Consider the following 55629-nt stretch of genomic DNA (forward strand, 5'->3'; position numbering starts at 1 on the left):
CCAGGGCCTTCATGAAGTTCTTCACCCGGTCGGAAGCGAAGATGCGCATCAGGCTGTCTTCCAGCGACAGGTAGAAGCGGCTGGAACCCGGGTCCCCCTGGCGACCGGCACGGCCACGCAGCTGGTTGTCGATGCGGCGGGATTCGTGGCGCTCGGACGCGACCACGTGCAGGCCGCCAGCCTCGATCACCTGTTGGTGACGCTTCTGCCATTCGGCCTTGATCTGGGCGACCTGCTCCTCGGTGGGGTTCTCGAGGGCGGCGACTTCGACTTCCCAGTTGCCGCCGAGGAGGATGTCGGTACCACGACCCGCCATGTTGGTGGCGATGGTCACGGCGCCGGGGCGACCGGCCTGGGCGATGATCTCGGCTTCCTTCTCGTGGTACTTGGCGTTGAGCACCTTGTGCTCGATGCCGGCCTTGACCAGCAGCTGCGAGACATACTCGGAGCTCTCGATCGAGGCGGTGCCCACGAGCACCGGACGGCCGTTGGCCTGGCAATCCTTGATGTCGGTGATGATGGCGGCGTACTTCTCTTCCTGGGTCAGGTAGACCAGGTCGTTGAAGTCCTTGCGCGCCACCGGACGGTGAGTCGGGATCACCATCACTTCGAGGCCGTAGATCGAATGGAATTCGAAGGCTTCGGTATCGGCGGTACCGGTCATGCCGGCCAGCTTGGCATAAAGGCGGAAGTAGTTCTGGAAGGTGGTGGAGGCCAGGGTCTGGCTCTCGGCCTGGATGTTCAGGCCTTCCTTCGCCTCGATGGCCTGGTGCAGGCCTTCGGAAAGGCGGCGACCGGGCATGGTGCGGCCGGTGTGCTCGTCGATCAGCAGGACCTGGTCGTTCTGCACGATGTACTCGACGTTGCGGTGGAACAGGGTGTGGGCGCGCAGGCCGGCGTAGACGTGGGTCAGCAGGCCCAGGTTGTGCGCGGAGTACAGGCTTTCGCCCTCGGCCAGCAGGCCGGCCTGGGTGAGCATGTCCTCGATGAACTGGTGGCCCTGCTCGTTGAGTTCGACCTGGCGGGTCTTCTCGTCGACGGAATAGTGGCCTTCCTGGACGACATTGCCCTCTTCCGGCTCGATGTGCTGCTTCAGGCGCGGGATCAGCTTGTTGATCTGCATGTACAGCTTGGAGCTGTCTTCGGCCTGGCCGGAAATGATCAGCGGCGTACGCGCTTCGTCGATGAGGATGGAGTCCACTTCGTCGATCACGGCGAAGTTCAGCTCGCGCTGGAACTTGTCTTCCAGGCTGAAGGCCATGTTGTCGCGCAGGTAGTCGAAGCCGAATTCGTTGTTGGTGCCGTAGGTGATGTCGGCAGCGTAGGCGGCGCGCTTTTCCTCCGGCGGCTGGAACGGGGTGACGATGCCGACGGTGAGGCCGAGGAACTCATACAGCGGACGCATCCAGTTGGCGTCGCGGCGAGCCAGGTAGTCGTTCACGGTGACCACGTGCACGCCCTTGCAGGACAGCGCATTGAGGTAGACCGGCAGGGTACCCACCAGGGTCTTGCCCTCACCGGTGCGCATCTCGGCGATCTTGCCTTCGTGGAGGGTCATGCCACCGATGAGCTGCACGTCGAAGTGACGCATGCCCATCACCCGCTTGCCGGCTTCACGGGCGACGGCAAAGGCTTCCGGCAGGATCTGGTCGAGGGTCTCGCCCTTGGCTACCCGCGCCTTGAACTCTTCGGTCTTGGCTCTGAGCTGCTCGTCGGACAGCGCGACCATCTGCTCTTCCAGGGCGTTGACCGCCTGGACAGCCTTGGCCATGCGCTTCACTTCGCGCTCGTTCTTGCTTCCAAAGAGTTTCTTCAACAAAGGCGCAAACATATCGACAGGATCTTCCACATATATGGATGGGGGGCGGCCCCGGAGTCGCCCGCGCAGCCTTCATGGCTGCTTGCGAAGGGGGCATTCTACCCGGATTCGTTGTAGAGAAAAGTAGCGTTATTCCGCGGCTGCGGAACGGGCTATATAGAGGGCTGGGTTGACCACCGCGCCATCGCGGGTGACCTCGAAGTGGACGTGCGCACCGGTGGAACGACCGCTGCTGCCGACCTTGGCGATGGCCTGGCCACGCTGCACCAGATCCCCCACCTGCACCAGGTTCTTCTGGTTGTGCGCATAGAGGGTGCGGTAACCATCCGCATGGCTGATCTCGACCATGTTGCCGTAGCCGGTCTTGCGTCCGGACCAGGTGACGACACCCGCGCCGACGGCCAGGACATCGCTACCGGCCTTGGCCGCGAAGTCCACGCCCTTGTGCTTGCTCAGGCGGCCGGTCAGGGGGTCGCTGCGCATGCCGAAGGGCGATGAGATGTAGCCCTGCAGCACCGGGCGTCCGGCCAGGTGCTCGGCTTCGCTGATGCGGCGCTCGCCGAGCAGCTGTTCGAGGACTTCCAGTTGCTGCTCGCGACTGTCAAGGCGCTCGGTCAGGCTGTCCAGCACATCCATGAAGGGCGGTGCCTGGTAGGCCGGCGCATCGAGCGGGTCTTCCGGGCCGCCCTGGCCGACGTTGAGGGAGAAATCGAACTCGCTGGAATCCAGGTCCGCCAGTTCCGCGACACGCTCGCCCAGCGCATCGAGCCGGGTAAGGCGCGCCTGCAGATCGGCGATGTGGGCGCCGAAGGCGTCCAGCTGACGCTGGGCGTCGGCCCGCGCCTGGCTCACCTGGCTACGCTGCTCGTCAAGCGCGAGCGTCATCTGCTGGCTGTCTTCAGCAGCGGGCGCCGCGGGCCTGATCCAGGCACCGAGGGCGATCCCCGAAGCGAGCACCAGCGCCAGCAGCAGGCCACCGAGCCCCAGGAGCACGCGCAGGTCGAGGCTCAGCGAACGCGCCGCCCCGTGCCTGCGGCTCAGAAGAATGATGTGCATGACTTCCCCAATTGATCGAGCGTTACCCGGTGCAGGCTTCTGCTACCATGGCCACTCTGTTTTCTTCAGGCGTCCTGCCATGTCTTTTCGTCCCTTGCCGGCCCGGTCCCCCGCCGCACTGCTGCGCGAGGAAAAACCGCTCAAGGCCCTGTTCAACCAGGCCCAACGCATCGATCACTGGCAACAGTTGCTGGAAAGCCAGCTGCAACCTGCGGCGCGCGAGCATTGCCGTGTAGCGTCATGGCGCGAGGGCTGCCTGATGCTGATCATCAGTGACGGCCACTGGGCGACGCGGCTGCGATACCAGCAACGCCGGCTGCAGCGTCAGCTCCAGGCCCTCGAAGAGTTCGCGACCTTAACGAAAATCATCTTCAAGGTGCAACCTTCCCAAGGCTCGGGACGTGCACCAGGCCGCACCATCGAGCTGTCGGCCTTTGCCGCCGAAAGCATCCAGGCCACTGCGGAAGGGATCGAGGATCCCAAGCTGCGCGCCGCCCTGGAGCGCCTCGCCGAGCGTGCCCGCAAGCCCGAACGCGACTGACCTTCCGCGACAATCCGCCGCTTCGCCCTCCCCTATTTTCCCTGCACAAAAAAAGAGGCCACCCCGTGGTGGGGTGGCCTCCAAAGAAGGAAAGAGGTGTTGCTTACACGGCCGCTACCGGGCGCATGTAGGAAATGGGTGCGGTCTTGGCATCTTCGAAGGTGACCACTTCCCAGGCATCCTTGTCGGCGATCAGTGCACGCAGCAGGCGATTGTTGAGTGCATGACCGGACTTGAAGCCACGGAACTCGCCGATGAGGCTGTTGCCGAGCAGGTAGAGGTCGCCGATGGCGTCGAGGATCTTGTGCTTGACGAATTCGTCCTCGTAACGGAGGCCGTCCTCGTTCAATACGCTGTCCTCATCGACCACGATGGCGTTCTCGACGCTGCCGCCCAGAGCCAGATTGTGCGAGCGCAGGAATTCCAGATCGCGCACGAACCCGAAGGTACGGGCACGGCTGACTTCCTTGACGAAGGTGGTGCTGGAGAAATCGACCGACGCTTTCTGGGTACGACCGTTGACCACCGGGTGGTCGAAGTCGATCTCGAAAGTGACCTTGAAGCCATCGAACGGCACGAAGGTGGCGCGCTTGTCGCCATCCTGCACGCTCACTTCGCGCTTGATGCGAATGAAGCGCTTAGCGGCTTCCTGCTCCTCGAGACCAGCGGACTGGATGAGGAACACGAACGGGCCGGCGCTGCCATCCATGATCGGTACTTCGGCGGCGGACAGCTCGACGTAGGCGTTGTCGATGCCCAGGCCAGCCATGGCCGAGAGCAGGTGTTCCACCGTGCCGACCTTGACGTCACCATTGAAAAGGTTGGTGGACATGGTGGTCTCACCGACGTTTTCGGCATAGGCGGCGATCTGGACGACGGGGTCCAGGTCGGTACGGCAGAACACGATGCCGGTATCCACAGGGGCGGGCTTGAGGGTCAGGTAGACCTTTTCCCCGGAATGCAGCCCTACGCCTGTGGCACGGATGACGTTCTTTAAAGTGCGTTGTTTGATCATGGCAGTGGCCGCTTTCGCGCTAGTTGCGAACAGTTTTCAACAATGGCCGGGGATGATAGCAGAACCGGCCTTTGCTGAACACCAATCACAGACATAGCGTCGATAAACTTCATCAATCGGCCTGACGACGCAGGAAGGCCGGAATATCCAGGTAATCCAGGTCGTCCTGCGGGTTCATCTTGGCGGCGGTTGCGGCGCTGCCATGAGCCTGGTTGCGCATGACGGTCGGACGATCCAGGTCGCGGTAGTTGACCGACGGCTGCTCCGCACGCTGGGGTGCGGGGGACGCGGCAACGGCTGCGGACTGGACGGTGTTGTCCACTACCTTGACGGGTTTCTCCAGGCGAGCGCCCAGGCCGGTGGCGACCACGGTGACGTGCAGCTCGTCGCGCATGTCCGGATCGATCACGGTGCCCACCTTCACGGTGGCGTGCTCGGAAGCGAACTGCTCGATGATGTTGCCCACATCGGAGTACTCGCCCAGGGACAGGTCGGGACCGGCGGTGATGTTCACCAGGATGCCGCGCGCGCCCTGCAGGTTGACGTCATCCAGCAGCGGGTTGCGGATCGCCGCCTCTGTGGCCTCACGGGCACGATTCGGACCGCTGGCGCAGCCGGTACCCATCATTGCCATGCCCATTTCGCTCATCACGGTCTTCACGTCGGCGAAGTCGACGTTGATCATGCCCGGACGCTTGATGATGTCGGAGATACCGCGCACGGCACCAGCCAGCACGTCGTCAGCCTTGGAGAAGGCGGACAGCAGGCTCGCATCCTTGCCGAGGATGGTCAGCAGCTTCTCGTTGGGGATGGTGATCAGCGAGTCGACGCTTTCCGACAGAGCACGGATGCCCTCGTCGGCGATCTGCATGCGCTTGCGGCCCTCGAACGGGAACGGGCGGGTGACCACGGCAACGGTGAGGATGCCCATGTCCTTCGCCACTTCAGCGATGATCGGGGCCGCACCGGTACCGGTACCGCCACCCATGCCGGTGGTGATGAAGACCATGTCGGTGCCCTGCAGCACTTCGGCGATGCGCTCGCGATCCTCCAGAGCGGCCTGACGACCGATCTCGGGATTGGCACCCGCACCCAGCCCCTTGGTAACGCCCGGGCCGAGTTGCAGAACGGTGCGCGCACCGATGTTCTTCAGTGCCTGGGCATCGGTGTTGGCGCAGATGAACTCGACGCCTTCGATGTTGCTCTTGGTCATGTGGTTGACTGCGTTGCCGCCGCCACCGCCCACGCCGATTACCTTGATGACCGCACTTTGCGGAACGTTATCTACGAGTTCGAACATATCCCCTCTCCTTCCTTTTCTAGTTGTATCGCCTACTGCAAAAACTCTTTAGAAGTTGCCCTGGACCCAGCGCTTGAGCCGCTCCAGAACAGGTGTCTTGGGTTCGTCACTGAAACTGCCCAGGCCGCCGGACATCGAAATCCCGTCGGACTGCTTCTGCAGGCCGTACATCAGCAGGCCAACGCCGGTCGAGTAGATCGGGTTGCGCACCACGTCGCTCAAGCCCTTGACGCTATGCGGCACGCCCAGGCGCACCGGCATGTGGAAAATCTCTTCGGCGAGCTCGACCGCGCCCTCCATCTTCGCGGTGCCGCCGGTCAGGACGATGCCTGCCGGGATCAGGTCCTCGTAGCCGCTGCGGCGCAGCTCGGCCTGGATCAGGGTGAACAGTTCGTCATAGCGGGGCTCGACCACTTCGGCCAGTGCCTGGCGCGAGAGTTCCCGCGGCGGACGGTCGCCGACGCTCGGCACCTTGATGGTTTCGCCGGCACCGGCCAGCTTGGCCAGGGCGCAGGCGTAGCGGATCTTGATCTCCTCGGCGTACTGGGTCGGCGTCCGCAGGGCCATGGCGATGTCGTTGGTCACCTGGTCGCCGGCGATCGGTATCACCGCAGTGTGGCGGATCGCGCCCTCGGTGAAGATGGCGATGTCGGTGGTGCCGCCGCCGATGTCCACCAGGCACACGCCCAGTTCCTTCTCGTCGTCGGTCAGCACCGAATAGGCCGAGGCGAGTTGCTCGAGGATGATGTCGTCCACCTCCAGGCCGCAACGGCGCACGCACTTCTCGATGTTCTGCGCCGCATTCACCGCGCAGGTCACCACGTGGACCTTGGCTTCCAGGCGCACGCCGGACATGCCCAGGGGCTCGCGCACCCCTTCCTGGTTATCGATCACGTAGTCCTGCGCCAGGGTGTGCAGCACCCGCTGGTCGGCAGGAATGGCGACGGCCTGGGCGGCGTCGAGCACACGCTCGATGTCTGCCGGGCTGACTTCGCGATCACGGATCGCGACGATGCCGTGGGAGTTCAGGCTGCGGATGTGATTGCCGGCGACGCCGACGAAGGCGGAGTGGATACGGCAGCCCGCCATCATCTGCGCCTCTTCCACCGCGCGCTGGATGGACTGCACGGTGGATTCGATGTTCACCACCACGCCCTTCTTCAGCCCGCGGGACGGATGGGTACCGATCCCGACGATCTCCAGCTGGCCGTCGGCCGCGATCTCGCCCACCAGCGCCACCACCTTGGAGGTGCCGATATCCAGGCCGACGATCATCTTGCCGCTCTGCACGCTTGCCATGGTTCTAACCTTCTCCTCAATTCGCGCGGCCGGCTACGGCCGCCGCAGGTGCCTCTACCGGGGTTCGCCACGCTACCGCCAAGCCGTTGGGGTAACGCAGGTCGACACGCTCGATGTTGGCGATCTGTTCTTTGAGCGTCTTCTCGTAGATCGAGATGAAGCGACGCATCTTCTCCACCAGATGATCCCTTCCCAGCAGGATCTCCACGCCCTGCCCGGTGGACAGGAACCAGCTGCCGCGTTCGCGCAGCTCCAGGCGGGTGATGGAAAACCCGAGCGGGCGCAACATCTGGCTGAGCATCTGGTACTGCTGCATCACCTGTTCCTGGGCCCGCTGTGGCCCCCACAGCTGCGGCAGTTGTTCGTAATGGGTCAGCTCACGCGGGGTGAAGGCCTGGCCCTGGTTGTTCAGCAGCGCCTCATCGCCCCAGCGGGCGATCGGCAATTGTTCTTCCAGGCGGATCATCACCTGGTCCGGCCACACCCGGCGCACCTCGGCGTGGGCGATCCAGGGCATCTGCTCCAGCTCGCTGCGCATGCCGGCCAGGTCGATGCTGAAGAAGCTCGCCGCGATGTACGGAGCGATCCGCTGCTGCACCGCCTGCTGGCTGATGTAGCTCAGGTCGCCCTGCACGTTGATCTTGGCGATGGGGCGATCGGCATAGGGCAGCAAGCGCTGCGCCGCCTCGTAGGCACCGAAACCCAGCACCACCAGGACCACCGGCCAGACCAGGCGCTTGAACACGCTGAAGTTCGGCTTGGGCAGACGCGCACTGAGCGGCTCCTTCGCCACCATCCGGCTGGCACCACGCGGCACCGGCTTGCGCTGGGGAGCGCGGCCGATGGCGGGTTGCTGATGACGGATCGTGGCGCCACGCATGTGCTTAACCTCGTGCCTCGACGCTGTCTGCCAGGATCGACAGCACCAACTGCTGGTAGTCCAGGCCCGCAGCACGAGCGGCCATCGGGACCAGGCTGTGGTCGGTCATGCCCGGAACGGTGTTCACCTCCAGCAGCCAGAAGCGGCCGTCGGCGTCCTGCATCACGTCGGCGCGCGCCCAGCCCTGGGTGCCCACCGCCTCGCACGCACGCGCGGTCAGGTCCTTGAGTTCCTGCTCCTTGGCCGCATCGAGCCCGCAGGGGATCTGGTACTGGGTGTCATTGGCCAGGTACTTGGCGTCGTAGTCGTAGAAGGTATGCGGGGTACCCAGGCGGATGGGCGGCAGCACCTGCCCGCGCAGCATCGCGATGGTGTACTCCGGCCCATGGATCCACTGCTCCACCAGTACCTGGGAGTCGTAACGGCTGGCACCCTTCCAGGCTTCTATCAATGCGTCGACATCCGCCACCTTGGCCATGCCGATGCTCGAGCCTTCGTGAGCCGGCTTGACGATCAGCGGGAAACCCAGCGCTTCGGCCGCGGCACGGCAATCCGCCTCGCTGGCCAGCACCGCGTGACGAGGGGTGGACAGGCCGAGGCTCTGCCAGACCTGCTTGGTCCGCAGCTTGTCCATCGCCAGGGCGGACGCCAGCACACCGCTACCGGTGTAGGGGATGCCCAGGCACTCCAGCAGGCCCTGCATGCTGCCGTCCTCGCCGCCACGGCCGTGGAGGACGATGAAGGCGCGGTCGATCTTCTCGGCGGCCAGGCGTTGCAGCAGGTCGTCGCCGACATCGATGCCGAAGGCCTCGACGCCTGCGCCCTGGAGCGCTTCCAGGACCATGCTGCCGGACTTCAGCGAGACGTCGCGCTCGGCGCTCTTGCCGCCGTAGAGCACGGCGACCCGGCCGAAGGCCTTGGGGTCGAGGGTGGACTTCAGGTTCGCGCTCATGACTCTTTCCTCGCGGCGGCATCATCGCCACCACCGAACAACGGGCTCTGGATCAATTGCGGGGCCAGCCCGCCGATATCGCCGGCACCCTGGCAGAGCAGGATGTCGCCGGCGCGCAGCAACGGCTTGACCAGCGGCGCCAGGTCGACACCACGCTCGATGTAGATCGGGTCCAGCTGGCCGCGCTGGCGAATGCTGTGGCACAGCTGGCGGCTGTCGGCGCCGGGGATGGGCTCTTCGCCCGCCGGGTAGACTTCCATCAGCAGCAGCACGTTGGACTCGCCCAGCACCTGCACGAAGTCGTCGTACAGGTCACGGGTGCGGCTGTAGCGGTGCGGCTGGTAGACCATCACCAGACGGCGCTCCGGCCAGCCACCGCGTACCGCCTTGATCACCGCCGCGACTTCGCGCGGATGGTGGCCATAGTCGTCGACCAGCATCACGCTGCCGCCTTCGACCTGCAGCTCACCGTAGACCTGGAAGCGTCGGCCCACGCCCTGGAAGCCCGACAGGCCACGCACGATGGCGTCGTCGTCGATGCCTTCATCGGTGGCGATGGCGATGGTCGCCAGGGCATTCAACACATTGTGGTTGCCCGGCATGTTCACCGAGACGTCCAGCGGCGCACGGTCCTTGCGCAGCACGGTGAAGAAGGTCTGCATGCCCTGCTGGCGCACGTTGATGGCGCGCAGGTCGGCGTCCTCGGCGAAGCCGTAGGTCACGGTCGGGCGGGCCACCTGCGGGAGGATCTCGCGTACCACCGGGTCATCCACGCAAAGCACCGCCAACCCGTAGAACGGCAGGTTGTGCAGGAACTCGACGAAGGTCTTCTTCAGCTTGTTGAAGTCGCCGCCGTAGGTGCTCATGTGGTCGGCGTCGATGTTGGTGACCACCGCGACCATCGGCTGCAGATGCAGGAAGCTGGCGTCGCTCTCATCGGCCTCGGCCACCAGGTAGCGGCTGGTGCCCAGTTGCGCGTTGGTGCCGGCGGCGTTCAGGCGCCCGCCGATGACGAAGGTCGGGTCCAGGCCCCCGGCGGCGAACACCGAGGCGATCAGGCTGGTGGTGGTGGTCTTGCCGTGGGTACCGGCAACGGCGATGCCGTGGCGGTAGCGCATCAGCTCGGCCAGCATCTCGGCACGCGGCACCACGGGGATACGGCGCTCCAGGGCGACGGCGACCTCCGGGTTGGCCTTGTTCACCGCGCTGGAGACCACCAGCACGTCGGCGTTCTCGGCGTTCTCGGCACGGTGGCCGATGAAGATCTGCGCACCGAAGCTCTCCAGGCGCGCGGTCACGGCCGAGGCCTTGAGGTCGGAACCGGAGACGTTGTAGCCGAGGTTCAGCAGCACTTCGGCGATCCCGCACATGCCCACGCCGCCGATGCCGACGAAGTGGATGCGGCGGATGCGGCGCATTTCCGGTTGCGGCATGGCTTTCTGGCTCTCAACCATGGGCCACCTCCAGGCAGATATCGACCACGCTGCGGGTGGCATCGGGCTTGGCCAGACGGCGGGCGATCGCGCCCATGGCCTTCAGTCGTTCGGGTTGCATCAGTACCTCGGTCAGCCGGGCGGCGAGTGCGGCCGCGTCGGTGGCATGTTGCGGGAGAAGGAAGGCCGCGCCCTCCTTCGCCAGATAATCGGCATTGCGCGACTGGTGGTCGTCGATCGCATGGGGCAGCGGCACCAGGAAGGACGGCAACCCGGCAGCAGCGAGCTCGCTGACGGTCAGCGCGCCAGAGCGGCAGATGACCAGATCGGCCCAGGCATAAGCCCGCGCCATATCCTTGATGAAGGGTGCGACCTCCGCTTCGACACCGGCTTCGCGATAACGCTCCGCGGTGACCCCATCGTGATTCTTGCCCGCCTGGTGGAACACCTGCGGGCGAAGTTCGGCAGGCAGCAACGCAACGGCTGCCGGCAGCAGTTTGTTCAGTGGCTCGGCGCCCAGGCTGCCGCCCAGTACCAGCAGTCGCGGCGTGCGACCGGCCAGGGCGTCGCGCGGGGTTTCCAGGAACAGCTCCTCGCGCACCGGGTTGCCCGTGGTGCGGCGCTTGTCGCTGGTCCCGAAGGTATCCGGGAAGGCCTCGCAGACGCGGCTGGCGAACGGCGCCAGGCTGCGGTTGGCGGTGCCGGCGACGGCGTTCTGCTCATGGATGACCAGCGGTACGCCGGCCAGGCGCGCAGCCAGGCCGCCGGGGCCGGTGACATAGCCACCCATGCCCAGCACGCAGACGGGCTTGAGCTCGCTGACCACACGCCGCGCCTGGAACAGCGAACGCACCAGGGAGAACGGCGCCTTGAGCAGCGACCTGATGCCCTTGCCGCGCAAGCCGGTGACCTGGATCAGGTGCAGTGGCAGGCCGGCCTGGGGTACCAGTTCGTTCTCGATGCCACGCGGGGTACCCAGCCAGTGCACGCTGTAGCCACGGGCCTGGAACTCGCGGGCGCAGGCCAGTGCCGGGAACACGTGCCCGCCGGTGCCACCCGCCATGATCAATACGTTGCCGCTCATGGGCGTACCTCCTCTTCGAGGAAGTCGCTCTCGACGAACTCGATGTCTTCGTTGCCCAGGTGCGTGCGGCTTTCCCATTCGATCCGCAGCAGCAGGCCGAGGCAGACGCAGCAGATCACCAGGGAGCTGCCGCCGTAGCTGAGGAACGGCAGGGTCAGGCCCTTGGTGGGCAGCAGGCCGACGTTCACACCGATGTTGATCAGGACCTGGCCGATCCACTGGAACGCCAGGCCATAGGCCACGTAGGCCGAGAAATATTGCCGCGCGCGTTCCGCGCAGAGGCCGATGTGCAGTGCCCGGACGCTGACGAACACGAACAGGGCGACCGTGGCCAACGCCCCGACCATGCCCAGCTCCTCCGCCAGTACGGCGAAGACGAAGTCGGTGTGGGCCTCGGGCAGGTAAAACTGCTTCTGGATGCTGTTGCCCAGGCCGACGCCGAACCATTCGCCACGGCCGAAAGCGATCAGCGCCTGGCTCAACTGGTAGCCGGCGCCGTACTGGTCGGCCCAGGGGTCGATGAAGTTGGTCAGGCGCTGCATGCGGTAGCTCTGGCTGGTCATGACCAGCACCCCGGCACCGAGCACCGCGCCGACCAACGGGACGAAGCGAACCAGGTTGATGCCACCGAGGAACAGCATGGCGATGCAGGAACCCACCAGTACCACGGTGGCGCCGAAGTCCGGCTCCGCCAGCAGCAGCACGGCGATGGGGCCGAGCACCAGCATCGGCTTGATGAAGCCGGTGAGCTTCTCGCGCACCTCGTCCTGGCGGCGCACCAGGTAGCCGGCGATGAACATGACGGTGAACAGCTTGGCCAGTTCGGACGGCTGCAGGTTGAACAGGCCGAAGCCGATCCAGCGCTTGGCGCCGTTGACCTCGCGGCCGATGCCCGGCAGCAGCACCATGATCAGCAGAACGAAGGCGACCAGCATCAGGCGCGCGCCGTAGCGCTGCCAGAAGCTCATGGGCACCTGCAGGGTCAGCACGCAGGCGACCCCGCCGATGGCCAGGTAAATGAGGTGGCGGATGCTGTGGTAGAGCGGGTTGCCGGACAGCGCGGCGGCCACTTCCGAGGACGCCGAGGTGATCATCACCAGCCCCAGGCCGAGCAGCGCCAGGCAACCCGCCAGCAGCGGGAAGTCCATGTCGAGGCCACGGCGACTGCGCAGCGGCGACTGCAGGGCGAACAGGCGGGCCAGCATCAGATGAGCCCCTCCACGGCCAGGGCGAAGAGGCGTCCGCGCTCTTCGAAGTTCTTGAACATGTCGAGGCTGGCGCACGCGGGCGACAGCAGCACGGCGTCCCCGCGGACGGCCAGTTCGGCGGCGCGGCTAACGGCCTCGTCCAGGGTCCGCACGCGCACCAGCGGCACCGCATCGCCCAGGGCCTGGGCGATCAGCTCGGCGTCACGCCCCAGCAACACCACGGCGCGGCAGAAGCTCGCCACCGGCTCGCGCATCCCGGAGAAATCGGCACCCTTGCCATCGCCACCGGCGATCAGCACAAGCTTGCCGTCGATGTCCGCGCCCAGGCCCTCGATGGCGGCCAGCGCAGCGCCGACGTTGGTGGCCTTGGAGTCGTCGTAGTACGCCACGCCTTCGCGCTCGCGCACCCACTGGCAGCGATGGGCCAGGCCGGTGAAGGTCTTGAGGGTCTCCAGCATCGGCTCCATGGGCAGGCCGACGGCGTGGCCCAGGGCCAGGGCAGCCAGGGCATTGGCCTGGTTGTGGGCGCCACGGACCTTGAGCTCGCGCACGGGCAGCAGCTTCTCGAACTGGAACGCGAGGTATTTCTCGCCCTCTTCCTCGATCAGGCCGAAGCCCCTGAAGTCGGGCTTGTTCAGGCCAAAGGTCCAGCAGGGTAGCTGGTCGGCGACCAGGGGCCGGGACAGCGCATCGCCACGGTTGACCACCACCTGCCGGGCGCCGCGGAAGATGCGGTGCTTGGCCAGGTGATAGGCCTGCATGTCGGCGTAGCGGTCCATGTGGTCTTCGCTGACGTTGAGCACGGTGGCCACCTCGGCGTTCAGGCGATCGGTGGTCTCCAGCTGGAAGCTGGACAGCTCCATCACGTAGAGCTCGATGTCATCGGCCAGCAGATCGAGCGCCGGGGTCCCCAGGTTGCCGCCCACGGCGACCCGGCGACCGGCCGCCAGCGCCATCTCGCCCACCAGGGTGGTGACGGTGCTCTTGGCGTTGGAACCGCTGATGGCCACGATGGGCGCCTTGGCGTGGCGGGCGAACAATTCGATATCGCCGGACAGCTTGACGCCGCGCTTGGCCGCCTCCTGCAGCGCCGGTGTGGCGATGGCCAGGCCGGGGCTCACATAGAGCTCGCTGGCGCGGCAGAGGAAATCGACGTCGAGTTCACCACAGCGCACTTCCACCTCCGGGTACTGGGCACGCAGGGTGGCCAGTTCGGGCGGGTTCTCGCGCGTATCGGCCACGGCGAAGCGCACGCCCTGGCGCGCCAGGAAGCGCACCAAGGACATGCCGCTCTTGCCGAGGCCGACAACGATGCGGAACTGGTCGGAAGCGATCAGGCTCATGGTCTCCTCAACGCAGCTTCAGGGTGGCGAGGCCGATCAGCACGAGGATCACGGTGATGATCCAGAAACGTACGATCACGCGGGGCTCGGGCCAGCCTTTCAGCTCGAAGTGGTGGTGGATAGGGGCCATGCGGAATACACGACGGCCGGTCAATTTGAACGAGGCGACCTGGATCATCACCGACAGCGTCTCCATGACGAACACGCCCCCCATGATGAACAGCACCACTTCCTGGCGCACGATCACGGCGATGGTGCCCAGGGCAGCGCCGAGCGCCAGCGCGCCGACGTCACCCATGAAGACCTGGGCCGGGTAGGTGTTGAACCAGAGGAAGCCGAGGCCGGCGCCTACCAGGGCGGCGCAGAACACGATCAGCTCACCAGCGCCCGGCACATAGGGGATGAACAGGTATTCGGCGAATTTGATGTTGCCCGAGAGGTAGCAGAAGATCCCCAGCGCGCCGCCGACCATCACGGTCGGCATGATGGCCAGGCCATCCAGCCCGTCGGTCAGGTTGACCGCGTTGCTGGAGCCGACGATCACGAAATAGGTCAGCACGATGAAGCCGACACCCAGCGGGATGCCGACATCCTTGACCATCGGCAGGATCAGGGTGGTCTCCACCGGGCTGGTCGCGGTCATATAAAGGAAGACCGCAGCGCCGATGCCGAACACCGACTGCCAGAAATACTTCCAGCGGCTCGGCAGGCCACGGGAGTTCTTCTCGATCACCTTGCGATAGTCGTCGACCCAGCCAATGGCGCCGAACAGCAGGGTCACGCCCAGCACCACCCAGACGTAGCGGTTGGACAGGTCGGCCCAGAGCAGGGTGCTGATGCCGATGGCGGTGAGGATCAGCGCGCCCCCCATGGTCGGCGTACCGGACTTGGAGAGGTGCGATTGCGGCCCGTCGTTGCGCACGGACTGGCCGATCTGGCGCACCTGCAGGGTGCGGATCATCCACGGCCCGAGCCAGAGCGACAGCGACAGCGCCGTAAGGACGCCGAGAATCCCGCGCAGGGTCAGGTACTGGAACACCCCGAACCCCTTATGGAACTGTTGCAGGTACTCAGCGAGCAGCAGCAGCATGATTAGTGAGCCTCCCCCGTTCCGCAGATGGCCGCGACGACCTTGTCCATCGCCGCGCTGCGGGAACCTTTGATCAGAATGGTTGTGTTGGCGTCCTGCTCATCGACCAGGGCCTGGATCAGGCTGGACTGATCGGCGAAATGGCGGCCATCGTCGCCGAAAGCGGCGACTGCATGGGCCATCTGAGGACCGACTGCATAGAGCGCGCTGACCTTGCCGCGGGCATGGAGCCCCACGTCGCGGTGACCTTGCTCGGCCCACTCGCCCAGCTCGCCCATATCCCCGAGCACCAGGACGGTGCGGCCGGAAAAGCCGGCGAGTATATCAACGGCCGCGATCATCGAAGCCGGGTTGGCGTTGTAGCTGTCATCGATCACCCGCATGCCACTGGGTGCCAACTGCGCTACGGTGCGGCCCTTGACCGGTTGCAGGTTCTGCAGGCCTTCGCGAATACCGACCAGCGGTACGCCCAGCGCGTGCGCGGCAGCGGCGGCAGCCAATGCATTGGCGACGTTATGCAGGCCCAGCAGGTTGAGCTGGATGTTCGCTTCACCAGCCACGCCCTTGAGGATGAAGGCCATGCAGCCACGAGCATCACGCACGATGGACTCGGCGCGCAGGTCGGCATCGGCTGCATCAAGGCCGAAGCTCAACACCCGGCGGGCGCCATTGCGCTGGCGCCAGGTATCGAATGCCTTGTCGTCGCGGTTGAGCACGGCGATACCGTTGTCGGCCAGACCTTCGAGGATTTCGCCCTTGGCCAGGATGATCTTCTCCGGGCCACCGAACTCGCCCACGTGGGCAGTGCCGGCGTTGTTGATGATCGCAACCTGGGGCCGGGTCAGGCCGACGGTGTAGGCGATCTCGCCCACCCGAGAAGCGCCCAGTTCGATCACGGCGCTGCGGTGCTCCGGCGCCAGTTCGAGCAGGGTGAGCGGCGCGCCCAGGTCGTTGTTGAGGTTGCCGCGGGTGGCCAGGACAGGCCCCTGGGTCCGCAGGATGCTGGCGAGCATTTCCTTGACCGTGGTCTTGCCGCTGGACCCGGTAACCGCCGCCACCTTGCCGGTGAAGGCGTCACGGTTGAGCGCACCGAGCCGACCAAGGGCCAGGCGGGTATCGGCCACCAGCAACTGCGGCAGCGGCGCTCCCGGGACCTCGCGCTGCACGAGCGCGGCGACGGCCCCCTTGGCGGCGACGTCGGCCAGGTAGTCATGGCCATCGAAATTCGGCCCGACCAGCGCGATGAACAGCTGTCCGGGCTCAACGCGCCGGCTGTCGGTGGACACCGCCGAGAACGCGGCATCAGCCCCGATCAAGCGGGCCTGCAACGGAGCCTGCAGGGCGGAAAGACGCATCGGCTCAAGCATGGCTGGCTCCCCAGGCGCCCAGGGCGGCTTCGGCTTCCTGCAGATCGGAGAACGGCAGGCGCTCGCCGTTGATTTCCTGGTAATCCTCATGCCCCTTGCCGGCCAGCAACACCACGTCGTCGACGCCAGCGGTCGCGATCAGACGGGCGATGGCGACGCCACGACCGTGGACGAACTCGGCCCTTGCCGCATCGGCGAAGCCAGGGCGGATGTCGTCGAAGATCTGCGCCGGGTCTTCGCTGCGCGGGTTGTCGTCGGTGACCAGTACGTGGTCGGCCAGGCGCTCGGCCAGGGCCGCCATCAGCGGGCGCTTGCCACGGTCGCGATCACCGCCGCAGCCGAACAGGCACAGCAGGCGACCCCGAGCGTGGGGGCGCAGGGCTTCGAGGACCTTTTCCAGGGCGTCGGGGGTGTGGGCGTAATCCACCACCACCAGCGGCTTGTCGCCACCGCCCAGGCGCTGCATGCGGCCGGCCGGCCCCTGGAGGCCGGGCAGCGCGCGAAGGATTTCGTCCAGCGGGTAGCCCATGCCCAGCAGGGCACCGACCACCGCCAGCAGGTTGCTGAGATTGAAACGCCCAAGCAACGGGCTGCGCAGCAGGCCTTCGCCTTGCGGCGTAACCAGGCTCGCTCGCACGCCATCGTCATCGAAATGTGCTTCGCGGCAATAGATGAAGGCGGACGCGTCTTCCTGGCTGTAGCCGATGAGACGGGACTCATGGGTACGCGAGGCGAGTTCGCGGCCGAACGCATCGTCGAGGTTGATCACCCGGCAACGCAACTCGGGCCAGTCGAACAGGCGAGCCTTGGCAGCGCCATAGGCCTCCATCGAACCGTGGTAGTCGAGATGATCGCGGGACAGGTTGGTGAACACCGCGACATCGAAGGCGAGTGCGGCCACGCGCCCCTGCTCCAGTCCATGGGAGGAAACCTCCATCGCCACGGCGCGGGCACCGGCCTGCTTGAGGTTGGCCAGGGTGGCCTGCACCGCCAACGGGTCGGGGGTCGTATGGCGGCCGCTTTCCAGCTCGCCATGGAAGCCGGTCCCCAGGGTCCCGACGATGCCGCAACGCTCGCCGAGTAGGTCGAGGGCCTGGGCGATCAGTTGGCTGACGCTGGTCTTGCCATTGGTTCCGGTGACGCCCACGAGATTCAGGCCGCGACTGGGCTCGCCATAGAAGCGCCCGGCTATGGCCGAAAGCTGGCCAGCCAACCCCTTGATGGCGAGCAGTTCGGCACCGCTGGCATCGACAACCGGGGCGCCTTCCGCTTCGTACGCGACAGCGGTGGCGCCGCGAGCGATGGCATCGGCGATATGGTCACGGCCGTCGTGCTGGGCACCGGGAACCGCCAGGAACAGATCACCCGGACGCACCTTGCGGCTGTCCAGGGTCAGTTCACGGATCAGGGTGGCGCTTTCGGCCTGGGGCAACAATTGATTCAGTGGCATGGGCATCAGATCCGCCCTCCTTTGCCGGTAGCCGCTTCCGCGGTCTGTTGTTCCTCGGTGGGCAGGTTGTCCGGGGCGATGTTCATCAGGCGCAACGCACCAGCCATGACTCTGCCGAATACCGGTGCCGAGACCAGGCCACCGAAGTAGCCGGCCTTGCTGGGTTCATCGATCACCACCACCATCGCCAGACGCGGATTGGTGGATGGACCGAAGCCCGCGAAGAGCGAGCGGTAGGCGTTCTGGGTGTAGCCCTTGGCGCCGACAGTGGCCTTGCGCGCCGTGCCGCTCTTGCCGGAAACGTGATAGCCCGGCACCTGGGCGCGGAACACGCCGCGCGGCGCCTCGACCACTTGCTGGAGCATGCCCTGCATGGTCTTGGCGACATCCCCGGGGATCACCTGGGTACCGACGGGCAGGCTGTCCACCCGGGTCATCGAAAGGGGTACGGCCTGGCCGTTGTTGGCCAGCGTGGCGTAGGCATGGACCATCTGGATGGCGGTCACCGAGAGGCCGTAGCCATAGGACAGGGTCGCGGTCTCGGCCTTGCGCCATTCGCGGTGGTTGGGCAGGTTGCCCACGCGCTCGCCGGGGAAGCCGAGACCGGTGTCCTGGCCGAGGCCCAGCTGGCGCATGGTCTCGTAGATGGTCTCGCCGCCGATGTCGAAGGCGATCTTGCTCATGCCGACGTTGCTGGAATTGATCAGGATGCCGGTCAGGTCGAGGATCGGCCCTTCGGTCTTGGAGACGTCCTTGATGGTGTAGCGGCCGATCTGCAGCGAGCCGGGGTAGACCTCGACCTTGTCCTCGGGCTTCCAGCGGCCGCTCTGCAGGGCCGCGGACATGGAGATCGGCTTGACCGTCGAACCGGGCTCGAACACGTCGATCATGGCGCGGTTGCGCATGGCCGCCGGCTGCAGGTTGCGGCGGTTGTTCGGGTTGTAGGTGGGCTGGTTGGCCATGGCCAGCACTTCGCCGGTCTTGACGTCGACGATCACCAGGCTGCCGGCCTTGGCGCCGTTCTCCACCAGCGCGTTGCGCAGTTCACGGTGGGCGAGGTACTGCAGGCGCAGGTCGATGGACAGGGCCAGGGTCTTGCCGGGCTTGGCGTTCTTGGCGACCTGGACGTCCTTGATCAGGCGACCACGGCGATCCTTGAGCACCTGGCGCTTGCCGGGCACGCCGGCCAGCCACTGGTCGAAGGACAGCTCGACGCCCTCGCGACCGCGATCGTCGACGTCGGTGAAGCCGACTACATGAGCGGTCACTTCGCCAGCCGGGTAGAAGCGACGGAACTCTTCGATGGCGTAAACGCCCGGAAGCTTGCGGGCGAGGATCGCCTGCCCCTGCTCCGGCGTCAGGCCGCGGGCGAGGTAGAGGAATTCGCGACCGGCGTTCTGCTCGATACGCTCGGCGAAGATCTTCGGATCCTGCCCCAGGGTCGCAGCGATGACCGGCCACTGGTCACGCACGGCCATCAGGTCCTTGGGGTTGGTCCAGAGGGTGGTGACCGGGGTGCTGACAGCCAGCGGCTCGCCGTTGCGATCGGTGATCAGGCCACGGTGCGCCGGAATCGGAATGTGCCGCACGCTGCGCGCATCGCCCTGCCCCTTGAGGAAGTCGCGATCGATCACGTGCAGGTCGACGATACGCCAGGAGATGGCCGCGACCATGAGGGCGAGCAGCACCAGGACCACCCGGAAGCGCCAGGGGTAGAGCGCCCCCTCGAGGTTGATCATGGCGCCACCATGCGGATTTCCGCGGGTTCGGGGATACGCATCTTCAATTGCTCGCTGGCCAGCGACTCGATGCGGTTGTGCGCTGTCCAGGTACTCTGCTCCAGCACCAGGCGGCCCCACTCGGCCTGCGCCTTGTCGCGCACGCTGAGCTCGGTGTAGAGCTTGTTGAGCAGCTGCCTGTTCCAGTGCGCGCTGTAGGACACGCCGATGGCGGAAACCAGCACGGCAATGAACAGCAACAGCATCAGGAAACTGCCGCCCGGCAGGGGCTTGGCGTAAATGCGGCTCATCTGAGCTTCTCCGCCACACGCATGACGGCACTGCGCGAGCGCGGGTTGGCCTTCAGCTCTTCTTCGGATGCGAACTGCGGCTTGCCCAGCAGCTTCAGCCGGGGATCGAAGGCCGGGGGACGGATAGGCAGGTTGCGCGGCAACTTGTCCGCCTCGCCTTTCGCATGCTTGCGCATGAACAGCTTGACGATGCGGTCTTCCAGGGAGTGGAAGCTGATAACGACCAGTCGGCCGCCAACGGCGAGATTCTCCAGGGCAGCCTCGAGGCCACGCTCCAGATCACCCAATTCGTTGTTCACATGGATGCGAATGCCCTGGAAAGCGCGGGTAGCCGGATTCTTGCCTTTTTCCCAGGCGGGATTGGCCACCGTGAGCACGGCAGCCAGATCAGCGGTGCGTTCGAAGGGTTTCTCGGCACGGCGCTGCACAACGGCACGCGCCATGCGCTTGGCGAAGCGCTCCTCGCCATATTCCTTGAGCACGCGGGCGATCTCATCCTCGGGTGCGGTGGCGATCCATTGCGCGGCACTGACGCCACGAGTGGGGTCCATGCGCATATCGAGGGGGCCGTCGTTGAGGAAGCTGAAACCACGCTCGGCGTCATCCAACTGCGGCGAGGAAACGCCGAGATCGAGCAGGACGCCATCGACCTTGCCGGCCAGGCCACGCTCGGCAAGCTCGCCCGCCATCTCGGCGAAACTGCGCTGCACAATGACAAAGCGGCCGTCTTCGGCCGCCAGCGCTTGCCCTGTAGCTATGGCTTGGGGGTCCTTGTCGAAACCGAGCAGCCGGCCCTCCTCACCGAGATGCCGGAGGATGAGCCGACTGTGCCCCCCGCGACCGAAGGTGCCGTCCAGGTAACAGCCGTCAGCACGCACGGCGAGGCTGTCTACGGCCTCGTCGAGCAGGACGGTGATGTGGCGGAAGCTGCTTTCGGTACTCACAGGATAAGGTCACGCAGTTCGTCCGGCAGGCCGCCGGGTTGTTTGATTGCCATCAGGTCCGCATCGGAAATCGCGTTCCAGGCGTCTTCGTCCCATATCTGGAACTTGTTCAACTGACCAACCAGCATCGCCTTCTTGTCCAGGCCCGCGTACTCGCGCAAGCGCGGCGGGACCAGGAAACGACCGTTGCCGTCCAACTCGAGGTCGACGGCGTTACCGATCAGGAGGCGTTGCAGGCGGCGGGCTTCTTCACGCAGGGACGGCAGCTCGCGAAGCTTGGCTTCGATGAGCTCCCATTCGGGGAGCGGATAGAGGGTCAGACAGCGGTCGACGGCATCGATGGTGACGATGAGCTGGCCATCACAACGCGAAAAAAGCTCATCACGATACCGGCTCGGCATCGCGATGCGCCCTTTGGCGTCGAGACTGATGGCATTTGCTCCGCGAAACACGGCTGCGCTTCCCCTGTTTTAGGCTTCCCGTACCAATTGATCCCACTTTGTCCCACTTTGCACCACTTCCGCACACTATAGAAATGCGCGCGCCCCACCGTCAAGGCGGGCAAAGACGGAAAATTCCTTACGGGACGGAGATTTAGCGAGCTTTTGGGAGAGGGCGGGAGAGATATTGCAGCGGATTTCAGGCACAAAAATAAGACGCACCAGAGAGCTGAAGCGCGAACTTAAAGTAATTTCTCAAGAATAAGATTTTTTCGGTATTTCAGACGTGGAGCAAATAAAGCGGAAGTGGGGGAAAGTGGAGAGTCGATCTGTAAGCCGGGTTCTGTCGTGGACAGTCATTCATCTACGGCTGCCATCACTGACAGCCTTTAGCAACCTACCCGAATCCGACGCGGGCCACGCCAAGGATTCCTATTTGGTCTTGCTCCGAGTGGGGTTTACCTAGCCACGAACTGTTGCCAGTCGCGCGGTGCGCTCTTACCGCACCTTTTCACCCTTACCGGCGCTTGCGCGCTTAGGCGGTTATTTTCTGTGGCACTTTCCGTAGGCTTTCGCCTCCCAGGCGTTACCTGGCACTCTGCCCTGCGGAGCCCGGACTTTCCTCCCTCTCAAAATCGCGAACGAAATGAGACAGCGACTGTCCGATCGACTCTCCGCCGCCAAGGGTAGCGGCAGGCCAGCAGAAGAACAAGCTCAAGAATCGCCCTGGCGCTCCAGCGCAGCCTGGTAGAGCAGGTTCTTGCGCACCCCGGTTATTTCCGCAGCCAGCGCCGCCGCTCGCTTCAGGGGCAACTCGGCAAGCAACAGATCGAGTACGCGCGACGCTTCACCACTGATCGCATCTTCGCCCTCGGGCTCCTGCCAGCCCGCCACCAGCAGCACACACTCACCCCGCTGCTGATTGCTATCACTTGCAACCCAATCGCGCAGCGCGGCCAGCGGGTTACCCTTCAGCGTTTCGAACGTCTTGGTCAACTCACGCGCAAGCACCGCCTGACGCTCCCCTCCGAAGATCGACACCATGTCCTCCAGGCATTCGAGTATCCGATGTGGGGCCTCGTAGAAAATGAGCGTGCGCGGCTCTTCCTTTACCAACTCCAGGCGCGAGCGGCGGCCGGCCGTCTTGGCGGGAAGAAAGCCCTCGAATATGAAGCGATCCGAGGGTAGGCCCGCCGCGGAAAGCGCCGCGATCAGAGCGCTGGGCCCCGGCACAGGCACCACGGCGATGCCGGCGGCCCGAACCTGCCGAACCAGGTGATAGCCAGGATCGGAAATCAGCGGGGTGCCCGCATCGGAAATCAACGCGACATCATCGCCTGCCTGCAGACGCGCCAGAAAGCGACCACCCTCCTCGCGCTCATTGTGATCATGACAAGCCGCCAAGGGCGTATTGATGCCGAAGTGCTGAAGCAGGCGTACGGAATGGCGGGTGTCCTCGGCTGCGATGAGTGCCACCTCGCGCAGCACTCGCAGCGCACGAGCACTGATGTCATCGAGGTTCCCAATGGGCGTAGCCACCACGTAAAGTTTGCCCAAGGTGGCAACAGAGCCTGGGGAAACGGTCACAAGACACCTCGGAATTCACTTAAAGGCGCGCATTGTAGCCCGTTTCTGACCTCCAACATCGCACCCCGGACGGGCCTTGGGTACAATCCGACGCTTCTTTGATCGAGTACCGGGATCGTTAAATGATCGCTTGCCTGCGCCCGCTTTCCGCACTCTGCCTCGTCGGCCTGCTGGCCGCCTGTGGCAGTTCGCCCACCTCAACTCTCGGCGAACTGCCCCGCACGCCCCAAGCCAGCATCGAGCAGATGCTCCAGCAAGCGAACGACAGCAAGCCCGAGCAAGCCGCCCTCCTGCGCCTTGCCGCCGCCGACCTGGCGTACAAGCAGCAGGATATAGGCCGCTCGGCCCGCATTCTCGAGCAGGTCCCGCTGGACGGCCTCAAGCCCGCCCAGCAGGTATACGCCAGCACCCTTGCGGCCGAACTCGCCATGGCACGCAACCAGCCCAAGAGCGCCCTCAAGGCCCTGGGCCATCCGAGCCTGGAGCGCCTGGCCGAGCTGCCGGTCGAACAGCAGGTCCGCACCCAACTGATTCGCGCCCGCGCCCTTGAGGCCGACGGCCAGAACTTCGCCGCAGCACGTGAGCGCGTATTCATCGCCCCGCTGCTCAGCGGCGAAGCCGAGAAGACCAACCACGAAGCGATCTGGACCCTGGTATCCAACCTGCCAGCCAACCAGCTGCAGGCCGGCGGCGACGCCGACCTCGCCGGCTGGATGGAGCTGGCCCGCGTGACCAAGAGCGCCGGCACCCTGGAGCAACAACAGGCGGCCATCGAAACCTGGCGCACCCAGAATCCGCAACACCCAGCTGCCGAGCAGCTCCCTGCCCCCCTTCTCAAACTGAAAGAACTGGCCAATCAGCCCCTGACAAAGATCGCCCTGCTGCTGCCCCAGGAAGGCCCGCTCGCCTCGGTGGCCCGCGCCCTTCGAGACGGCTTCCTCGCCGCTCACTACCAGGCTCAGCAGGCCGGCCAGAACCCGCCAGCCATCCAGCTCTACGACAGCTCGCACCTCAGCTCCCTGGATGACTTCTACCGCCAGGCACAGGCCGACGGCGTACAACTCGTGGTCGGGCCACTGGAGAAACCGCTGGTCAAGCAGATGAGCGACCGCGAGCAACTGCCTATCACCACACTTGCCCTCAACTACAGCGACGCCGGCCAGGAAGGCCCCGCCCAGTTGTTCCAATTCGGCCTTGCCGCCGAGGACGAAGCCCGTGAAGTGGCCCGCCGCGCCTGGGGCGACGGCATGCGTCGCGCCGTAGCACTGGTGCCGCGTGGCGAATGGGGCGACCGTGTACTCAATGCATTCCGCCAGAACTGGGAGCAGTCCGGCGGCAGCCTGATCGCAGCCGAGCACGTCGATCAGCCGGTGGAACTGGCCCAGCAGATCGCCGACCTGTTCCAACTGCGCCAGAGCGAATCGCGCGCCAAGCGCCTGCAGAGCACCCTCGGCACACAGGTCGCCGCTCAACCCTCGCGCCGCCAGGACGTCGACTTCATCTTCCTCGCCGCCACTCCGCAGCAGGCCCAGCAGATCAAACCCACCCTGGCCTTCCAGTACGCTGGCGACGTGCCCGTGTATGCCACCTCCCACTTGTACACCGGCAGCAACGACCAGGCCCAGTATCTGGACCTGAATGGCATCCGCTTCTGCGAAACCCCCTGGCTGCTCAACAGCAACGACCCGCTGCGCCAGCAGGTCGATCGCCAATGGCCGCAAGCCGGGGGCAGCCTGGGCCGCCTCTACGCCATGGGCGTGGACGCCTATCGCCTCGCCCCGCGCCTCAACCAGCTCAAGGCCCTGCCGGAAAGTCGTGTCGACGGCCTCTCCGGCAGCCTGAGCCTGAACCCCGCTCAACGCATCGAGCGCCAGCTGCCCTGGGCCGAATTCCGCGACGGCCAGGTGCAGCGCCTCCCCGACAGCGATTCTTGAGCCAGCGACAGAGCAGCGGGCAAGCGGCAGAGGCCCTTGCCCGCACCCACCTCGAAGGTCATGGCTTGCGCCTGCTGGCCAGCAACTGGCGGTGCCCGCGAGGCGAGCTCGATCTGGTCATGCTGGACGGCGATACAGTAGTATTCGTCGAAGTACGCTACCGACGGCATGCCGCCTGGGGCGGCGCCCTGGAGAGCGTCGATGCGCGCAAGCGCGCCAAGCTGATCACCGCTGCCCAGCACTTCCTCCTGAAGGAGTCCCGCTGGTCTCGATACCCGTGCAGATTTGACGTGGTCGCCATCAACTCGATGGATGGCGACTCACCCCCGCGACTGACATGGCTGCAGAACGCCTTTGATACCTGAGCAGTCGCTCCCACTTAAGGTCAACCCGATGGACATGCAACCCCGAATCCGCCAGCTCTTCCAGGCCAGCATCGACACCAAGCTGCTCGCCATGGAAATGCTCGCTCCGCACATCGAGCACGCGAGCATGGTGATGGTCAACGCCCTGCTAAACGAGGGCAAGATACTCTCGTGTGGCAATGGCGGCTCCGCCGGCGACGCCCAGCACTTCTCCTCGGAGCTGCTCAATCGCTTCGAGCGCGAACGCCCAAGCCTGCCCGCGCTGGCACTGACCACCGACAGCTCGACCATCACCTCCATCGCCAACGACTACAGCTACAACGAGATCTTCTCCAAGCAAATCCGCGCCCTGGGCCAACCCGGCGACATCCTGCTGGCGATCTCCACCAGCGGGAACTCCGCAAACATCATCCAGGCCATCCAGGCCGCACATGACCGCGAAATGATTGTCGTAGCCCTGACCGGCCGCGACGGCGGCGGCATGGCCTCGCTGCTGCTGCCCGAAGATGTGGAGATCCGCGTACCCGCCAAGTCCACGGCGCGCATCCAGGAGGTTCATCTACTGGCCATCCATTGCCTTTGTGACCTGATCGATCGTCAACTGTTTGGGAGTGAAGAATGACGCGTTCCCCTCTGATCCTCGCCTGCCTCGCCGTCACCCTGGTTCTAGGTGGCTGTGGTGGCCGCACCATCGGCAAGACCATCGACGACCAGTCCACGCCTTCCAAGGTGCGGGCCAAGATCGAAGCGGCGAACCCTGATCTCAAGACCAATTCGCACATCGTCGTGACCAGCTACAACGGCGTCGTGCTGCTGGCCGGACAGACCCCCAACGACAACCTCAAGGCCCAGGCTGAACAGGCCGCGCGCACCGCACAGGGCGTGAAGAAGGTGCATAACGAATTGCATGTCGGGCAGAACTCCTCGACTCTGGCCCGCATGAACGACAGCACCATCACCACCAAGATCACCACCCAGCTGCTGGCCGACAGCCAGATCCCCAGCTCGCAGATCAAAGTCGTGACCGAGAACGGCATCGTCTACCTGCTCGGCCTGGTGACCCGCCAGGAAGCAGCCAAGGCCACCAGCGTGGTCCAGGGCGTCTCCGGCGTACAGCGCATCGTCAAGCTGTTCGAGTACACCAACTGATCGAATTGCGGATACAAAAAAGGCGATCCAACCGGATCGCCTTTTTTATTACTTGACCACCTTGAGACTGGGGCGCCCGCTGGGTCGCGGCGAGCCTCCGGACGGATCGCCGCCGGAAGGACCATCATCCTCGGGGCCCAGGTCCTCGTCGTCCACCACCGGCGGCTCCAGATCGAAGACCATGCCCTGCCCGTTCTCCCGCGCATAGATGGCCATGATCGCCGCCGCAGGAATGTAGAGGGTGTGGGCGACGCCACCGAAACGCCCCTCGAAACTCACCGCTTCGTTATCCATGTGCAGGTGACGCACGGCACTGGGAGAAACGTTGAGCACGATCTGACCATCGTTGGCATAACCGGCCGGCACCTGGACACCGGCATGCTCCGCATTGACCAGCAGGTGCGGGGTGCAATTGTTGTCGACTATCCACTCGTAGAGCGCACGGACAAGGTAGGGACGACTGGAGTTCATCAGATGCTCCTCATCAGCGCATGTCGCGCTCGACGGCTGACAGACTGGCCTGGAAGCCATCGCGTACGAACAGGCGCTCCATGTAGTCCAGCAGCGGCTTGGCAGGGCGAGGCAACTCGATTCCCAGCACCGGCAGGCGCCAGAGGATCGGCAGCAGACAGCAGTCTACAAGACTGAGGTCTTCGCTCAGGAAAAATGGCTTGTCGGCGAACAGTGGCGATACGCCAGTGAGACTCTCGCGCAACTCCTTGCGAGCGACGGCCTTGGCGGCCTCCTTCACCCGGGAGTCGAGAATCTGGTCCACCAGGCTGCACCAATCACGCTGAACGCGGTGCATGAGGAGACGGGTGTTGCCCCGTGCAACCGGATAGACCGGCATGAGCGGCGGGTGCGGATAACGCTCCTCAAGGTACTCCATGACCACGGTGGGCTCGTAGAGCGCAAGGTCGCGATCGACCAGGGTCGGCACACTGCCGTAGGGGTTGACCTCGGCCAGCCTGGGCGGACAGCGCCCCGGCTCGACATCGATGATGTCCGCAGCGACACCCTTCTCGGCGAGCACGATGCGTACACGATGGGAATAGTGGTCTGCGGGGTCGGAGTAACAGGCCAACCTGTTGGTCACGGCCATGGCGCCCTCCTCGCTTGAAGTTATGCAGTAGTAGAAAAACGCGCGCGCCCATGAAGGGCGCGCGAGTATACAACGGTGAAGCCAGCTATCAGTGCACGTCTTTCCAGTATTCGCGCTTGAGCAGGTAGGCGAACACGAAGAAGAAGGCCAGGTACAGCAGAACGTAAGTGCCGATGCGCTGCATGTGCAGCTTGTTCGGATCAGCGGAGTAGGCCAGGAAGGTCACCAGATTCTGCACCTTCTGGTCGAACTCGGCCTCGCTCAGCTTGCCGGTCTTCGGCACGATGGTCAGCTGGTCGCACGCCTCATGGGTGATGGGAGCGCCCGTCAGCGGATCGTACTGCTTCTTGCCTTCTTCGACCGCCTGGACCTGCTTGCAACCCACGACCTGGCGACCCTGCAGGCCGACCAGCACGTTGGGCATGCCGACGTTCGGGAAGATCTTGTTGTTCACGCCCCAGGGACGCGCCGGATCTTCGTAGAAGTTGCGCAGGTAGCTGTACAGCCAATCGGTACCACGAACACGGGCGACCAGGGTCAGGTCCGGCGGCGCGGCGCCGAACCAGGTCTTGGCATCGCTCGGCTTCATGCCGATCTGCATGTGGTCGCCGATCTTGGCACCGGTGAACACCAGGTTTTCCAGCATCAGCTCTTCGGGAATGCCCAGGTCCTTGGCCACGCGCTCATAGCGCTGGAACTTGGCACTGTGGCAGCCCATGCAGTAGTTGGCGAAGGTACGAGCGCCGTCCTGCAGTGCAGCCTTGTCGGTCAGGTCGATGTCGACATGATCCAGTTCTACATCATGGCCACCGGCGGCGAAGGTCAAGGCCGGCAGTGCAGCGATAACAAATGCAGCGAATAGCTTTTTCATCAGCCTGTCACCCTTTCCGGAACCGGTTTGGTTTTTTCCATCCTGGTGTAGAAGGGCATCAGGATGAAGTACGCGAAGTACAGGATGGTGCACACCTGCGACAGCAGCGTACGGCCCGGGGTCGGCGCAAGAACACCCAGCACGCCGAGGATGACGAAGGACACGCAGAAGACCAGCAGCCAGATCTTGCTCAGCCAGCCCTTGTAGCGCATCGACTTGACGGGGCTGCGATCCAGCCACGGCAGGACGAAGAGCACGGCAATGGCAGCGCCCATGGCGATGACGCCCATCAGCTTGTCCGGAACCGCGCGGAGAATCGCGTAGAACGGGGTGAAGTACCACACCGGCGCAATGTGCTCAGGGGTCTTGAACGGGTTCGCCTGTTCGAAGTTCGGCTTCTCGAGGAAGTAACCACCCATCTCCGGGAAGAAGAACACCACGAAGCAGAACACGAAGAGGAAGACCACCACACCGACGATGTCTTTCACGCTGTAGTAGGGGTGGAAGGCGATGCCGTCGAGCGGAATGCCGTTCTCGTCCTTCAGCTTCTTGATGTCCACGCCATCGGGGTTGTTCGAACCCACTTCGTGCAGAGCCAGGATGTGCAGCACGACCAGGCCGAGGATCACGATCGGCAGGGCGATCACGTGCAGGGCGAAGAAGCGGTTCAGGGTGATGCCGGAGATCAGGTAGTCACCGCGGATCCACTGGGTCAGGTCACCACCGATGACGGGGATGGCACCGAACAGCGAGATGATCACCTGGGCACCCCAGTAGGACATCTGGCCCCAGGGCAGCAGGTAGCCCATGAAGGCCTCGGCCATCAGGGCGAGGTAGATCAGCATGCCGAAGATCCAAACCAGCTCACGCGGCTTCTGGTAGGAGCCGTAGAGCAGGCCGCGGAACATGTGCATGTAGACCACGATGAAGAAAGCCGAGGCGCCGGTGGAGTGCAGGTAGCGAATGATCGCCCCGTACTCGACGTCGCGCATGATGTACTCGACGGAGGCGAAGGCTTCTTCCGCGGACGGCGTGAAGCTCATGGTCAGCCAGATGCCGGTGAGGATCTGGTTCACCAGGACCAGCAGGGCCAGGGAGCCGAAGAAATAGAAGAAGTTGAAGTTCTTCGGAGCGTAGTACTTGCTCAGATGGTCTTCCCACATCTTGGTCGCGGGGAAGCGCGCATCGATCCATTCCATGAATTTGCTCATTAGGCCTTCTCCTGGTCCACACCGATGACGATGACATCATCCGACTCGTAGGAGTGGGGCGGCACCGGCAGGTTCAAGGGTGCGGGCTGCGCCTTGTAGACACGGCCCGCGAGGTCGTAGCGAGAACCGTGGCAGGGGCAGAAGTAGCCCCCTACCCACTCGGCGCCCAGGTCGGCAGGCGCAACTTCCGGACGGAAGGAGGGCGAGCAGCCGAGGTGGGTGCAGAGACCGACCAGAACCAGGATCTCCGGCTTGATCGAGCGGTTATGCGGATCGACATAGGTCGGCTGCACGGATGCTTCGGACTTCGGGTCAGCCATGCGCTCGTCGATCTTGCCCAGGTTGCCGAGGATCTCCTCGGTACGGCGAACGATGAATACCGGCTGACCGCGCCATTCAGCAATCATCTGCTGACCTGCTTCGATCTTGCTGATATTCACCTTCACCGGTGCCCCTGCGGCCTTGGCCTTCGCACTGGGCTGCCATGACCCCACGAACGGGATCGCAGCACCCACCGCTCCTGCAGCACCCACCACGGATGTGGCTGCTACGAGGAAGCGACGCCGGCCTGCATTCACGCCGTCATTGCTCATTCAGTCGTCTCCCATCAGCTTTTGTGGCCTGTTGTTCAGGCCTCTACTAAGTAAAAATCGAGCCGCGCAAAAAATTCGCCAAATGGTAAAGAAAACCCCCTCTCCTGACAAGGTAATAGCCGGATACAAAACTGCTGAAAGCCTTGAGAGATAAGGGTTACGCGCATGCGACAAGCTGTCGCAGGGCGTTTTCGCGGGCATAAAAAAACGCCCAGATCCACAAGGGCCTGGGCGTTTTTCGAAGCGTCGTATTAACGCTTGGAGTACTGCGGACGCTTACGCGCTTTACGCAGACCGACCTTCTTACGCTCGACTTCGCGAGCATCGCGAGTCACGTAGCCGGCCTTACGCAGCGGGCTGCGCAGCGCTTCGTCGTAGCTGATCAGGGCACGGGTGATACCGTGACGGATCGCACCAGCCTGACCGCTGACACCACCACCGAGGACGGTGACGTAGATGTCGAACTTCTCGACGGTCTCGGTCAGCTCCAGCGGCTGACGCACGACCATGCGAGCGGTTTCACGGCCGAAGAACTGATCCAGGCTGCGGTTGTTGATGGAAATCTTGCCAGTACCCGGACGCAGGAATACGCGTGCGGTTGCAGTCTTGCGACGGCCAGTGCCGTAGTTTTGAGTCGCCGACATAATGAACTATCCCGTTAAATCTTCAGTTCTTGGGGCTGCTGAGCGGTGTGCGGGTGAGCAGAACCCTTGTACACCTTCAGCTTGCGATACATGTCGCGACCCAGCGGGTTCTTCGGCAGCATGCCTTTGACCGCGGTCTCGATCACGCGCTCAGGGGCCTTGGCAATCAGCTTCTCGAAGTTGATTTCCTTGATGCCGCCCGGGAAGCCGGAGTGCGAGTAGTACATCTTGTCGGTAGTCTTGGCACCGGTCACACGTACCTGCTCGGCGTTGATCACGACGATGTAGTCGCCGGTGTCAACGTGCGGGGTGTATTCCGGCTTGTGCTTGCCGCGCAGGCGGCTAGCAATTTCGGTGGCCAGACGACCCAGGGTCTGACCGGCAGCGTCGACGACATACCAGTCGCGCTTAACAGTTTCCGGTTTTGCAGTAAAAGTCTTCATTCGCTATAGCCTCAGGGGCCGCCCTGAAAATAAGACGGCGGATCTTACTGAATAGTGCTCGCCCTGGCAACACAGGGCAGCCGGAAACAGACGCTATCGGGGGCTCGGGTCAGCGCGTCCGCACACGGCATAAGGGTTTCGGCGGGCTAGGCATCCCCACCTTCCTTCTTCGCGAGCTAGGCATCCCCGCAAAGAAAGCCGCGGAATTATGCCGATTGCACGGAAAATTTCAACCTGATTTGATAGCTATCTTTGCCACCAGAGGAGCGCTGCATGGAATTCCGCCAACTCGGCCACACCGATATCAAGGTCAGCAGCCTGTGCCTGGGCACCATGACCTGGGGCGAACAGAACACCGAGGCAGAGGCATTCGCCCAGATCGAGCGTGCCAAATCCTACGGCATCAACTTCCTGGACACAGCCGAGATGTACCCGGTCCCGCCCCGCGCGGAAACCTACGCGGCGACAGAAACCATCATCGGCAACTGGTTCGCCCGGAACAGGGACCGCGCCGACTGGGTACTCGCCAGCAAGGTGGCCGGGCCGGGCAACGGTATCACCCACATCCGCGACGGCAACCTCAAGCACAACCGCCAGCACATCACCGCGGCACTGGATGCCAGCCTCAAGCGCCTCCAGACAGACTGGATCGACCTCTACCAACTGCACTGGCCAGAGCGCAGCACCAACTTCTTCGGCCAGTTGGGCTACCAGCACCGCGATGAAGACTTCACCCCGCTCCAGGAAACCCTCGAAGTCCTCGCCGAACAGGTGAAGGCGGGCAAGATCCGCCATGTCGGCCTGTCCAACGAAACGCCCTGGGGCACGATGAAGTTCCTGCAATTGGCCGATCAGCTTGGCCTGCCCCGCGCCGCCTCCATCCAGAACCCCTACAACCTGCTCAACCGCAGTTTCGAAGTAGGCCTGGCGGAAGTGGCGATCCGTGAGCGCTGCGGCCTGCTGGCCTATTCACCGCTGGCGTTCGGCATGCTGTCCGGCAAGTACGAGAACGGTGCGCGCCCGGCCAACGCTCGCATCAGCCTGTTCAGCCGCTTCGCCCGCTACACCAACCCGCAGGCCCAGGCCGCCTGCTCGCGCTACGTGGCGCTGGCCCGCGAACATGGCCTGGACCCGGCACAGATGGCCCTGGCCTTCGTCACCGCGCAGCCTTTCGTCACCAGCAACATCATTGGCGCCACCACCCTTGAGCAGTTGGAGAGCAACCTCGCCAGCAGCGAGCTGACGCTGCCAGATGCGGTACTCGAAGGCATCGCCGAGATCCATCGAGGCCAGCCCAACCCTGCCCCCTGACCTAGTCGAACAGACCCGGCGCGACATCACGGGCAACCGGCATGTCGCCCCGCCGTGAGGCCAGCCGATCCGCCAGCCGGGTCGGTTCCGGCAACCGATAGCCCCGACAGCCGCGCAGCACCAGCTCCAGCGCGCTGCGCATGGATACGCGATGCCCTGGCGAAACCACCAGCGGCGCGACTCGATCGCGACTGCGCAGCATCCAGCCGATCTGCTCTCCGTCGTGCTCCAGCGGCACATGATCGCCACGCATGAGACCCGGCTCCTGGTGATGCCCCACCAGTATCGTCTTCGCGACCCCGAGGGTCGGCAGCCCGGTGACCACGCCCAGATGCGAAGCGATGCCGAGCCGGCGCGGATGGGCGATCCCCTGCCCGTCGCAGAACACCAGGTCCGGCCGCTGCGGCAGACCGGCCAGCGCTTCCAGCAGGCCCGGCAGCTCACGGAAGGACAACAGCCCGGGCACGTAGGGCATGGATGTCGGCACCCGCGCCACCACCTGGCCCAGCAGGCGGTAGTCATCGGCATCCAGCAACACGGCGACGGCCCGGGTGATCTGGCCGCCCTCCTCGAAGCCGACATCGACGCCCGCCACCACTTTCAGCGGCGAGAAATCGTCGACCAGCAGCACCCGTGCCGCCAAGTCGCCCTGCAGGCGCTTGGCGTGGCGGACACTGCCGTCCCAGTCATCGAAAGGGGAAGAATTCATGAGCAGGCTCCGAAAGGTCGACACAAGGTAGACCCGGAGCCCGCAGGAAGGGTCCGCCGCTCAGCCCGGCGGCGGACCAGGGGACTTACAGCGAGCGCGCGATGATCTCTTTCATGATTTCGTTGGTGCCCGCATAGATGCGCTGCACACGGGCATCGGCCCAGGCGCGCGCCACCGGGTATTCCCACATGAACCCGTAGCCGCCGTGCAGCTGGACGCATTCGTCCAGCACCTTGCATTGCAGATCGGTGCCCCAGTACTTGAGCATCGCCGCGGTGGGCACATCCAGCTTGCGCTGCAGGTGCAGCTCCAGGCAGCGGTCGACGAACACGCGGCCTATCTGGATCTCGGTCGCCATCTCCGCGAGCTTGAAGCGGGTGTTCTGGAACTCGGCGATGGCCTTGCCGAAGGCCTTGCGATCGCGGGTGTAGTCGAGGGTCCACTTCAGCGCCGCCTCGGCCGACGCCAGCGCGCCGATACCGACGGTCAGGCGCTCCTGGGGCAGCTCCTGCATCAGGTAGGCGAAGCCCATGCCGGCCTGGCCCAGCAGGTTCTCCTTGGGCACGCGCACGTCCTGGAAGAACAGCTCCGATGTGTCCTGGGCCTTCATGCCCACCTTCTCCAGGCGCTTGCCCTTGGAGAAACCCGGCGCCCCCGCCTCTACCAGGAACAGGCTGGTGCCCTTCGCGCCGGCCTTGGGATCGGTCTTGGCGACCACGATCACCAGGTCGGCCAGGTAGCCGTTGGTGATGAAGGTCTTGGAGCCGTTGATCACGTAGTCGTCGCCGTCCAGCACGGCAGTTGTCTTCACGCCCTGCAGGTCCGAGCCCGCGCCAGGCTCGGTCATGGCAATGGCGGTCACCAGCTCGCCGGTCACCATGCGCGGCAGGTACTTGTGCTTCAGCTCCTCGGAGCCGTAATGGAGGACATAGGGTGCGACGATGTCCGAATGCAGCGAGAAGCCGATGCCGGTCAGCCCCAGGCGGCCGATCTCCTCGATCACCACCGTGCTGTAGAGGAAGTCGGCGCCCATGCCGCCGTACTCCTCGGGGATGTGCGAGCAGAGCATCCCGGCCTCCCCCGCCTTGTTCCACAACGCGCGGTCGATGTAGCCGTCCTTCTCCCACTGGTGATGAAAGGGCACCGCCTCCTGTTCGAGGAACTTGCGCACGCTGTCGCGGAAGAGTTCGTGATCGGAGCTGAACAGGGTTCTGGGAATCATGCGGTCACCTTGGCGGATGCGTCTGGGTTCGAGGTTGAAGGCCAGAGACTGTAGGACAGTCGTACCAGACGCACACTGGACAGTTGCGACAAAAAATAAGACGATCCAGCCGGCTAATGACCGCTTTCCCCTTATAAGAACAAGACCATGACCAACCAGCAGTCCCCCATCCTAAGGCGGGTGAGCATCCTCGCCACCGAAGGTGTCTTCGCTTCCACCCTGATGCAGGCCAAGGATTTCTTCCATATGGCCAGCCTCCGCTACAGCAAGCTCCAGGGCCTCGGCCTCAAGCCCGCATTCGAGATCCACCTGGTCAGCCCGGACGGCCTGCCCGTGCGCAGCTTCAGCGACGTGATCATGCCGGTCGACGGTGCGCTGGACGAGGCCGACATCATCATCCTTCCAGCCTTCTGGGACGACTTCGACGCCCTCTGCGAGCGCCACCCCCAGGTCCTGCAATGGCTGCGCGAGCGCCATGCCGCCGGCAGCTCCATCTGCGGCGAGGCCACCGGCGTGTTCTGGATGGCCCAGGCCGGGCTGCTGGATGGCAAGGAGGCGACCACCTACTGGCGCTTCTTCCGCGAGTTCGGCGAGCGCTTCCCGAAGGTGCTGCTGAACCAGGAAAAGCACCTGTCGGATGCCGACAACCTCTACTGTGCAGGCGGCGTCACCTCCGCCTGCGACCTGTACATCTACCTGATCGAACGCTTCTGTGGCGCCAGCATCGCCCAGGCCGTCTCCCGCGACATCCTCTACGAAGTGCAGCGCAGCTACGCCCCCGGGCGCATCGGCTTCGGCGGGCAGAAGCTGCACCAGGACGTGACCATCCTGCAGATCCAGCACTGGCTCGAGGAGCACTTCGCCGACAAGTTCCGCTTCGAGGACGTCGCCCGCGACCACGGCATGAGCATCCGCAACTTCATGCGTCGCTTCCAGGCCGCCACCGGCGACAAACCCCTGCACTACCTGCAACGGTTACGCATCGAAACAGCCAAGGGCCTCCTTTCGGCGACCCGCAAGAGCATCAAGACCATCAGCTACGAAGTGGGTTACGACGACGCCAGCTTCTTCGCCCGACTGTTTCGCCAGCACACCAATCTCTCCCCCAACCAGTACCGCAGGCAGTTCCAGCACAAGGGCGACTGAGCAGGCGGCCATCCCAAGGATGGGTTGGCCGGTGGCGGCAGCGAATTATGATCCGGGCATGGTCCCCACAGGGGTGTCCGAACCTTTTCCGTCAGCGGTACGGCGGATGAAGAACAACAATAAAAGGTACTCAACCATGCGCCGTTACCTGCTTGCCCTGCTGGCTGCCGCCAGCTTCACAGCCGTTGCAGACGACTGGAAACCCTTCCCCTACGACCAGGCCGCCTACGACTACTCCGGCGACAAGCTGCGCCAGGCCTGGCCCCAGCTGACCCGCGGCTTCGGCCCTGACTACCCCTTCCCGGATGCCGACTGGGTGGTGACCATGGCCACCCAGAACCCCAAGGCGCTGGAAATGACCGTGACCGGCAACACCGGCTTCACCGGCAAGCCCGAGGAAGCCGAGGCCTATGCCGCCAGGCTGCAGGACGTGTGGCGCCTGATGTTCAAGGGTGACTTCGCCGAAGCCAAGAAGCAGGGCCTGGCGCTGGGCGTCGGCGGCCAGGTGCCGGCGATGTTCGCGCAGGTCATCTACGCGATGTTCCTCGCCCCCAGCCAGGAGGAGAAGCACCGCCTGCTGGAGGAAGTGATCAAGTACACCGACGAGGCTGGCGAACTGGTCCAGGCCGACACCGTGGCCCAGTTCGGCCGCGTCTACGCCAAGGCCCGCCTGGGTGAAGAGCTGTCGGTGCCGGTGGTGCTCAAGCGCGGCTACACCAGCCAGATCCCCGAGGAACTGGACGCCCTGCTGCAGAAGCAGCCGCGCCAACCCTTCGCCCTCGCGCTCTACGGCGGCTACGAAGCCGGCGTGATCCGCAAGGTCGGCAAACTGGTCGGGAAAATGACCTACGGGGTCAGCTCGGACAAGATGGAGCAGTACTTCACCCGCTCCTTCAGCGCCAAGGATGACCTGCCGATCGGCCACTACGAGTACGCCAATGCACTCCTCTACGTCTATGGCGACGACGAAGAGCAGAAGGTCATGGAGCACCTGAAGAAAGCAGTGGCGATCAAGCCGATCAACGCCATGGAGGCCCTGGAAGTGGCCCATGCACAGCAACTGCTGAAGCAGTATGAGAAGGAAGTGGCGCAGCGCTAGCGCTGCAAGCTGGAAGCTGGAAGCTGGAAGCTGGAAGCTGGAAGCTGGAAGCTGGAAGCTGGAAGCTGGAAGCTGGAAGCTGGAAGAGCATGCGGGCCGATGAACTCGGCCCGCATTGCTTTTTCTTCAGGCTTTAAGCTTCAGGCTTCCAGCTCTTCAAGGCTTATGCGGCCGAGAGAGGAACTCGTGGGACTGCATCTCCAGCAAGCGGCTGAGGGTGCGCTGGAACTCGAAAGTCAGGCGACCACCGGTGTACAGGTCCTTCAGCTCCACTTCGGCGGAGATGATGAGCTTGACGTTGCGGTCGTAGAACTCATCCACCAGGTTGATGAAGCGCCGCGCCATGTCGTCCTTGGCCACGCCCATCTGCTCGACGTTGGCCAGGATCACCGCGTGGAAGATCTTGCCCAGCTCGATGTAGTCGTTCTGGCTGCGCGGGCCATCGCAGAGTTCGCGGAACTCGAACCAGGCGACGTCCTCGCACACGCGGATCGCACGGATCTCGCGGTTCTCGATCATCAGCGCCTCGTTCTCCTGGGCCTGGGTGCAATCGGGCAGCAGGCTCCTGAAGCTTTTCTTCAGGCTGGCCTCGGCCTCGTCGCCCAGAGGCCAATGGAACAGCTCGGCCTGCTCCAGGGCACGCAGCCGGTAGTCCACGCCGCTGTCGACGTTGACGATGTCGGTGTGCTGCTTGAGCAAGGCGATGGCCGGCAGGAAGCGAGCGCGCTGCAGGCCATCCTTGTACAAGCCGTCCGGGACGATGTTGGACGTCGCCACCAGGCTCACACCGTTCTTGAACAGCTCATCCAGCAAGGTGGCGAGGATCATCGCGTCGGTGATGTCGGAGACGAAGAACTCGTCGAAGCAGATCACCCGGGCCTCATCGGCGAAGCGCTTGCCGATGATGGTCAGGGGGTTCTTCTCGCCCTTGAGAGTTCGCATCTCCTCGTGCACACGCTTCATGAAGCGGTGGAAGTGGGTACGCATCTTCTCCTTGAACGGCAAGGCATCGAAGAAGGTATCGACCAGATAGGTCTTGCCGCGACCTACGCCGCCCCAGAAATACAGGCCCTTGACCGGCCCCTGGCGCTTCTTGGCGAACAGACTGCCAAACAGACCGGGCTTGTTCTGGCTGTCGGCGATCAGGTCGTCGTACAGGCGCTGCAGATGGCGGACGGCAGTTTCCTGCGCGGCGTCGTGGAAGAAGTCCGGCCGCTTGAGATCGGCCTGGTAACGCTCGAGGGGGGTCATGATCGGTAGCAAGGCAACGAAAAACGGGGCCGTCACTTTAGCGACGGCCCCGTTTCTTGGCAATCGGCCAGCTACGCCGGCCGTAAGAAAGCGCCTTACTCCTGTGGGGCAAGGGCCTCACGCAAACGCTGCACGGCGGCGTCACGGGCATCGGAATCAGCGAACTCGCCACCCTGCCCCACAACCTCGCCATCGAGCCACAGGCCGTAGCTGGTGCCTTCGGCGCGGATATCCAGGGCGCTGCCGGCTTGCAGGCGCTTGGTCACCATGCCCGAGGACTTGCCATCGGCGAAGGTCCGGGACAGCAGCAACTGCTCGCCATCGGCAGCCAGCAGGCGGAAGCGGAAGCTGCCGTCGTCTTCGCGGAAGCTGACGAAACGCGCACTCTTGGCCGCTTTCTTCTTGCCGGCATCGGCACTCTGCACATTGCTGCGGAAGGAGCGCAAACCGACCGCCTCGCGCAGCTCGTTGAGGAAGGGCGTCGCAGTCTTGCGGGCCTTGGCGGCACCGGCGAGGAGGATGTCTTCCAGATCGGCCGGACGCTCGATAAGCGCGTGGTACCGCTCGCGGGCTTCACCCAGCTCATTGTCCAGCAGCTGGAACAGACGCTGCTTGGCTTCGCCCCACGCGAGGCCGTCGAGCAACTCGGCGCGGAAGGCCGCCAGCTGCGCCGGCGTGGAGAAGGCCTGGTAGAGGGTGTACAGGTGGGAGCTGTCCGGGTCCTTTGGCTCGCCGGGGGCGCGCGAGTCGGTGACGATGCGGGCGATGGCGTCCTTAAGCTGCTTGGCGCTGCCGAACAGCGGGATGGTGTTGTCGTAGCTCTTGGACATCTTGCGACCGTCCAGGCCCGGCAGGGTGGCCACTTCCTCCTCGATCACCGCCTCCGGCAGGGTGAAGAGCTCGCGGCCGGCGCCGAACAGGTGGTTGAAGCGCTGGCCGATGTCGCGGGCCATTTCCACATGCTGGATCTGGTCACGGCCGACCGGCACCTTGTGGGCGTTGAACATGAGGATGTCCGCCGCCATCAGCACCGGGTAGCTGTACAGGCCCATGGTGACGCCCGCATCCGGGTCCTCGCCGTTCTCCACGTTCTTGTCCACCGACGCCTTGTAGGCATGTGCGCGGTTGAGCAGGCCCTTGGCCGCGACGCAGGTGAGCAGCCAGGTGAGCTCGGGGATCTCGGGAATGTCCGACTGGCGGTAGAAGGTCGCCTTGTCGGTGTCCAGGCCACAGGCCAGCCAGGTGGCGGCGATCTCCAGGCGCGAGCGCTGGATACGCGCCGGGTCGTCGCACTTGATCAGCGCGTGGTAGTCGGCCAGGAAGTAGAAGGAGTCGACGTCGGCATCACGGCTGGCGACGATGGCGGGACGGATGGCACCGGCGTAATTGCCGAGGTGTGGAGTACCGGTGGTGGTGATGCCGGTGAGGATACGAGTGGTCATGGGGGATCGCTTGTCGGACGGCTGTCGGGGTCAGAGGCGCGGCAGGACCAGATCCTTCAGATCGGTCAGCTTGCCATGAAAGAAGTGCCCGCATTCTGCCACTTTCAGCAGCTCATGGGAGCGTTGTAGGGAGGCGGACCAGTCATACACCGCCTGCGGCTCGACGACCTCGTCGGTGTCCGGCTGGATCACCGTCAGTTCGCCACGGGCGGGCAGCGGCGTGTCGACGGTAAGGCGCTTCACCGCCGGCGCCACCATGAACAACCGGGGCACTTCGATGCCCTGCTGTTCCAGGCGACCGGCCAGGCTCGCCGCGACGAAGCCGCCGAAGGAAAAACCGAACAGCGTCAGCGCCAGCTCCGGACGCTGGGCGCGGAACCAGTGGGCGGCCGCTTCGGCGTCATCCACCTCGCCGGTGTTCATGTCATGGCTGCCGGCGCTGGCGCCGACGCCGCGGTAGTTGAAGCGCAGGGTGCTGTAGCCGGCATCGCGGGCAGTGCGCTGCAGGGTGGAGACGACCTTGTTGAGCATGGTCCCGCCCTGGATCGGGTTCGGGTGGCAGATCAGCGCCAGCCCCTTGGCATCGGGCAGGTCGAGATGAAGCGCTTCCAGCTGGCCACTTGGCCCCTGGAGCAGAATGGGATTTTCACGATTGGACAACGGGAACTCCGTGACCCCGGACCGGGTCGACTCGTCTTGGTTAAGCACCACAGGGCTTGCGTCGCGGTATACAGCGCGGATTCGAGCCGTTAACGTAATGCAAAGCTGCTTATAGAGGAAGGACTCGTGGAACAGTCGCTCACGGCCTGGTTGTTGCCAGCACTCGCTCTGCTCGCCGGTATCGGCATCGGTTTTCTGGTCGCCCGACTGCTGCCCGGCACCGCGCCGAACCGCACGCAGCGGCAACTGGATGACCTGCAGGCACGCTTCGATACCTATCAGAGTGAAGTGGTCACCCACTTCAACACCACCGCCAGCCTGGTGAAGAAACTCACCCAGAGCTACCAGGAAGTGCAGGAACACCTGTCCGATGGCGCCAGCCGCCTGGCCCTGGACGAACTGACGCGCCAGCGACTGCTCGCCGCCCTGCACACGGACGACGCCCCCGGCCCGCGCGAACGCCTGACCCCGCCGCGCAGCCACGAGGCGCCCAAGGACTACGCGCCCAAGTCGCCGGACGGCCCGGGCACGCTAGACGAGAACTTCGGCCTCAAGGGCAAGTACTGAGCCCCTGGATGCGCCGACGAAAGCCCCGCCCTGGCGGGGCTTTTTCATTTCAGTATTGATCCCGACTCCCCCGGAATGAAGTCCCGGCCACATCCGAGCCAGGCGGGAGTTGCGGGCCTGGGTGGCGCAAAGAAAAAGCCCCGCATCAGCGGGGCTTTTTCACTGCAGTGCGATCAGATCGCGCCGCGGCTGCGTAGCAGGTCGAGCACCGCCTTGACGCCCTCTTCAACCGACTGGCTCTGGGTGTCGATCACCAGGTCGGCATTCAACGGCACATCGTAGGGGAAAGACTCACCTGGGATGTTGTCCTGATCGGCCGCGTAGAGCCCTTGCGGGTCACGCTCACGGCAGACCTGCGGGGACGCCTGGACGTATACGGTGATCAGGCGGTCGCTGCCGATCAGCACCTTGGCCTGTTCACGCCCCTCGGCGTCCGGCGCTACGAAGGCGGCCAGGGTCAGCAGGCCGGCTTCGTTGAACTGGCGCGCCACATGGGCGGCACGGCGCCAGTTCTCGGTGCGCCCGGCGCGATCCTGCGGCAGGCCCTTGTTCAGGTCGTGACGGAGGTTCTGGCCATCGAGGACGTAGACCGCACGGCCCATGTCGAACAGCTTGCGCTCGACGGCATAGGCCAGGGTGCTCTTGCCGGCGCCGGAGAGGCCGCTGAACAGCACGGTGGCCGGTTTCTGGCCGAAGCGCGCGGCACGTTCCTCGGTGGAGACATGGGCCGACTCGCCATGGCTGCCCTGGCCACCCGAGGCAACCGGCGCAGCGATGATCATGCCGGCGCCGACGGTGCCGTTGGTGAGGCGATCGATGACGATGAAGGCACCGGTGGTGCGATTGCGCTCATAGCCGTCGAGGGCAATGGGCGCGTCCAGGCTGACCTTGACCCTGGCGATCTCGTTCAACTGCAGGTCGCTGGCGGCGCCCTCTTCCAGGGTGTTCACGTCCACCTTGTGGGCGATGCTGGCGATGGAACCCGGCACATAGCTGGTGGCGCGCTTGATGTCGTACTTCTTGCCCGGGAGCATCGGCTCCTCGGACATCCACACCAGCATGGCCTCGAAGCCATCGGTGACCTGCGGGCGGTTGTCGGCATGCACCAGCATGTCGCCACGGGATACGTCGATCTCGTCTTCCAGGGTCAGCGTGATGGCCTGGCCGGGGCCGGCCTGCTCCAGCTCGCCTTCGAAGGTGACGATGGACTTGATCTTGCTGCCCTTGCCCGAGGGCAGCACAACGACCTCGTCGCCCTTGTGTACGACGCCGCTGGCCAGGGTACCGGCGAAGCCGCGGAAGTTCAGGTTGGGGCGATTGACGTACTGCACCGGGAAGCGCATGTCGTCGAAGTTGCGATCACCGGAAACCTCGACGGTCTCGAGGATTTCCATCAGCGACTGGCCGGTGTACCAGGGCGACCGCTCGCTCTTGTTCACGACGTTGTCGCCCTTCAGCGCCGACATCGGCACGAAGTGGATGGAGGTCGGGTTGAGCTTGATGCGCTCGGCGAACTGCAGGTAGTCGGCCTTGATCGACTCGAACACGCCCTGATCGAAATCCTTCAGGTCCATCTTGTTGATGGCGACGACGATGTGCTTGATGCCCAGCAGCGACGCGATGTAGCTGTGACGGCGGGTCTGGGTCTGCACGCCGTAGCGGGCATCGACCAGGATGATCGCCAGGTCGCAGGTGGACGCGCCGGTGGCCATGTTGCGCGTGTACTGCTCATGGCCGGGGGTGTCGGCGATGATGAACTTGCGCTTGGCGGTGGAGAAGTAGCGGTAGGCGACATCGATGGTGATGCCCTGCTCGCGCTCGGCCTGCAGGCCATCCACCAGCAGCGCCAGGTCCACTTCGTCACCCGTGGTGCCGACCTTCTTGGAATCGCGGGTGATGGCCTCCAGATGGTCTTCGTAGATCATCTTGGAGTCGTGCAGCAGGCGCCCGATCAGGGTGCTCTTGCCGTCGTCGACGTTGCCGCAGGTGAGGAAGCGCAGGAGTTCCTTGCGCTCGTGCTGGGCCAGGTACGCGAGGATGTCCTGGCTGATCAGATCGGATTGGTGGCTCATTTCACTCAAGCTCCAAGCTGCAAGCCTCAAGCGGCAAGCTCGTCGGCGTACAGCTAGACAGAAATTTTGTTGATCAACCCCGTGAGCATTCTCGACAGCTCGCGGGTTTCGACTACCCAATCAGCGGCAAGCGACTCCGCTATATACCCGATTTCAGCGCCGATCATCAGCTGGGTTCGCAGCTCACCGCAGGATGCCTTGGCAATCCACAGATACCGGCATTTCTCCTTGGCGCTTCCACGTTCCATACCCTCGGCAATATTGCTGGGTACGGACAGCGCCGAACGGGTTACCTGATCCTTGAACCCTGCATCGCGGCATTCCGCGAACGCCCTGTAGATGCTTACCGTGAGCTGCTTGGATCTTCGCCAGACATCGAGTCGCTCGAAATCCATTCGAACTCCAGTCATTCCCTGCTTGAAGCTTGCCGCTTGCTGCTTGCAACTGTTTTCTAGAAATACCCCTGCCGCTTTTTCTCTTCCATCGAACCGGCACCGTCATGGTCGATGACGCGGCCCTGGCGTTCGGAAGTTCGGGTCAGGAGCATTTCCTGGATGATGTCGGTGAGGCTGGTGGCCTCCGACTCGACCGCGCCGGTCAGCGGGTAGCAGCCCAGGGTGCGGAAACGCACCATGCGTTTCTCGATGCGCGCCTTCTCTTCGTCAGAGAGGTGCTCGAGGATGCGGTCGTCGTCGATCATGATCAGCGTGCCGTTCTTCTCGATGACTTCGCGCTCGGCGGCGAAGTACAGCGGGACGATCGGGATCTGCTCCAGGTAGATGTATTGCCAGATGTCCAGCTCGGTCCAGTTGGAGAGCGGGAAGACGCGGATGGATTCGCCCTTCTTGACCTTGCCGTTGTAGACGTTCCACAGCTCGGGGCGCTGGTTCTTCGGGTCCCAGCGGTGCTTGCTGTCGCGGAAGGAGTACACGCGCTCCTTGGCGCGGGATTTCTCCTCGTCGCGGCGCGCGCCACCGAAGGCCGCATCGAAGCCGTACTTGTCCAGGGCCTGCTTGAGGCCCTCGGTCTTCATGATGTCGGTGTGCTTGGCACTGCCGTGGGTGAAGGGGTTGATGCCCTGAGCCTTGCCTTCGGGGTTTACGTGGGTGATCAGCTCGAGGCCCAGGTCGGCGACCATCTTGTCGCGGAACCGGTACATCTCCTGGAACTTCCACTGGGTATCGACGTGCATCACCGGGAACGGCAGCTTGCCCGGAAAGAAGGCCTTGCGCGCCAGGTGCAGCATGACGGCGGAGTCCTTGCCGATGGAGTACAGCATCACCGGGTTATCGAATTCGGCGGCCACCTCACGAATGATGTGGATACTTTCCGCCTCCAGCTGTTTCAGGTGCGTCAGTTTGTCGAGCATGGCTACTCACGGATTTCTTATCTGATACGACGGCCTGCGGGCCGTGGACGAGGGCGCACTCTAGCACAGCGCCTTCTTCTATTCAGGGCCCCACTTAGAACGAAACGATCTAGCTTTATACCTGCCGGAATGGGCGTTACGGGGCGGCTTTCTAGATGGGATTGGGGCAATCGATGAACAGGTGTTCGATGGCGAAACGCCGCGCCAGGTAGTCCCCCAGCGCCTGCACGCCATAGCGTTCGGTGGCGTGGTGGCCGGCGGCGATGAAGCTGATGCCGTTTTCACGCGCGCTGTGAAAGGTCTGCTCCGAAGCCTCGCCGGTCAGGTAGAGATCGACACCGGCGGCGATGGCCGTGTCGATGTAGCCCTGGCCGCCGCCGGTGCACCAGCCGATGCGGCGGATCATCTCCGGGCCTTCCACCAGCAACGGTTCGCGACCGAGCGCGTCTTGCACGCGGCGGGCGAAGTCGCGTGGGGTGAGCGGCTCGGCCAGGGAGCCGATCAGGCCGACGGTGCGCGGGTTGTCCGGCTCCAGCGGGCCTTCGACGATGATGTCCAGTTGGCGGGCGAGCTGCACGTTGTTGCCCACTTCCGGGTGCACGTCCAACGGCAGGTGGTAGGCCAGCAGGCTGATGTCATTGGCCAGAAGAGTCTTCAGGCGCCGCTGCTTGATACCGACCACGCAGGGGTTCTCGCCCTTCCAGAAATAGCCATGGTGCACCAGCACCACATCGGCCTCGGCTTCCACCGCCGCATCCAGCAGTGCCTGGCTCGCGGTCACCCCGCTGACGATGCGTCGAACCTGCGGCCGGCCCTCGACCTGGAGGCCGTTCGGGCAGTAGTCCGAGATCCGCGAGGCCCCGAGAAAACGCTCCGCTTCCTCCACCAGGGTGGTCAGTGCAATGGCCATCTGCCTCTCCTCACAAGCTGTTGCGAGCGGCTATTTTATTGGCTGCCGCCCCGTATAATGGCGCCACCTTAAGGGGCACCCTCGCCCCTCGCAACCCTCAGGATTCCCCTCGATGCTCAAGGCCCTGCGTTTCTTCGGCTGGCCCCTGCTTGTCGGCGTACTCGTAGCACTGCTGATCATCCAGCAATACCCCGAACTGGTGGGCCTGCCCCGCCAACAGGTGCACCTGCAGGAAGCGCCCAAGTACAGTTTCTCGCGCCAGGGGCCCGAGTCCTATGCGGAGGCGGTCAACAGCGCCTCCCCCGCCGTGGTCAACCTCTACACCACCAAGGTGGTGAGCAAGCCGGCCCATCCGCTGTTCGAGGACCCGCAGTTCCGCCGCTTCTTCGGTGACAACCTGCCCCGCCAGCGGCGCATGGAGTCCAGCCTGGGTTCGGCGGTGATCATGAGCCCCGAGGGCTACCTGCTGACCAACAACCACGTCACCGCCGGTGCCGACCAGATCGTGGTCGCCCTCAAGGACGGCCGCGAGACCCTCGCCCGCCTGGTGGGCAGCGACCCCGAGACCGACCTCGCGGTGCTCAAGATCGACCTCGACAACCTGCCCGCCATCACCCTCGGGCGCTCCGACAACATCCGCATCGGCGACGTCGCCCTGGCCATCGGCAACCCCTTCGGATTCGGCCAGACCGTGACCATGGGCATCATCAGCGCCACCGGCCGCAACCAGCTCGGCCTCAATACCTACGAGGACTTCATCCAGACCGACGCCGCCATCAACCCGGGCAACTCCGGCGGCGCGCTGGTGGATGCCAGCGGCAATCTGATCGGCATCAACACCGCGATCTTCTCCAAGTCCGGCGGCTCCCAGGGCATCGGCTTCGCCATCCCCGCCAAGCTCGCCCTCGACGTGATGAAGGCCATCATCGAGCACGGCCAGGTGATCCGAGGCTGGCTCGGCATCGAAGTGCAGCCCTTGACGCCCGAACTGGCCGAATCCTTCGGCCTCGAAGGCCGCCCGGGCATCGTCATCGCCGGCATCTACCGCGACACCCCTGCGCAGCGCGCCAACCTGCAGCCGGGCGACATCATCCTCAGCATCGACGGCGAGCCCGCCGGCGACGGTCGCCGCTCCATGAACCAGGTGGCGCGCACCAAGCCGGGCGAGAAGGTCAGTGTCGAGGTGATGCGCAACGGCAAGATCATCGAGCTTTCCGCCGAGGTAGGCCTGAGGCCCCCGCAGCAGACCGCCCCCGCGGAAAACGACTGACCCGAACGGCGCCTGATGGCGCCGTTCTTGTTTCTGCCCCCCACACGCCCTCTCCCTTGAACGCAGCAGATGAAAGATGAAAAAATAAGATGTTATGTTATTACATCTTTATCGCCCTGAGACCCACCGACAATGAAGTCACGCAGCATCGCCTCGCTCGCTGGACTGGCCCTTGGCCTGGCCAGCGGCAGTGCAAACGCCAACCCGCTTGAACTTGAAGAAATCACCATCGAATCACGCCACGAACGCGCCGACGGCCCCGTCACCGGCTATCGCGCTACCCGCTCGGCGAGCGCCACACGAACCGACACCGACCTGCGCGACGTGCCCCAATCCGTCGCCGTCGTCCCCGCCCAGGTACTGGACGATCTCAATACCACCCGCATCGACCGCGCGCTGGATTTCGCCGGCGGCGTCTCCCGGCAGAACAACTTCGGCGGCCTGACCTTCCTCAACTACAGCGTGCGCGGCTTCACCACCGGCGAGCTGTACAAGAACGGCTTCGCCATCAACCGCGGAAGCTACAGCTCGCCGGACGCCAGCGGCATCGAGCGCATCGAGGTGCTCAAGGGCCCGGCAGCGAGCCTCTACGGGCGTGGCGACCCGGGCGGGCTGGTCAACATCGTCACCAAGAAGCCCGAGGAGGAAGCCTTCGCCCGCTTCCAAGCCAGCGCAGGCAGCTGGGACCGCTACCGCAGCAGCCTCGACGTCAACACGCCGCTGGACGACGCCGGCACCCTACTGTCGCGCATCAACCTCGCGGTGGAGGACAACCAGAGCTTCCGCGACCACGTCGGCAGCGAGCGCCTGGTGGTCAGCCCGTCCCTGAGCTGGCAGCTGAGCCCGGACACGCGCCTGCTGATCGAGAGCGAGTTCGTACGCCATGAGTCGGTGTTCGATCGTGGCATCCCCGCCCCCGGCAACCAGCTGGGCTCGGTCAAGCGCTCCACCTTCCTCGGCGAGCCCAACGACGGCGAGATCCGCAACCGCAACCAGATGCTGCAGGTCAGCCTCGAACACTACCTGAACGACGACTGGAAGCTGCGCCTGGCCAACCACTACGCCCAGGGCCGCCTCGCCGGTGACTCTTCGGAGACTTCGCGCCTGGCCGGCGACCTCGTCAGCCGCTTCTACCGCCAGCGCGACTTCGAATGGAACGACAGCATCACCCAGGCCGAGCTGCACGGCACCTTCGCCACCGGAACCTGGCAGCACCAGACGCTGATCGGCCTGGAGTACGAGAACTACCGCAACAGCCAGAAGTACCCCCAGAGCGACACCCTGTTCAGCTACGGCCTGGATATCCACAACCCCATATACGGCCAGCCCAAGCCCGCGCTCACCCGCAAGAACGATTTCTTCGAACGGGTGGAAAGCCATTCGCTGAACCTGCAGGACCAGATCGCCTTCACCGATCGGCTGCGCGGGCTGGTGGGTGTGCGCATGGAGCGCTTCGAGCAGGCGGCCCTGGACCGCTCCACCCGCATCCGCAACGCCCAGCACAAGGATGTCGTCACCCCGCGCCTCGGGTTGCTCTACCAGCTGACCCCGGAAGTCGGCGTGTTCGCCAACGCCTCCACTTCGGTCAAGCCCAACGCCATCAGCAGCCAGGGCACGGTATTCAAGCCGGAGAAAGGCGTCGGCTATGAGAGTGGGGTCAAGCTGGACCTGCTCGAAAGCCGCCTTGGCGCCACGATCGCGCTCTTCCATATCGAGAAGGAGAACGTGCTGACCGCCAACCCCAGCGACCCGAGCCAGAACATCGCTGCCGGCAAGGCACGCAGCCAGGGCCTGGACATGCAGGTCGCCGGCCAGCTCACCGACGCCGTCCGCCTGATCGGCGCCTACGCCTATATCGATGCCGAGGTGACCAAGGACAACACCTTGCCCGAAGGCAGCCGCCTGCTCGGCATCGCCAGGCACAGCGGCAGCCTGATGGGCGTCTACGAGTTCCAGGACGGCTGGCTACGCGGCTCGGATGTCGGCGCGGCCGCCCACTATGTCGGCGACCGCTCAGGCCAGGCCGGTAGCGCCTTCGAACTGCCCGCCTACAGCACCCTCGACCTGCTCGCCCACTACAAGGCCAGCGATGACCTCATCATCGGCGTGAACCTCAACAATGTCGACCGCAAGTACTACGAGCGCTCCTACAACAGCGTCTGGGTGCTGCCGGGCGACCCGCGCAACCTGACCCTCAGCCTTACCCTCAACCTCTGACAAGGATTCCCCCATGCGACTCCCCAGCAAACTGCTGCTCACCGCCGCCCTCGGCGCCCTCCTCGTCGGCCAGGCACAGGCCCATGGCCTCTGGACCGAACAGCGCCGCGGCAACATCGAGGTGATCTATGGGCACGGCGCCGAGGACGACGCCTTCAAGGCCGAAAAGGTCAGCGGCGCCTGGGCCTATGACGCGGCCGGCAAGATGATCCCGGTCACCGTTCAGCGCCTCGACGACCACGCCCGCCTGCAGCCCCTCAAGCCACCGGCCAGCCTGGCCGTGGCGCTGGACAACGGCGCCTGGTCGCAGACCGCCGACAAGCAGTGGATCAACAAGGGCCGCGACCAGGTGAAGGGCGCTGTCGCCTCCATCCACACCTGGAAGTACAGCCTGGCGGTCTACCAGGAAGGCGCGAAGCTGCCGGCCCTGGAGCGCGTGCGCCTGGTCATCGTGCCGCAGGTCGACCCGCTTGCCGTCGGCCCGGGCAAACCGCTGCCCGTCCAGGTACTGATGGACGGCAAGCCGGCGGCGGGCATCGAGCTGTTCGGCGACTACCGCAGCGATCCGCACACCGTCAGCGCCACCACCGATGCCCAGGGCAAGGCCAAGGTACTGGTGCGCAACGCCGGTCTCAACGTGATCGCCGCCCAGGCCACGGTGAAGAGCGACAAGGACCCGGAAGCCGAGGAGCACGGCTTCTTCACCTCATTGACCTTCGTCGGCGAAGCGCATCACGAGTAACAGGCAGCACCTGTCCATGAAAAAAGCCGAGGCGGTTTCCCGTCTCGGCTTTTCTGGTTCTCGCCCCTGGAGTCAGGCGGCGTCGAGTGCATCCAGCAGCGCCTGGTTCTGCTCCGGCGTGCCGATGGTGATGCGCAGGAACTGGGCGATGCGCGCCTGCTTGAAATGGCGCACGATCACGCCCTTCTCGCGCAGGCCGGCAGCGATACCCGCTGCATCCTTGCCCGGGTGCCGGGCGAAGACGAAGTTGGCCGCCGAGGGCAGCACCTCGAAGCCACGCTTTTCCAGTTCGCTCACCACCCGCTCGCGACTGTCGATGACCTTGGCGCAGGTCTGCTCGAACCACTCGCGGTCCTCGAACGCCGCAGCGGCGCCGACTATGGCCATGCGATCCAGCGGGTAGGAGTTGAAGCTGTTCTTGATGCGCTCCAGGGCCTCGATCAGGTCCGGGTGTCCCACCGCCAGGCCCACGCGCAGGCCGGCCAGGGAACGGGACTTGGACAGGGTCTGGGTGACCAGCAGGTTCGGGTAGCGGTCCACCAGGGCGATGGCGCTCTCACCACCGAAGTCGATGTAGGCCTCGTCGACCACCACCACCGAGTCCGGGCTGCCCTGCAGCAGCTTCTCCACCGCCTCCAGCGCCAGCAGGCAGCCAGTGGGGGCGTTGGGGTTGGGGAAGATGATGCCGGCGTTGGGGCGCGCATAGTCCTCGACGCGTATCTGGAACTGCTCGTCCAGCGGCAGAGCCTCGAACGGGATGCCGTAGAGGCCGCAATAGACCGGGTAGAAGCTGTAGGTCACGTCCGGGAACAACAGCGGCCGGCCGTGCTGGAACAGGCCATGGAAGATGTGCGCCAGCACCTCGTCGGAGCCGTTGCCGACGAACACCTGGGTGGTCTGCACGCCGTAGTGCTCGGCCACAGCCTGCTTGAGGCGGTCGCTGTTCGGGTCCGGGTACAGGCGCAGGCTGTCGCCCAGCTCCGCCTGCATGGCCGCAATGGCCTTCGGCGAGGGGCCGTAGGGGTTCTCGTTGGTGTTCAGCTTCACCAGGTTGGCGATCTTCGGCTGCTCGCCCGGAACGTAGGGCACCAATTCCTTGACGAAGGGACTCCAGAACTTGCTCATCGTCATTCTCCCTTGATCCGGTATTCGGCGCTGCGGGCGTGGGCGGTCAGCGACTCGCCACGGGCCAGCACGGACGCGGTCTTGCCCAGCTCCGAGGCACCGTCCGCGGAGCAGAAGATGATCGACGAGCGCTTCTGGAAGTCATACACGCCCAGCGGCGAGGAGAAACGCGCGGTGCCGGAAGTGGGCAGCACATGGTTCGGGCCGGCGCAGTAGTCGCCCAGCGCCTCGGCGGTGTAGCGGCCCATGAAGATGGCGCCGGCATGGCGGATCTGCGGCAGCCAGGCCTGCGGGTCGGCAACAGACAGCTCCAGGTGCTCGGGGGCGATGCGGTTGGCGACGGTGATCGCCTGCTGCATGTCGGCGACCTGGATCAGCGCGCCACGACCTTCGAGGGAGGTGCGGATGATTTCGGCACGCTCCATGGTCGGCAGCAGCTTGTCGATGCTGGCGGCCACCTTGTCGAGGAACTCGGCATCGGGGCTGACCAGGATGGACTGGGCGTCTTCGTCGTGCTCGGCCTGAGAGAACAGGTCCATGGCGATCCAGTCCGGGTCGGTCTGGCCGTCGCAGACGACGAGGATCTCCGAGGGACCGGCGATCATGTCGATGCCTACCTGGCCGAACACGTGGCGCTTGGCGGTGGCGACATAGATGTTGCCGGGGCCGACGATCTTGTCCACCTGGGGCACGCTCTCGGTGCCATAGGCCAGTGCGGCCACGGCCTGGGCCCCGCCGATGGTGAAGACGCGGTCGACGCCGGCCACGCAGGCGGCAGCGAGGACGATTTCGTTGATCTCGCCACGCGGGGTCGGCACGACCATCACCACTTCGGCGACGCCGGCGACCTTCGCGGGGATGGCGTTCATCAGCACGGACGACGGGTAGGACGCCTTGCCGCCCGGCACGTAGAGGCCGGCGCGGTCCAGCGGGGTGACCTGCTGGCCCAGCACGGTGCCATCGGCCTCGGTGTAGGTCCAGGAATCCTGTTTCTGTTTCTCGTGGTAGAGGCGCACGCGCTCGGCGGCGGTCTCTAGGGCCTGGCGCTGCTCGGCGGTGATGCGGGTCAGGGCCAGTTCCAGGCGCTCGCGCGGCAGGATCAGGTCAGCCATGGAGTCGACGGCCAGGCCATCGAAACGCTGGGTGAATTCGACCAGGGCGGAATCGCCACGCTCGCGCACGGCCTTGATGATGTCGAGGACGCGCTGGTTGACCGACTCGTCGGATACGCTTTCCCAGCTCAGCAGATGATCCAGATGACGAGCGAAGTCCGGATCAGCGGCATTGAGTCGGCGAACAGCGGTTTGAACGGTCATAGCGGGCCTCGTTATTGGCAAATGCTCGGGCGCCGCTAGAGTAGCAAGCCCACCGTGCGGGCACCCGAGATTATTGGCTATGACACGGATAGGCGGGTGCGGCCGGAGCCGCACGGGTGTCAGTCGTGGTGTCGCGACTCGACCGCTTGGCGCAGGGTGTCGATCAGCGCCTGGATACGGGCGTGCTGCATCTTCATCGAGGCCTTGTTGACCACCAAGCGGGAGCTGATGGTGGCGATCAGTTCCTGGGGCTCCAGGCCATTGGCGCGCAGGGTGTTGCCAGTGTCGACCACGTCGATGATCTTGTCGGCCAGGCCGACCAGCGGGGCCAGCTCCATGGAGCCGTAGAGCTTGATCACTTCGACCTGGCGACCCTGTTCGGCGTAGTAGCGCTTGGCGACGTTGACGAACTTGGTGGCCACGCGCAGGCGCCCCTTGGGTTCGGGCACGCCGACCGCGCCAGCGGTCATCAGCTTGCAACGGGCGATGCGCAAGTCCAGGGGCTCGTACAGGCCCTGGCCACCGTACTCCATCAGCACATCCTTGCCGGCCACGCCGAGGTCCGCCGCACCATGCTCGACATAGGTCGGCACGTCGGTGGCACGGACGATCAGCAGGCGCACATCATCCTGGGTGGTGGGGATGATCAGCTTGCGGCTCTTGTCCGGGTTCTCGGTGGGAACGATGCCCGCCTCCGCCAGCAGCGGCAGGGTGTCGTCGAGGATGCGGCCCTTGGATAACGCGATGGTGAGCATGGAACTGGATGTCCTTGGCTTCGGCCCTCTGCGGGCCCTTGAGGGTGCGTGCGGGCCGACCGTCAGCGGTCGGCCCGAGCGTCACCTAACCCGGCACGCGGCGGATCTTGGCGCCGAGCAGCTGCAGTTTTTCCTCGATGCACTCGTAACCACGGTCGATGTGGTAGATGCGGTCGATCAGGGTGTCGCCCTCGGCGACCAGGCCGGCGATGACCAGGCTGGCGGACGCCCGCAGGTCGGTGGCCATGACCGGAGCGCCCTTGAGCTGCGGAACGCCGGTGACGATGGCGGTGTTGCCCTCGACCAGGATCTGCGCACCCATGCGGTTCATCTCGTAGACGTGCATGAAGCGGTTTTCGAACACGGTCTCGATGACCGCGCCGGTGCCTTCGGCCACGGCGTTCATGGAAATGAACTGGGCCTGCATGTCGGTGGGGAACGCCGGGTAGGGCGCGGTGCGCACGTTGACCGCTTTCGGGCGGTTGCCCTTCATGTCCAGCTCGATCCAGTTGTTGCCGGTGCTGATGTGAGCCCCGGCCTCTTCCAGCTTCAGCAGCACGGATTCGAGGATGGTCGGATCGGTGTCCTTGAGCTTGACGCGGCCACCGGTGGAAGCGGCGGCGACCAGGTAGGTGCCGGTCTCGATGCGGTCGGGCATCACGCTGTAGCGCGCGCCGCCGAGGCGCTTCACGCCGTCGATGATGATGGTGTCGGTGCCGGCGCCCTGGATCTGCGCGCCCATGGCGATCAGGCAGTTGGCCAGGTCGACCACTTCCGGCTCGCGTGCGGCGTTTTCCAGCACGGTACGGCCGTTGGCCAGGGTGGCGGCCATCATGATGTTCTCGGTACCGGTCACGCTCACGGTATCGAAGAAGAAGTGTGCGCCACGCAGGCCACCAGCCGGTGCGCGGGCCTTGATGTAGCCGCCGTCGACGTCGATCAGCGCGCCCATGGCCTCGAGGCCGCGGATGTGCAGGTCGACCGGGCGGGAACCGATCGCGCAGCCACCTGGCAGCGCCACTTCGGCTTCACCGAAGCGCGCGACCATCGGGCCGAGCACCAGGATCGAGGCGCGCATGGTCTTCACCAGCTCGTAGGGTGCGACCAGGGTCTTGATGGTGCTGGCGTCGACTTCGACGCTGAGCTTCTCGTCGATCACCGGCTGCACGCCCATGCGACCGAAGAGTTCGATCATCGTGGTGATGTCGTGCAGGTGCGGCAGGTTGCACACGGTGACCGGCGTATCGGCCAGCAAGGTGGCCGCGAGGATCGGCAGGGCCGAGTTCTTGGCGCCCGAAATACGGATTTCGCCATCGAGGCGTTGGCCGCCGGTAATAATCAGTTTGTCCATTTGGAATCTCGTCGCCCGTAGGCTCAGGAACGCTCGGCCCAGCCAGCGCGGCTGAAGAATTTCATGGTGACCGCGTGGATGCTGCCATCGGCGATCCAGGCGTTCAGATGGGCATAAACCTGCTGCTGGCGCTTGACCGGGCTCATGCCGGCCAGCTCGTCGCTGATCAGATTCAACTGGAAGTTGCAGCCTTCCCCTTCAACTACCACCTCGGTTCCGGGCAGCTTCGCCTCCAGGAGGCTTTTCACTTCTACGGCCTGCATGCTCAACCTCAATCGGCGCCCTACGCGCGCGGGTCGGCCATGATACAAAAAAGCCCTCCGCCTGCGAACCCCGCACGAGCAAGGTCTGACGGAGGGCTTTCGACGTCTTTCACACTTCCAGCGGCAGCAGCTCGTCGAGCCCGGAGACGCCGGCGATCTGCCGCATGTCCTCGGGCAAGGCGCGGATGGTCAGCGTCTTGCCGGCCTGGCGCGCGTCACGCATGAAGGCCAGGAGCAACGAAAGGCCGACGCTGCTGGACTTCTCGACGCCGGAGCAGTCCAGCACCAGGTCGCTCAGGCCGTGCTCGCGGATCAGCCGGGCGCCGGTCTCGCGCAATTCGGGGCCGCTACGGAAGTCCAGCACACCGGAGAGCTTCAACTCCCCGCCGGTGCCGGTGCTGAGCGTTGCCTCACTCATGACCGGCAGCCTTCTGGCCTTCCTCGGTCTGCTTGGCCTTGGCCACTACCTCGGCCCAGCCGTCGATGGTCTTGTCCAGGTCGTTGCCATTCTTCTGCATGGTGTCGGCGAACTGGTCGCGGAACAGCTTGCCGATGTTGATGCCGTTGATGATCACGTTGCGCAACATCCACTGGCCGTCGAGGTTGACCATGGTGTAGGACACCGGATAGACCGTACCCTTGCTGTCCTTCACTTCCATACCGACGCTGGTGCGCTCGGGATCTTCCTGCTTGGCGGGCAGCACGCGGATGTCCTGGTTGTCGTACTCCAGCAGGGCGTTGCCGTAGAACTGCATCAGGCTGCGCTTGAAGTTCTCCTGGAAGCGGGTCATCTGCTCCGGGGTCGCATTGCGCGAGTACTTGACCGTCATGATGCTGCGGGAGATGCCATCGGCATCCACCACCGGACCGAGGATGTCGTTCAGCGCGTCGTAGAAGGCGCCCGGGTTGCTGCGGTACTGCTGCTTGTTGGCCTTGAGGTCGCTGAGCAGCTTGTCGGTGGTCTGCTGCACCACATCGCGCGCGCTCGGCGCCGCATTGGCCAGCAGGGGCAGCGCGGCGAGCAGAACCAGCAGGCCGTTACGCATTGCTTTGATCATGTCGAAGGTCCTCACTTGCTTTCCTTATTCACCGTGTTGAGCAGGAACTTGCCGATCAGGTCCTCCAGCACCAGCGCCGACTGGGTGTCGCGGATGGTGCCGCCGTCCTTCAGCAACTGGTCGTCGCCGCCGACGCTGATGCCGATGTACTTCTCGCCCAGCAGGCCGGCAGTGAGGATGGAAGCGGTGGAATCGGTCGGCAGGTTGTCGACGCGCTTCTCCAGCTCCATGGTGACCCTGCCGGTGTAGCTTTCGCGGTCCAGATCGATGGCGGTGACCTTGCCGATGGTCACACCGGCCATGGTCACTTTTGCTCTGACAGTCAAACCGGCGATATTGTCGAAATGCGCATAGACCTTATAGGTTTCGCTGGCGCCACCGACCGACAGGCCGCTCACGCGCAGCGCCAGGAGCAGCAGGGCGAGCAACCCGGCCAGGAGGAACAGGCCGACACCAATTTCCAGGGTGCGGATTTGCATCAGAAATCTCCAAACATCAAGGCGGTCAGGATGAAGTCGAGCCCCAGCACGGCCAGCGAGGCATAGACCACGGTTTTAGTCGTTGCGCGGCTGATCCCTTCGGAGGTCGGCTCGCAGTCATACCCCTGGAACACGGCGATCCAGGT

Annotated in this window: 56 protein-coding genes and 1 other RNA gene (2 of these 57 cut by a window edge); 12 read left to right on the forward strand and 45 right to left on the reverse strand. The window is 64.5% G+C overall.

Translation table 11 applies throughout. The features are described from left to right. Both secA and ACYJSS_RS14145 read right to left on the reverse strand, forming a co-directional pair. On the reverse strand, positions 1–1831 hold the 5' portion of the coding sequence (gene secA, locus ACYJSS_RS14140; protein ID WP_111262446.1) for a preprotein translocase subunit SecA. It extends 911 nt beyond the left edge of the window; 1831 of the gene's 2742 nt are visible here — the first part of the coding sequence; its start codon is at positions 1829–1831; its stop codon lies off the left edge, out of view. Positions 1832–1948: 117 nt separating this feature from the next. After that, entirely contained in the window at positions 1949–2875 is a 927-nt protein-coding gene (locus ACYJSS_RS14145) for a M23 family metallopeptidase (RefSeq protein ID WP_111262447.1), read from the reverse strand. Positions 2876–2954: 79 nt separating this feature from the next. Between ACYJSS_RS14145 and ACYJSS_RS14150 the strand changes: the two genes are divergently transcribed. Then, the gene (locus ACYJSS_RS14150) at positions 2955–3416 is read left to right on the forward strand and encodes a DciA family protein (RefSeq protein WP_111262448.1); all 462 of its coding nucleotides are present in this window, start codon (positions 2955–2957) and stop codon (positions 3414–3416) included. Positions 3417–3519: 103 nt separating this feature from the next. Here ACYJSS_RS14150 and lpxC read toward each other — a convergent pair whose 3' ends face one another. From lpxC to rsmI, 18 genes are all read right to left on the reverse strand, one after another. Then, on the reverse strand, positions 3520–4431 hold the full coding sequence (lpxC, locus tag ACYJSS_RS14155) for a UDP-3-O-acyl-N-acetylglucosamine deacetylase (protein WP_111262449.1): 912 nt from the start codon (positions 4429–4431) through the stop codon (positions 3520–3522). Between the two features lie 112 nt (positions 4432–4543). Beyond that, a complete protein-coding gene (gene ftsZ, locus ACYJSS_RS14160) occupies positions 4544–5731 on the reverse strand; it encodes a cell division protein FtsZ (RefSeq protein ID WP_111262450.1) in 1188 nt (395 codons plus the stop codon). A gap of 48 nt (positions 5732–5779) precedes the next feature. Then, complete coding sequence (ftsA, locus tag ACYJSS_RS14165; protein ID WP_021218769.1) at positions 5780–7030, reverse strand: cell division protein FtsA; 1251 nt, start codon at positions 7028–7030, stop codon at positions 5780–5782. A 16-nt stretch (positions 7031–7046) separates the two neighbouring features. Then, entirely contained in the window at positions 7047–7910 is an 864-nt protein-coding gene (locus ACYJSS_RS14170; protein ID WP_111262451.1) for a cell division protein FtsQ/DivIB, read from the reverse strand. Between the two features lie 4 nt (positions 7911–7914). Continuing rightward, positions 7915–8862, reverse strand: a complete 948-nt coding sequence (locus ACYJSS_RS14175) for a D-alanine--D-alanine ligase (protein ID WP_111262452.1) — start codon at positions 8860–8862, stop codon at positions 7915–7917. Continuing rightward, positions 8859–10316 (reverse strand): UDP-N-acetylmuramate--L-alanine ligase, encoded by a 1458-nt coding sequence (gene murC, locus ACYJSS_RS14180; RefSeq protein WP_111262453.1) that lies wholly within the window; start codon positions 10314–10316, stop codon positions 8859–8861. Before murC ends, ACYJSS_RS14175 begins: the two co-directional genes overlap by 4 nt. Further along, a complete protein-coding gene (murG, locus tag ACYJSS_RS14185) occupies positions 10309–11379 on the reverse strand; it encodes an undecaprenyldiphospho-muramoylpentapeptide beta-N-acetylglucosaminyltransferase (RefSeq protein ID WP_111262454.1) in 1071 nt (356 codons plus the stop codon). Before murG ends, murC begins: the two co-directional genes overlap by 8 nt. Then, a complete protein-coding gene (gene ftsW, locus ACYJSS_RS14190; RefSeq protein ID WP_111262455.1) occupies positions 11376–12584 on the reverse strand; it encodes a putative lipid II flippase FtsW in 1209 nt (402 codons plus the stop codon). Before ftsW ends, murG begins: the two co-directional genes overlap by 4 nt. Then, a complete protein-coding gene (gene murD, locus ACYJSS_RS14195; protein ID WP_111262456.1) occupies positions 12584–13930 on the reverse strand; it encodes a UDP-N-acetylmuramoyl-L-alanine--D-glutamate ligase in 1347 nt (448 codons plus the stop codon). Before murD ends, ftsW begins: the two co-directional genes overlap by 1 nt. A gap of 7 nt (positions 13931–13937) precedes the next feature. After that, complete coding sequence (gene mraY / locus ACYJSS_RS14200) at positions 13938–15020, reverse strand: phospho-N-acetylmuramoyl-pentapeptide-transferase (RefSeq protein WP_111262457.1); 1083 nt, start codon at positions 15018–15020, stop codon at positions 13938–13940. Positions 15021–15022: 2 nt separating this feature from the next. Beyond that, on the reverse strand, positions 15023–16387 hold the full coding sequence (locus ACYJSS_RS14205; protein ID WP_111262458.1) for a UDP-N-acetylmuramoyl-tripeptide--D-alanyl-D-alanine ligase: 1365 nt from the start codon (positions 16385–16387) through the stop codon (positions 15023–15025). Continuing rightward, positions 16380–17843 (reverse strand): UDP-N-acetylmuramoyl-L-alanyl-D-glutamate--2,6-diaminopimelate ligase, encoded by a 1464-nt coding sequence (locus tag ACYJSS_RS14210; protein ID WP_236204744.1) that lies wholly within the window; start codon positions 17841–17843, stop codon positions 16380–16382. Before ACYJSS_RS14210 ends, ACYJSS_RS14205 begins: the two co-directional genes overlap by 8 nt. Continuing rightward, positions 17843–19576 (reverse strand): peptidoglycan D,D-transpeptidase FtsI family protein, encoded by a 1734-nt coding sequence (locus tag ACYJSS_RS14215; protein ID WP_111262460.1) that lies wholly within the window; start codon positions 19574–19576, stop codon positions 17843–17845. The genes ACYJSS_RS14210 and ACYJSS_RS14215 overlap by 1 nt, the downstream gene beginning before the upstream one ends. Further along, positions 19573–19866 (reverse strand): cell division protein FtsL, encoded by a 294-nt coding sequence (ftsL, locus tag ACYJSS_RS14220; protein ID WP_111262461.1) that lies wholly within the window; start codon positions 19864–19866, stop codon positions 19573–19575. Before ftsL ends, ACYJSS_RS14215 begins: the two co-directional genes overlap by 4 nt. Continuing rightward, the gene (rsmH, locus tag ACYJSS_RS14225; RefSeq protein ID WP_111262462.1) at positions 19863–20810 is read right to left on the reverse strand and encodes a 16S rRNA (cytosine(1402)-N(4))-methyltransferase RsmH; all 948 of its coding nucleotides are present in this window, start codon (positions 20808–20810) and stop codon (positions 19863–19865) included. Before rsmH ends, ftsL begins: the two co-directional genes overlap by 4 nt. Next, positions 20807–21262 carry a division/cell wall cluster transcriptional repressor MraZ gene (gene mraZ / locus ACYJSS_RS14230; protein WP_111262463.1) on the reverse strand — a complete coding sequence of 152 codons (456 nt, stop codon included), beginning with the start codon at positions 21260–21262 and terminating at the stop codon, positions 20807–20809. Before mraZ ends, rsmH begins: the two co-directional genes overlap by 4 nt. 304 nt (positions 21263–21566) lie before the next feature. Continuing rightward, positions 21567–21924: RNase P RNA component class A (rnpB, locus tag ACYJSS_RS14235), an RNA gene on the reverse strand. 40 nt (positions 21925–21964) lie between these two features. Then, a complete protein-coding gene (gene rsmI, locus ACYJSS_RS14240) occupies positions 21965–22807 on the reverse strand; it encodes a 16S rRNA (cytidine(1402)-2'-O)-methyltransferase (RefSeq protein ID WP_178082979.1) in 843 nt (280 codons plus the stop codon). Between the two features lie 152 nt (positions 22808–22959). Between rsmI and ACYJSS_RS14245 the strand changes: the two genes are divergently transcribed. Genes ACYJSS_RS14245 through ACYJSS_RS14260 form a run of 4 tightly spaced genes read left to right on the forward strand, consistent with a single transcriptional unit; the run spans position 22960 to position 26285 of the window. After that, positions 22960–24771, forward strand: a complete 1812-nt coding sequence (locus tag ACYJSS_RS14245; RefSeq protein ID WP_236204745.1) for a penicillin-binding protein activator — start codon at positions 22960–22962, stop codon at positions 24769–24771. Next, entirely contained in the window at positions 24768–25136 is a 369-nt protein-coding gene (locus ACYJSS_RS14250; RefSeq protein ID WP_111262466.1) for a YraN family protein, read from the forward strand. Before ACYJSS_RS14245 ends, ACYJSS_RS14250 begins: the two co-directional genes overlap by 4 nt. A 28-nt stretch (positions 25137–25164) precedes the next feature. Continuing rightward, positions 25165–25758, forward strand: coding sequence for a phosphoheptose isomerase (locus ACYJSS_RS14255; RefSeq protein ID WP_111262467.1), 594 nt, complete (start codon positions 25165–25167; stop codon positions 25756–25758). Beyond that, the gene (locus ACYJSS_RS14260) at positions 25755–26285 is read left to right on the forward strand and encodes a BON domain-containing protein (protein WP_111262468.1); all 531 of its coding nucleotides are present in this window, start codon (positions 25755–25757) and stop codon (positions 26283–26285) included. The genes ACYJSS_RS14255 and ACYJSS_RS14260 overlap by 4 nt, the downstream gene beginning before the upstream one ends. Before the next feature lie 48 nt (positions 26286–26333). Here ACYJSS_RS14260 and ACYJSS_RS14265 read toward each other — a convergent pair whose 3' ends face one another. From ACYJSS_RS14265 to rplM, 7 genes are all read right to left on the reverse strand, one after another. Further along, positions 26334–26756: a ClpXP protease specificity-enhancing factor gene (locus ACYJSS_RS14265; protein WP_111262469.1), complete on the reverse strand. Its 423-nt coding sequence runs from the start codon at positions 26754–26756 to the stop codon at positions 26334–26336. Positions 26757–26769: 13 nt separating this feature from the next. After that, positions 26770–27387, reverse strand: a complete 618-nt coding sequence (locus ACYJSS_RS14270) for a glutathione S-transferase N-terminal domain-containing protein (protein ID WP_111262470.1) — start codon at positions 27385–27387, stop codon at positions 26770–26772. An 88-nt stretch (positions 27388–27475) separates the two neighbouring features. Further along, a complete protein-coding gene (locus ACYJSS_RS14275) occupies positions 27476–28258 on the reverse strand; it encodes a cytochrome c1 (RefSeq protein WP_111262471.1) in 783 nt (260 codons plus the stop codon). Beyond that, positions 28258–29469, reverse strand: a complete 1212-nt coding sequence (locus ACYJSS_RS14280) for a cytochrome b (protein ID WP_111262472.1) — start codon at positions 29467–29469, stop codon at positions 28258–28260. The genes ACYJSS_RS14275 and ACYJSS_RS14280 overlap by 1 nt, the downstream gene beginning before the upstream one ends. Then, entirely contained in the window at positions 29469–30062 is a 594-nt protein-coding gene (gene petA / locus ACYJSS_RS14285; protein ID WP_111262473.1) for a ubiquinol-cytochrome c reductase iron-sulfur subunit, read from the reverse strand. Before petA ends, ACYJSS_RS14280 begins: the two co-directional genes overlap by 1 nt. Before the next feature lie 251 nt (positions 30063–30313). Continuing rightward, positions 30314–30706 carry a 30S ribosomal protein S9 gene (gene rpsI, locus ACYJSS_RS14290; protein ID WP_111262474.1) on the reverse strand — a complete coding sequence of 131 codons (393 nt, stop codon included), beginning with the start codon at positions 30704–30706 and terminating at the stop codon, positions 30314–30316. A 14-nt stretch (positions 30707–30720) separates the two neighbouring features. Beyond that, positions 30721–31149, reverse strand: a complete 429-nt coding sequence (rplM, locus tag ACYJSS_RS14295; RefSeq protein WP_021217864.1) for a 50S ribosomal protein L13 — start codon at positions 31147–31149, stop codon at positions 30721–30723. 273 nt (positions 31150–31422) lie between these two features. Between rplM and ACYJSS_RS14300 the strand changes: the two genes are divergently transcribed. Further along, positions 31423–32460, forward strand: a complete 1038-nt coding sequence (locus ACYJSS_RS14300) for an NADP(H)-dependent aldo-keto reductase (protein WP_111262475.1) — start codon at positions 31423–31425, stop codon at positions 32458–32460. Position 32461: 1 nt separating this feature from the next. Here the strand turns inward: ACYJSS_RS14300 and nfi are convergent, their stop codons facing one another. Then, entirely contained in the window at positions 32462–33169 is a 708-nt protein-coding gene (nfi, locus tag ACYJSS_RS14305; protein ID WP_111262476.1) for a deoxyribonuclease V, read from the reverse strand. A gap of 85 nt (positions 33170–33254) precedes the next feature. Next, positions 33255–34391 carry an acyl-CoA dehydrogenase family protein gene (locus tag ACYJSS_RS14310; protein WP_111262477.1) on the reverse strand — a complete coding sequence of 379 codons (1137 nt, stop codon included), beginning with the start codon at positions 34389–34391 and terminating at the stop codon, positions 33255–33257. 246 nt (positions 34392–34637) lie between these two features. Between ACYJSS_RS14310 and ACYJSS_RS14315 the strand changes: the two genes are divergently transcribed. After that, entirely contained in the window at positions 34638–35537 is a 900-nt protein-coding gene (locus tag ACYJSS_RS14315) for a GlxA family transcriptional regulator (protein WP_178082980.1), read from the forward strand. 136 nt (positions 35538–35673) lie between these two features. Next, positions 35674–36636 (forward strand): hypothetical protein, encoded by a 963-nt coding sequence (locus ACYJSS_RS14320; protein WP_111262479.1) that lies wholly within the window; start codon positions 35674–35676, stop codon positions 36634–36636. 156 nt (positions 36637–36792) lie between these two features. Here ACYJSS_RS14320 and zapE read toward each other — a convergent pair whose 3' ends face one another. The 3 genes from zapE to ACYJSS_RS14335 all read right to left on the reverse strand — a co-directional run bounded on the left by zapE (position 36793) and on the right by ACYJSS_RS14335 (position 39989). Beyond that, complete coding sequence (gene zapE, locus ACYJSS_RS14325; RefSeq protein ID WP_111262480.1) at positions 36793–37887, reverse strand: cell division protein ZapE; 1095 nt, start codon at positions 37885–37887, stop codon at positions 36793–36795. A gap of 95 nt (positions 37888–37982) precedes the next feature. Next, positions 37983–39329, reverse strand: a complete 1347-nt coding sequence (locus ACYJSS_RS14330) for a tryptophan--tRNA ligase (RefSeq protein ID WP_111262481.1) — start codon at positions 39327–39329, stop codon at positions 37983–37985. Positions 39330–39359: 30 nt separating this feature from the next. Then, on the reverse strand, positions 39360–39989 hold the full coding sequence (locus ACYJSS_RS14335) for an alpha/beta hydrolase (RefSeq protein ID WP_111262482.1): 630 nt from the start codon (positions 39987–39989) through the stop codon (positions 39360–39362). Between the two features lie 126 nt (positions 39990–40115). Between ACYJSS_RS14335 and ACYJSS_RS14340 the strand changes: the two genes are divergently transcribed. Next, positions 40116–40556 (forward strand): Z-ring associated ZapG family protein, encoded by a 441-nt coding sequence (locus ACYJSS_RS14340; protein ID WP_111262483.1) that lies wholly within the window; start codon positions 40116–40118, stop codon positions 40554–40556. A gap of 173 nt (positions 40557–40729) precedes the next feature. Here ACYJSS_RS14340 and cysN read toward each other — a convergent pair whose 3' ends face one another. From cysN to ACYJSS_RS14360, 4 genes are all read right to left on the reverse strand, one after another. Then, the gene (gene cysN / locus ACYJSS_RS14345; protein WP_111262484.1) at positions 40730–42628 is read right to left on the reverse strand and encodes a sulfate adenylyltransferase subunit CysN; all 1899 of its coding nucleotides are present in this window, start codon (positions 42626–42628) and stop codon (positions 40730–40732) included. A gap of 53 nt (positions 42629–42681) precedes the next feature. Beyond that, entirely contained in the window at positions 42682–43023 is a 342-nt protein-coding gene (locus ACYJSS_RS14350) for a four helix bundle protein (protein WP_111262485.1), read from the reverse strand. Between the two features lie 56 nt (positions 43024–43079). Beyond that, positions 43080–43997, reverse strand: coding sequence for a sulfate adenylyltransferase subunit CysD (gene cysD / locus ACYJSS_RS14355; RefSeq protein ID WP_021217853.1), 918 nt, complete (start codon positions 43995–43997; stop codon positions 43080–43082). 151 nt (positions 43998–44148) lie between these two features. Then, positions 44149–44907, reverse strand: a complete 759-nt coding sequence (locus ACYJSS_RS14360) for a Nif3-like dinuclear metal center hexameric protein (RefSeq protein WP_111262486.1) — start codon at positions 44905–44907, stop codon at positions 44149–44151. Positions 44908–45019: 112 nt separating this feature from the next. Between ACYJSS_RS14360 and algW the strand changes: the two genes are divergently transcribed. From algW to ACYJSS_RS14375, 3 genes are all read left to right on the forward strand, one after another. Continuing rightward, a complete protein-coding gene (gene algW / locus ACYJSS_RS14365; protein WP_111262487.1) occupies positions 45020–46177 on the forward strand; it encodes a Do family serine endopeptidase AlgW in 1158 nt (385 codons plus the stop codon). Positions 46178–46309: 132 nt separating this feature from the next. Beyond that, positions 46310–48394 carry a TonB-dependent siderophore receptor gene (locus ACYJSS_RS14370; RefSeq protein WP_236204746.1) on the forward strand — a complete coding sequence of 695 codons (2085 nt, stop codon included), beginning with the start codon at positions 46310–46312 and terminating at the stop codon, positions 48392–48394. Positions 48395–48407: 13 nt separating this feature from the next. Then, on the forward strand, positions 48408–49136 hold the full coding sequence (locus ACYJSS_RS14375; RefSeq protein WP_111262489.1) for a DUF4198 domain-containing protein: 729 nt from the start codon (positions 48408–48410) through the stop codon (positions 49134–49136). A 72-nt stretch (positions 49137–49208) separates the two neighbouring features. On the opposite strand, the gene hisC is transcribed toward ACYJSS_RS14375, so the two are convergent. From hisC to mlaE, 9 genes are all read right to left on the reverse strand, one after another. Further along, on the reverse strand, positions 49209–50261 hold the full coding sequence (gene hisC / locus ACYJSS_RS14380; protein WP_111262490.1) for a histidinol-phosphate transaminase: 1053 nt from the start codon (positions 50259–50261) through the stop codon (positions 49209–49211). Positions 50262–50263: 2 nt separating this feature from the next. Beyond that, a complete protein-coding gene (gene hisD / locus ACYJSS_RS14385) occupies positions 50264–51577 on the reverse strand; it encodes a histidinol dehydrogenase (RefSeq protein ID WP_111262491.1) in 1314 nt (437 codons plus the stop codon). A gap of 119 nt (positions 51578–51696) precedes the next feature. Further along, a complete protein-coding gene (gene hisG, locus ACYJSS_RS14390) occupies positions 51697–52332 on the reverse strand; it encodes an ATP phosphoribosyltransferase (protein WP_111262492.1) in 636 nt (211 codons plus the stop codon). 85 nt (positions 52333–52417) lie between these two features. After that, entirely contained in the window at positions 52418–53683 is a 1266-nt protein-coding gene (gene murA, locus ACYJSS_RS14395) for a UDP-N-acetylglucosamine 1-carboxyvinyltransferase (RefSeq protein ID WP_043241471.1), read from the reverse strand. A gap of 23 nt (positions 53684–53706) precedes the next feature. Further along, complete coding sequence (locus ACYJSS_RS14400) at positions 53707–53946, reverse strand: BolA family protein (protein WP_111262493.1); 240 nt, start codon at positions 53944–53946, stop codon at positions 53707–53709. 109 nt (positions 53947–54055) lie between these two features. Beyond that, a complete protein-coding gene (locus tag ACYJSS_RS14405; RefSeq protein WP_111262494.1) occupies positions 54056–54364 on the reverse strand; it encodes an STAS domain-containing protein in 309 nt (102 codons plus the stop codon). Then, positions 54357–55004: an MlaC/ttg2D family ABC transporter substrate-binding protein gene (locus ACYJSS_RS14410; protein WP_111262505.1), complete on the reverse strand. Its 648-nt coding sequence runs from the start codon at positions 55002–55004 to the stop codon at positions 54357–54359. The genes ACYJSS_RS14405 and ACYJSS_RS14410 overlap by 8 nt, the downstream gene beginning before the upstream one ends. A gap of 11 nt (positions 55005–55015) precedes the next feature. Further along, positions 55016–55483: an outer membrane lipid asymmetry maintenance protein MlaD gene (gene mlaD, locus ACYJSS_RS14415; RefSeq protein ID WP_021217841.1), complete on the reverse strand. Its 468-nt coding sequence runs from the start codon at positions 55481–55483 to the stop codon at positions 55016–55018. Continuing rightward, positions 55483–55629, reverse strand: partial view of a lipid asymmetry maintenance ABC transporter permease subunit MlaE gene (gene mlaE / locus ACYJSS_RS14420; RefSeq protein WP_111262495.1) — the 3' portion only. The gene runs 651 nt beyond the window's last position; only the last 147 of its 798 coding nucleotides appear in the window; its start codon lies beyond the right edge, outside the window — the gene reads right to left on this strand; its stop codon occupies positions 55483–55485. The genes mlaD and mlaE overlap by 1 nt, the downstream gene beginning before the upstream one ends.

This window comes from Pseudomonas sp. No.21, assembly GCF_054558415.1.

What these genes read in the sequence shown, in the direction of transcription:
- murG (WP_111262454.1), bottom strand. Translation starts at nt 11,379, where the DNA reads ATGAGCGGCAACGTATTGATCATGGCGGGTGGCACCGGCGGGCACGTG.
- hisG (WP_111262492.1), bottom strand. Translation starts at nt 52,332, where the DNA reads ATGCTCACCATCGCGTTATCCAAGGGCCGCATCCTCGACGACACCCTG.
- mraY (WP_111262457.1), bottom strand. Translation starts at nt 15,020, where the DNA reads ATGCTGCTGCTGCTCGCTGAGTACCTGCAACAGTTCCATAAGGGGTTC.
- ACYJSS_RS14330 (WP_111262481.1), bottom strand. Translation starts at nt 39,329, where the DNA reads ATGACCACTCGTATCCTCACCGGCATCACCACCACCGGTACTCCACAC.
- ACYJSS_RS14375 (WP_111262489.1), top strand. Translation starts at nt 48,408, where the DNA reads ATGCGACTCCCCAGCAAACTGCTGCTCACCGCCGCCCTCGGCGCCCTC.
- ACYJSS_RS14300 (WP_111262475.1), top strand. Translation starts at nt 31,423, where the DNA reads ATGGAATTCCGCCAACTCGGCCACACCGATATCAAGGTCAGCAGCCTG.
- ACYJSS_RS14350 (WP_111262485.1), bottom strand. Translation starts at nt 43,023, where the DNA reads ATGGATTTCGAGCGACTCGATGTCTGGCGAAGATCCAAGCAGCTCACG.
- ACYJSS_RS14405 (WP_111262494.1), bottom strand. Translation starts at nt 54,364, where the DNA reads ATGAGTGAGGCAACGCTCAGCACCGGCACCGGCGGGGAGTTGAAGCTC.
- mlaD (WP_021217841.1), bottom strand. Translation starts at nt 55,483, where the DNA reads ATGCAAATCCGCACCCTGGAAATTGGTGTCGGCCTGTTCCTCCTGGCC.
- ACYJSS_RS14170 (WP_111262451.1), bottom strand. Translation starts at nt 7,910, where the DNA reads ATGCGTGGCGCCACGATCCGTCATCAGCAACCCGCCATCGGCCGCGCT.
- ACYJSS_RS14175 (WP_111262452.1), bottom strand. Translation starts at nt 8,862, where the DNA reads ATGAGCGCGAACCTGAAGTCCACCCTCGACCCCAAGGCCTTCGGCCGG.
- ACYJSS_RS14280 (WP_111262472.1), bottom strand. Translation starts at nt 29,469, where the DNA reads ATGAGCAAATTCATGGAATGGATCGATGCGCGCTTCCCCGCGACCAAG.
- ACYJSS_RS14275 (WP_111262471.1), bottom strand. Translation starts at nt 28,258, where the DNA reads ATGAAAAAGCTATTCGCTGCATTTGTTATCGCTGCACTGCCGGCCTTG.
- ACYJSS_RS14270 (WP_111262470.1), bottom strand. Translation starts at nt 27,387, where the DNA reads ATGGCCGTGACCAACAGGTTGGCCTGTTACTCCGACCCCGCAGACCAC.
- ACYJSS_RS14245 (WP_236204745.1), top strand. Translation starts at nt 22,960, where the DNA reads ATGATCGCTTGCCTGCGCCCGCTTTCCGCACTCTGCCTCGTCGGCCTG.
- ACYJSS_RS14265 (WP_111262469.1), bottom strand. Translation starts at nt 26,756, where the DNA reads ATGAACTCCAGTCGTCCCTACCTTGTCCGTGCGCTCTACGAGTGGATA.
- ACYJSS_RS14400 (WP_111262493.1), bottom strand. Translation starts at nt 53,946, where the DNA reads ATGCAGGCCGTAGAAGTGAAAAGCCTCCTGGAGGCGAAGCTGCCCGGA.
- ACYJSS_RS14215 (WP_111262460.1), bottom strand. Translation starts at nt 19,576, where the DNA reads ATGATCAACCTCGAGGGGGCGCTCTACCCCTGGCGCTTCCGGGTGGTC.
- hisD (WP_111262491.1), bottom strand. Translation starts at nt 51,577, where the DNA reads ATGACCGTTCAAACCGCTGTTCGCCGACTCAATGCCGCTGATCCGGAC.
- murD (WP_111262456.1), bottom strand. Translation starts at nt 13,930, where the DNA reads ATGAGCCTGATCGCTTCCGACCAGTTCCGCATCGTTGTCGGCCTCGGC.
- nfi (WP_111262476.1), bottom strand. Translation starts at nt 33,169, where the DNA reads ATGAATTCTTCCCCTTTCGATGACTGGGACGGCAGTGTCCGCCACGCC.
- ftsW (WP_111262455.1), bottom strand. Translation starts at nt 12,584, where the DNA reads ATGCTGGCCCGCCTGTTCGCCCTGCAGTCGCCGCTGCGCAGTCGCCGT.
- rplM (WP_021217864.1), bottom strand. Translation starts at nt 31,149, where the DNA reads ATGAAGACTTTTACTGCAAAACCGGAAACTGTTAAGCGCGACTGGTAT.
- petA (WP_111262473.1), bottom strand. Translation starts at nt 30,062, where the DNA reads ATGAGCAATGACGGCGTGAATGCAGGCCGGCGTCGCTTCCTCGTAGCA.
- ACYJSS_RS14360 (WP_111262486.1), bottom strand. Translation starts at nt 44,907, where the DNA reads ATGGCCATTGCACTGACCACCCTGGTGGAGGAAGCGGAGCGTTTTCTC.
- algW (WP_111262487.1), top strand. Translation starts at nt 45,020, where the DNA reads ATGCTCAAGGCCCTGCGTTTCTTCGGCTGGCCCCTGCTTGTCGGCGTA.
- cysN (WP_111262484.1), bottom strand. Translation starts at nt 42,628, where the DNA reads ATGAGCCACCAATCCGATCTGATCAGCCAGGACATCCTCGCGTACCTG.
- ACYJSS_RS14320 (WP_111262479.1), top strand. Translation starts at nt 35,674, where the DNA reads ATGCGCCGTTACCTGCTTGCCCTGCTGGCTGCCGCCAGCTTCACAGCC.
- ACYJSS_RS14410 (WP_111262505.1), bottom strand. Translation starts at nt 55,004, where the DNA reads ATGATCAAAGCAATGCGTAACGGCCTGCTGGTTCTGCTCGCCGCGCTG.
- ACYJSS_RS14370 (WP_236204746.1), top strand. Translation starts at nt 46,310, where the DNA reads ATGAAGTCACGCAGCATCGCCTCGCTCGCTGGACTGGCCCTTGGCCTG.
- ftsA (WP_021218769.1), bottom strand. Translation starts at nt 7,030, where the DNA reads ATGGCAAGCGTGCAGAGCGGCAAGATGATCGTCGGCCTGGATATCGGC.
- ACYJSS_RS14205 (WP_111262458.1), bottom strand. Translation starts at nt 16,387, where the DNA reads ATGCTTGAGCCGATGCGTCTTTCCGCCCTGCAGGCTCCGTTGCAGGCC.
- cysD (WP_021217853.1), bottom strand. Translation starts at nt 43,997, where the DNA reads ATGCTCGACAAACTGACGCACCTGAAACAGCTGGAGGCGGAAAGTATC.
- zapE (WP_111262480.1), bottom strand. Translation starts at nt 37,887, where the DNA reads ATGACCCCCCTCGAGCGTTACCAGGCCGATCTCAAGCGGCCGGACTTC.
- ftsL (WP_111262461.1), bottom strand. Translation starts at nt 19,866, where the DNA reads ATGAGCCGCATTTACGCCAAGCCCCTGCCGGGCGGCAGTTTCCTGATG.
- murC (WP_111262453.1), bottom strand. Translation starts at nt 10,316, where the DNA reads ATGGTTGAGAGCCAGAAAGCCATGCCGCAACCGGAAATGCGCCGCATC.
- rpsI (WP_111262474.1), bottom strand. Translation starts at nt 30,706, where the DNA reads ATGTCGGCGACTCAAAACTACGGCACTGGCCGTCGCAAGACTGCAACC.
- ACYJSS_RS14210 (WP_236204744.1), bottom strand. Translation starts at nt 17,843, where the DNA reads ATGCCCATGCCACTGAATCAATTGTTGCCCCAGGCCGAAAGCGCCACC.
- ACYJSS_RS14150 (WP_111262448.1), top strand. Translation starts at nt 2,955, where the DNA reads ATGTCTTTTCGTCCCTTGCCGGCCCGGTCCCCCGCCGCACTGCTGCGC.
- ftsZ (WP_111262450.1), bottom strand. Translation starts at nt 5,731, where the DNA reads ATGTTCGAACTCGTAGATAACGTTCCGCAAAGTGCGGTCATCAAGGTA.
- murA (WP_043241471.1), bottom strand. Translation starts at nt 53,683, where the DNA reads ATGGACAAACTGATTATTACCGGCGGCCAACGCCTCGATGGCGAAATC.
- ACYJSS_RS14315 (WP_178082980.1), top strand. Translation starts at nt 34,638, where the DNA reads ATGGCCAGCCTCCGCTACAGCAAGCTCCAGGGCCTCGGCCTCAAGCCC.
- hisC (WP_111262490.1), bottom strand. Translation starts at nt 50,261, where the DNA reads ATGAGCAAGTTCTGGAGTCCCTTCGTCAAGGAATTGGTGCCCTACGTT.
- ACYJSS_RS14145 (WP_111262447.1), bottom strand. Translation starts at nt 2,875, where the DNA reads ATGCACATCATTCTTCTGAGCCGCAGGCACGGGGCGGCGCGTTCGCTG.
- ACYJSS_RS14260 (WP_111262468.1), top strand. Translation starts at nt 25,755, where the DNA reads ATGACGCGTTCCCCTCTGATCCTCGCCTGCCTCGCCGTCACCCTGGTT.
- ACYJSS_RS14310 (WP_111262477.1), bottom strand. Translation starts at nt 34,391, where the DNA reads ATGATTCCCAGAACCCTGTTCAGCTCCGATCACGAACTCTTCCGCGAC.
- ACYJSS_RS14255 (WP_111262467.1), top strand. Translation starts at nt 25,165, where the DNA reads ATGGACATGCAACCCCGAATCCGCCAGCTCTTCCAGGCCAGCATCGAC.
- lpxC (WP_111262449.1), bottom strand. Translation starts at nt 4,431, where the DNA reads ATGATCAAACAACGCACTTTAAAGAACGTCATCCGTGCCACAGGCGTA.